The 55,339-nt window shown below is 54.8% G+C and carries 65 protein-coding genes, 1 tRNA gene and 1 riboswitch (2 of these 67 running past the window's edge); of the genes, 6 read left to right on the forward strand and 60 right to left on the reverse strand.

Annotated features, from left to right (window positions below):
• From Q3Y58_RS12980 to Q3Y58_RS12990, 3 genes are all read right to left on the reverse strand, one after another.
• Positions 1-578, reverse strand: the 5' portion of a protein-coding gene (locus Q3Y58_RS12980; protein ID WP_274218828.1) for a DnaJ domain-containing protein. The gene continues 163 nt to the left of window position 1, outside the view; the window shows 578 of its 741 coding nt (coding positions 1-578); the start codon lies at positions 576-578; its stop codon lies beyond the left edge, outside the window.
• A 2-nt stretch (positions 579-580) separates the two neighbouring features.
• Positions 581-1,309, reverse strand: coding sequence for a VWA domain-containing protein (locus Q3Y58_RS12985; RefSeq protein WP_274218827.1), 729 nt, complete (start codon positions 1,307-1,309; stop codon positions 581-583).
• A 189-nt stretch (positions 1,310-1,498) separates the two neighbouring features.
• On the reverse strand, positions 1,499-1,933 hold the full coding sequence (locus Q3Y58_RS12990; RefSeq protein ID WP_319622550.1) for a DUF1489 family protein: 435 nt from the start codon (positions 1,931-1,933) through the stop codon (positions 1,499-1,501).
• Positions 1,934-2,458: 525 nt separating this feature from the next.
• Between Q3Y58_RS12990 and Q3Y58_RS12995 the strand changes: the two genes are divergently transcribed.
• The gene (locus tag Q3Y58_RS12995; protein WP_319622551.1) at positions 2,459-3,136 is read left to right on the forward strand and encodes a DUF599 domain-containing protein; all 678 of its coding nucleotides are present in this window, start codon (positions 2,459-2,461) and stop codon (positions 3,134-3,136) included.
• A gap of 87 nt (positions 3,137-3,223) precedes the next feature.
• Here the strand turns inward: Q3Y58_RS12995 and Q3Y58_RS13000 are convergent, their stop codons facing one another.
• On the reverse strand, positions 3,224-4,477 hold the full coding sequence (locus tag Q3Y58_RS13000) for an adenylate/guanylate cyclase domain-containing protein (RefSeq protein ID WP_319622552.1): 1,254 nt from the start codon (positions 4,475-4,477) through the stop codon (positions 3,224-3,226).
• A 356-nt stretch (positions 4,478-4,833) separates the two neighbouring features.
• Positions 4,834-5,445: an ATP-dependent Clp protease proteolytic subunit gene (locus Q3Y58_RS13005; RefSeq protein WP_274218823.1), complete on the reverse strand. Its 612-nt coding sequence runs from the start codon at positions 5,443-5,445 to the stop codon at positions 4,834-4,836.
• Positions 5,446-5,792: 347 nt separating this feature from the next.
• Between Q3Y58_RS13005 and Q3Y58_RS13010 the strand changes: the two genes are divergently transcribed.
• A complete protein-coding gene (locus Q3Y58_RS13010; protein WP_319622553.1) occupies positions 5,793-7,910 on the forward strand; it encodes a putative bifunctional diguanylate cyclase/phosphodiesterase in 2,118 nt (705 codons plus the stop codon).
• A 14-nt stretch (positions 7,911-7,924) separates the two neighbouring features.
• Here the strand turns inward: Q3Y58_RS13010 and Q3Y58_RS13015 are convergent, their stop codons facing one another.
• The 5 genes from Q3Y58_RS13015 to Q3Y58_RS13035 all read right to left on the reverse strand — a co-directional run bounded on the left by Q3Y58_RS13015 (position 7,925) and on the right by Q3Y58_RS13035 (position 11,080).
• A complete protein-coding gene (locus tag Q3Y58_RS13015) occupies positions 7,925-8,347 on the reverse strand; it encodes an ACT domain-containing protein (protein ID WP_319622554.1) in 423 nt (140 codons plus the stop codon).
• A 23-nt stretch (positions 8,348-8,370) separates the two neighbouring features.
• Positions 8,371-8,817: a PaaI family thioesterase gene (locus Q3Y58_RS13020; RefSeq protein WP_319622555.1), complete on the reverse strand. Its 447-nt coding sequence runs from the start codon at positions 8,815-8,817 to the stop codon at positions 8,371-8,373.
• Positions 8,818-8,889: 72 nt separating this feature from the next.
• Positions 8,890-10,257, reverse strand: a complete 1,368-nt coding sequence (gene mgtE, locus Q3Y58_RS13025; RefSeq protein ID WP_319622659.1) for a magnesium transporter — start codon at positions 10,255-10,257, stop codon at positions 8,890-8,892.
• Positions 10,258-10,547: 290 nt separating this feature from the next.
• Positions 10,548-10,634: transfer RNA gene (locus tag Q3Y58_RS13030), tRNA-Leu, on the reverse strand.
• A 179-nt stretch (positions 10,635-10,813) separates the two neighbouring features.
• A complete protein-coding gene (locus tag Q3Y58_RS13035; RefSeq protein WP_274218819.1) occupies positions 10,814-11,080 on the reverse strand; it encodes a FliM/FliN family flagellar motor switch protein in 267 nt (88 codons plus the stop codon).
• A 129-nt stretch (positions 11,081-11,209) separates the two neighbouring features.
• On the opposite strand from Q3Y58_RS13035, the gene lipB reads away from it, so the two are divergent.
• A complete protein-coding gene (lipB, locus tag Q3Y58_RS13040; protein WP_319622556.1) occupies positions 11,210-11,956 on the forward strand; it encodes a lipoyl(octanoyl) transferase LipB in 747 nt (248 codons plus the stop codon).
• On the opposite strand, the gene Q3Y58_RS13045 is transcribed toward lipB, so the two are convergent.
• The 5 genes from Q3Y58_RS13045 to accC form a co-directional block, all read right to left on the reverse strand.
• Positions 11,953-12,222 carry an acylphosphatase gene (locus tag Q3Y58_RS13045; protein WP_274218817.1) on the reverse strand — a complete coding sequence of 90 codons (270 nt, stop codon included), beginning with the start codon at positions 12,220-12,222 and terminating at the stop codon, positions 11,953-11,955. The genes lipB and Q3Y58_RS13045 overlap by 4 nt on opposite strands.
• A gap of 90 nt (positions 12,223-12,312) precedes the next feature.
• On the reverse strand, positions 12,313-13,212 hold the full coding sequence (locus tag Q3Y58_RS13050) for a DMT family transporter (protein ID WP_319622557.1): 900 nt from the start codon (positions 13,210-13,212) through the stop codon (positions 12,313-12,315).
• Between the two features lie 134 nt (positions 13,213-13,346).
• Positions 13,347-13,496: riboswitch (FMN riboswitch) on the reverse strand.
• A gap of 103 nt (positions 13,497-13,599) precedes the next feature.
• Entirely contained in the window at positions 13,600-14,019 is a 420-nt protein-coding gene (locus tag Q3Y58_RS13055) for a gamma-glutamylcyclotransferase family protein (protein WP_319622558.1), read from the reverse strand.
• A 32-nt stretch (positions 14,020-14,051) separates the two neighbouring features.
• Positions 14,052-14,699, reverse strand: coding sequence for an HAD hydrolase-like protein (locus tag Q3Y58_RS13060; RefSeq protein ID WP_319622559.1), 648 nt, complete (start codon positions 14,697-14,699; stop codon positions 14,052-14,054).
• Between the two features lie 34 nt (positions 14,700-14,733).
• On the reverse strand, positions 14,734-16,749 hold the full coding sequence (gene accC, locus Q3Y58_RS13065; RefSeq protein ID WP_319622560.1) for an acetyl-CoA carboxylase biotin carboxylase subunit: 2,016 nt from the start codon (positions 16,747-16,749) through the stop codon (positions 14,734-14,736).
• A gap of 224 nt (positions 16,750-16,973) precedes the next feature.
• On the opposite strand from accC, the gene folB reads away from it, so the two are divergent.
• The 3 genes from folB (at position 16,974) to Q3Y58_RS13080 (ending at position 18,313) form a co-directional block, all read left to right on the forward strand.
• Positions 16,974-17,387, forward strand: a complete 414-nt coding sequence (folB, locus tag Q3Y58_RS13070; protein ID WP_319622561.1) for a dihydroneopterin aldolase — start codon at positions 16,974-16,976, stop codon at positions 17,385-17,387.
• A 120-nt stretch (positions 17,388-17,507) separates the two neighbouring features.
• Positions 17,508-17,810, forward strand: a complete 303-nt coding sequence (locus Q3Y58_RS13075) for a hypothetical protein (protein WP_274218811.1) — start codon at positions 17,508-17,510, stop codon at positions 17,808-17,810.
• Positions 17,811-18,010: 200 nt separating this feature from the next.
• Positions 18,011-18,313, forward strand: coding sequence for a hypothetical protein (locus Q3Y58_RS13080; protein WP_319622562.1), 303 nt, complete (start codon positions 18,011-18,013; stop codon positions 18,311-18,313).
• A 43-nt stretch (positions 18,314-18,356) separates the two neighbouring features.
• Here the strand turns inward: Q3Y58_RS13080 and Q3Y58_RS13085 are convergent, their stop codons facing one another.
• From Q3Y58_RS13085 to Q3Y58_RS13305, 45 genes are all read right to left on the reverse strand, one after another.
• On the reverse strand, positions 18,357-19,889 hold the full coding sequence (locus Q3Y58_RS13085; RefSeq protein ID WP_274218809.1) for an acyl-CoA carboxylase subunit beta: 1,533 nt from the start codon (positions 19,887-19,889) through the stop codon (positions 18,357-18,359).
• A gap of 184 nt (positions 19,890-20,073) precedes the next feature.
• Complete coding sequence (gene bfr / locus Q3Y58_RS13090; protein ID WP_274218808.1) at positions 20,074-20,559, reverse strand: bacterioferritin; 486 nt, start codon at positions 20,557-20,559, stop codon at positions 20,074-20,076.
• 153 nt (positions 20,560-20,712) lie between these two features.
• On the reverse strand, positions 20,713-21,306 hold the full coding sequence (locus tag Q3Y58_RS13095) for a GDYXXLXY domain-containing protein (RefSeq protein WP_319622563.1): 594 nt from the start codon (positions 21,304-21,306) through the stop codon (positions 20,713-20,715).
• A gap of 3 nt (positions 21,307-21,309) precedes the next feature.
• On the reverse strand, positions 21,310-22,665 hold the full coding sequence (locus Q3Y58_RS13100) for a DUF2157 domain-containing protein (RefSeq protein WP_319622564.1): 1,356 nt from the start codon (positions 22,663-22,665) through the stop codon (positions 21,310-21,312).
• A 134-nt stretch (positions 22,666-22,799) separates the two neighbouring features.
• Entirely contained in the window at positions 22,800-23,600 is an 801-nt protein-coding gene (locus Q3Y58_RS13105; protein ID WP_319622565.1) for an ATP12 family chaperone protein, read from the reverse strand.
• The gene (locus tag Q3Y58_RS13110; RefSeq protein ID WP_319622566.1) at positions 23,600-24,280 is read right to left on the reverse strand and encodes an HAD-IA family hydrolase; all 681 of its coding nucleotides are present in this window, start codon (positions 24,278-24,280) and stop codon (positions 23,600-23,602) included. Before Q3Y58_RS13110 ends, Q3Y58_RS13105 begins: the two co-directional genes overlap by 1 nt.
• A 47-nt stretch (positions 24,281-24,327) precedes the next feature.
• Positions 24,328-25,329 (reverse strand): RluA family pseudouridine synthase, encoded by a 1,002-nt coding sequence (locus tag Q3Y58_RS13115; protein WP_319622567.1) that lies wholly within the window; start codon positions 25,327-25,329, stop codon positions 24,328-24,330.
• A 197-nt stretch (positions 25,330-25,526) separates the two neighbouring features.
• Complete coding sequence (gene crcB, locus Q3Y58_RS13120) at positions 25,527-25,907, reverse strand: fluoride efflux transporter CrcB (protein ID WP_274218802.1); 381 nt, start codon at positions 25,905-25,907, stop codon at positions 25,527-25,529.
• A 100-nt stretch (positions 25,908-26,007) separates the two neighbouring features.
• The gene (locus tag Q3Y58_RS13125; RefSeq protein ID WP_319622568.1) at positions 26,008-28,383 is read right to left on the reverse strand and encodes a patatin-like protein; all 2,376 of its coding nucleotides are present in this window, start codon (positions 28,381-28,383) and stop codon (positions 26,008-26,010) included.
• A gap of 77 nt (positions 28,384-28,460) precedes the next feature.
• A complete protein-coding gene (locus Q3Y58_RS13130) occupies positions 28,461-29,774 on the reverse strand; it encodes a replication-associated recombination protein A (protein WP_319622569.1) in 1,314 nt (437 codons plus the stop codon).
• A 60-nt stretch (positions 29,775-29,834) separates the two neighbouring features.
• Entirely contained in the window at positions 29,835-31,277 is a 1,443-nt protein-coding gene (locus Q3Y58_RS13135; RefSeq protein ID WP_319622570.1) for a DegQ family serine endoprotease, read from the reverse strand.
• 155 nt (positions 31,278-31,432) lie between these two features.
• Complete coding sequence (locus Q3Y58_RS13140; protein ID WP_319622571.1) at positions 31,433-33,595, reverse strand: methyl-accepting chemotaxis protein; 2,163 nt, start codon at positions 33,593-33,595, stop codon at positions 31,433-31,435.
• Between the two features lie 178 nt (positions 33,596-33,773).
• Entirely contained in the window at positions 33,774-35,918 is a 2,145-nt protein-coding gene (locus Q3Y58_RS13145; RefSeq protein WP_319622572.1) for a methyl-accepting chemotaxis protein, read from the reverse strand.
• A 314-nt stretch (positions 35,919-36,232) separates the two neighbouring features.
• Positions 36,233-36,658 carry a 50S ribosomal protein L17 gene (gene rplQ, locus Q3Y58_RS13150; protein WP_319622573.1) on the reverse strand — a complete coding sequence of 142 codons (426 nt, stop codon included), beginning with the start codon at positions 36,656-36,658 and terminating at the stop codon, positions 36,233-36,235.
• A 68-nt stretch (positions 36,659-36,726) separates the two neighbouring features.
• A complete protein-coding gene (locus Q3Y58_RS13155; protein ID WP_274218795.1) occupies positions 36,727-37,749 on the reverse strand; it encodes a DNA-directed RNA polymerase subunit alpha in 1,023 nt (340 codons plus the stop codon).
• 83 nt (positions 37,750-37,832) lie between these two features.
• Positions 37,833-38,222, reverse strand: a complete 390-nt coding sequence (gene rpsK, locus Q3Y58_RS13160) for a 30S ribosomal protein S11 (RefSeq protein ID WP_028481916.1) — start codon at positions 38,220-38,222, stop codon at positions 37,833-37,835.
• A 67-nt stretch (positions 38,223-38,289) separates the two neighbouring features.
• Positions 38,290-38,658, reverse strand: coding sequence for a 30S ribosomal protein S13 (rpsM, locus tag Q3Y58_RS13165; RefSeq protein ID WP_274218794.1), 369 nt, complete (start codon positions 38,656-38,658; stop codon positions 38,290-38,292).
• Positions 38,659-38,872: 214 nt separating this feature from the next.
• Positions 38,873-39,439 (reverse strand): adenylate kinase, encoded by a 567-nt coding sequence (locus tag Q3Y58_RS13170; protein ID WP_274218793.1) that lies wholly within the window; start codon positions 39,437-39,439, stop codon positions 38,873-38,875.
• Entirely contained in the window at positions 39,436-40,773 is a 1,338-nt protein-coding gene (secY, locus tag Q3Y58_RS13175) for a preprotein translocase subunit SecY (RefSeq protein ID WP_274218792.1), read from the reverse strand. Before secY ends, Q3Y58_RS13170 begins: the two co-directional genes overlap by 4 nt.
• Positions 40,774-40,818: 45 nt before the next feature.
• Positions 40,819-41,289, reverse strand: coding sequence for a 50S ribosomal protein L15 (rplO, locus tag Q3Y58_RS13180; protein ID WP_274218791.1), 471 nt, complete (start codon positions 41,287-41,289; stop codon positions 40,819-40,821).
• 21 nt (positions 41,290-41,310) lie between these two features.
• Positions 41,311-41,502, reverse strand: a complete 192-nt coding sequence (rpmD, locus tag Q3Y58_RS13185) for a 50S ribosomal protein L30 (RefSeq protein ID WP_274218790.1) — start codon at positions 41,500-41,502, stop codon at positions 41,311-41,313.
• A gap of 44 nt (positions 41,503-41,546) precedes the next feature.
• A complete protein-coding gene (rpsE, locus tag Q3Y58_RS13190) occupies positions 41,547-42,110 on the reverse strand; it encodes a 30S ribosomal protein S5 (RefSeq protein ID WP_274218789.1) in 564 nt (187 codons plus the stop codon).
• 41 nt (positions 42,111-42,151) lie between these two features.
• A complete protein-coding gene (rplR, locus tag Q3Y58_RS13195; RefSeq protein ID WP_274218788.1) occupies positions 42,152-42,508 on the reverse strand; it encodes a 50S ribosomal protein L18 in 357 nt (118 codons plus the stop codon).
• 11 nt (positions 42,509-42,519) lie between these two features.
• Positions 42,520-43,053, reverse strand: a complete 534-nt coding sequence (gene rplF / locus Q3Y58_RS13200) for a 50S ribosomal protein L6 (RefSeq protein WP_274218787.1) — start codon at positions 43,051-43,053, stop codon at positions 42,520-42,522.
• A 47-nt stretch (positions 43,054-43,100) separates the two neighbouring features.
• Positions 43,101-43,499, reverse strand: a complete 399-nt coding sequence (gene rpsH, locus Q3Y58_RS13205; protein WP_274218786.1) for a 30S ribosomal protein S8 — start codon at positions 43,497-43,499, stop codon at positions 43,101-43,103.
• 12 nt (positions 43,500-43,511) lie between these two features.
• Entirely contained in the window at positions 43,512-43,817 is a 306-nt protein-coding gene (gene rpsN / locus Q3Y58_RS13210; protein WP_274218785.1) for a 30S ribosomal protein S14, read from the reverse strand.
• A 33-nt stretch (positions 43,818-43,850) separates the two neighbouring features.
• On the reverse strand, positions 43,851-44,408 hold the full coding sequence (gene rplE / locus Q3Y58_RS13215) for a 50S ribosomal protein L5 (protein WP_274218784.1): 558 nt from the start codon (positions 44,406-44,408) through the stop codon (positions 43,851-43,853).
• Complete coding sequence (gene rplX / locus Q3Y58_RS13220) at positions 44,401-44,718, reverse strand: 50S ribosomal protein L24 (RefSeq protein WP_274218783.1); 318 nt, start codon at positions 44,716-44,718, stop codon at positions 44,401-44,403. Before rplX ends, rplE begins: the two co-directional genes overlap by 8 nt.
• The gene (gene rplN / locus Q3Y58_RS13225) at positions 44,718-45,086 is read right to left on the reverse strand and encodes a 50S ribosomal protein L14 (protein ID WP_274218782.1); all 369 of its coding nucleotides are present in this window, start codon (positions 45,084-45,086) and stop codon (positions 44,718-44,720) included. The genes rplX and rplN overlap by 1 nt, the downstream gene beginning before the upstream one ends.
• A gap of 56 nt (positions 45,087-45,142) precedes the next feature.
• Positions 45,143-45,385 carry a 30S ribosomal protein S17 gene (rpsQ, locus tag Q3Y58_RS13230; RefSeq protein WP_274218781.1) on the reverse strand — a complete coding sequence of 81 codons (243 nt, stop codon included), beginning with the start codon at positions 45,383-45,385 and terminating at the stop codon, positions 45,143-45,145.
• A 10-nt stretch (positions 45,386-45,395) separates the two neighbouring features.
• On the reverse strand, positions 45,396-45,596 hold the full coding sequence (gene rpmC / locus Q3Y58_RS13235; RefSeq protein WP_274218780.1) for a 50S ribosomal protein L29: 201 nt from the start codon (positions 45,594-45,596) through the stop codon (positions 45,396-45,398).
• 24 nt (positions 45,597-45,620) lie between these two features.
• Positions 45,621-46,034, reverse strand: coding sequence for a 50S ribosomal protein L16 (gene rplP / locus Q3Y58_RS13240; protein ID WP_274218779.1), 414 nt, complete (start codon positions 46,032-46,034; stop codon positions 45,621-45,623).
• A gap of 42 nt (positions 46,035-46,076) precedes the next feature.
• Positions 46,077-46,793, reverse strand: a complete 717-nt coding sequence (gene rpsC / locus Q3Y58_RS13245) for a 30S ribosomal protein S3 (RefSeq protein ID WP_274218778.1) — start codon at positions 46,791-46,793, stop codon at positions 46,077-46,079.
• Positions 46,793-47,173, reverse strand: a complete 381-nt coding sequence (gene rplV, locus Q3Y58_RS13250; RefSeq protein ID WP_274218777.1) for a 50S ribosomal protein L22 — start codon at positions 47,171-47,173, stop codon at positions 46,793-46,795. Before rplV ends, rpsC begins: the two co-directional genes overlap by 1 nt.
• Positions 47,174-47,175: 2 nt before the next feature.
• A complete protein-coding gene (gene rpsS / locus Q3Y58_RS13255) occupies positions 47,176-47,454 on the reverse strand; it encodes a 30S ribosomal protein S19 (protein WP_274218776.1) in 279 nt (92 codons plus the stop codon).
• Positions 47,455-47,466: 12 nt separating this feature from the next.
• Complete coding sequence (gene rplB / locus Q3Y58_RS13260) at positions 47,467-48,300, reverse strand: 50S ribosomal protein L2 (RefSeq protein ID WP_274218775.1); 834 nt, start codon at positions 48,298-48,300, stop codon at positions 47,467-47,469.
• Between the two features lie 17 nt (positions 48,301-48,317).
• Positions 48,318-48,611 carry a 50S ribosomal protein L23 gene (locus Q3Y58_RS13265; protein WP_274218774.1) on the reverse strand — a complete coding sequence of 98 codons (294 nt, stop codon included), beginning with the start codon at positions 48,609-48,611 and terminating at the stop codon, positions 48,318-48,320.
• Complete coding sequence (gene rplD, locus Q3Y58_RS13270; protein WP_274218773.1) at positions 48,611-49,228, reverse strand: 50S ribosomal protein L4; 618 nt, start codon at positions 49,226-49,228, stop codon at positions 48,611-48,613. Before rplD ends, Q3Y58_RS13265 begins: the two co-directional genes overlap by 1 nt.
• Entirely contained in the window at positions 49,228-49,944 is a 717-nt protein-coding gene (gene rplC, locus Q3Y58_RS13275) for a 50S ribosomal protein L3 (protein WP_274218772.1), read from the reverse strand. Before rplC ends, rplD begins: the two co-directional genes overlap by 1 nt.
• A 22-nt stretch (positions 49,945-49,966) precedes the next feature.
• Complete coding sequence (gene rpsJ, locus Q3Y58_RS13280) at positions 49,967-50,275, reverse strand: 30S ribosomal protein S10 (RefSeq protein WP_068314098.1); 309 nt, start codon at positions 50,273-50,275, stop codon at positions 49,967-49,969.
• 78 nt (positions 50,276-50,353) lie between these two features.
• Positions 50,354-51,529 carry an elongation factor Tu gene (gene tuf / locus Q3Y58_RS13285; RefSeq protein WP_274218759.1) on the reverse strand — a complete coding sequence of 392 codons (1,176 nt, stop codon included), beginning with the start codon at positions 51,527-51,529 and terminating at the stop codon, positions 50,354-50,356.
• 48 nt (positions 51,530-51,577) lie between these two features.
• Positions 51,578-53,653, reverse strand: a complete 2,076-nt coding sequence (fusA, locus tag Q3Y58_RS13290) for an elongation factor G (protein ID WP_319622574.1) — start codon at positions 53,651-53,653, stop codon at positions 51,578-51,580.
• Between the two features lie 24 nt (positions 53,654-53,677).
• The gene (gene rpsG / locus Q3Y58_RS13295; protein ID WP_274218770.1) at positions 53,678-54,148 is read right to left on the reverse strand and encodes a 30S ribosomal protein S7; all 471 of its coding nucleotides are present in this window, start codon (positions 54,146-54,148) and stop codon (positions 53,678-53,680) included.
• A gap of 12 nt (positions 54,149-54,160) precedes the next feature.
• Entirely contained in the window at positions 54,161-54,532 is a 372-nt protein-coding gene (gene rpsL, locus Q3Y58_RS13300; RefSeq protein ID WP_274218769.1) for a 30S ribosomal protein S12, read from the reverse strand.
• A gap of 503 nt (positions 54,533-55,035) precedes the next feature.
• Positions 55,036-55,339: the 3' portion of a regulator gene (locus tag Q3Y58_RS13305; protein WP_274218768.1), read on the reverse strand. The gene runs 11 nt beyond the window's last position; only the last 304 of its 315 coding nucleotides appear in the window; its start codon lies beyond the right edge, outside the window; its stop codon occupies positions 55,036-55,038.

Here is a 55,339-nt window from a genome sequence, read left to right on the forward strand (position 1 = left end):
TCTTCAGTCAGGGAGCCAGAGCTCGAAGACTGGCTATGCCCAGATGTGGAGTCCGACTGGAAGTGTACACGCCAGTCGGCGAACCGGCTGTCGAGATAAGTTTCGAATAGAGTCAGGCTGTCCTGATCTCCAGAAACTTCTCGCCAGAGGCTCTTCATGTCCTCCATGGACAAATCACTCAGCCTTTGGCCGGAGTAGCGCCCCGACCGCACCCGGCCATCCATCTCACCGCTGTCGTGATCCAGAGCCATCTCAAAGAACGCCGAACGCACTGAGGACTTTTGATTTCCTCGTGATGCGCCAAACGGATCGCCACCAAGCCCTCCTAGGTTGAGACCACGAAGGCCCGCAAACGGCGAAAAGCCACGAACGCCAAAGAGCGACAAGGCGACAGCTGCAAGCGGTATGGCAACGAGCCAGCGCCCTGTAACAACCAGAAATATGCAGACCGGTATCAGAAAAATTCCGCCTACCAGCTTGATTTTTCTGGCCAGTTCAGCCGGGTTGGACTTCGTGAAAGCATTCGCAAGATAAATGGAAAGGGCCAGAACCAGCCCTCCTGCAACCAGATAAGCCATCGCTATCGCATATCTCCAATCAGCAACTGAGCGCCCTTGTGGCCACTGTTGCTCAAATTCTCCAAGGCAACACGACCACCTGCCGAATAGGCTGCCACAGCTCCAAGGAGCTGGCGCAAGCGCTCTGCAGATTGTCTGTCAAATCGATGGAAGACCCCTTTGGTCAATCGCGCTACCTCTTTGAAGGTATGCTCTGCCAATGGGTCATTGCCCTCCTGAAACATGAAGGTGGGCACGCCCAGCAAACCCAGTTCGCCGGCATGATCACACAACAGATCAGGCTCCTCCTCCATACAGTCACCGATATAGATCAGCGCCTGAACCTTTTTCTTTCGCGTCTCTGCGATGGTGTGTTTGAGGACTTTTCGGATCTGCGTCCTCCCACCCTGACAGTGGATTCGCCCCATCATAGAGGCCAACTGAGTGGCATCTCTCGCCCACTTCGAAGCTCGGCACTCGCCGAAGCCGCGAAAATAGACGAGCTGTACATCCAGACCGCCGACCTTGCCCGCCTCGTGGAACATTTCGGCCTGCAGGTGGCAGGCTTGATCCCACGTCGGTTGCCGGCTCATGGTGGCATCCAGTGCGAACACCAACCGGCCATTCTCACCGGCGGTTTTTGGGGCACCAATCGATCTGGCTGCTTTGAGGAACGCTTGAATGTCCTGAGAAGAAGAGGACTGCTCTGGGAGGTCGGTACGCTTTAAAAGCGCATCTTGCTTATCTTTCATTTAAAGGCCTCCAAACCCAACATTCTGAAAGGCTGAATGTCAGTATAAGTGCAAACACCACCGCTTACCAAGCCACTCCTGTTAACGGGAGCGGAAAGGCTTGTCAGTCATGTGAGGTAGGAAACCGCTAAAGCAAGATGAGAGAAGGCAAATTTCCTTCACAAGCGCAATCGAAAAAACGACATACAGCTAGATCAGGCAGAGCTCTTGAAGCTCCTGACGCATGCTCTCCGGAATATCGCCGGACACCGCTGATATGCGCATGTCCGCGGGAGCGTCTTCGGCCTTCAAATAGCGCCAGCCCTGAAAGGGACGACGAGGCTGCTGATGCGTGTGTACCAAGTGCGGCTCCAAGACCAGCTCACACTGCTTGCGACCGCCATCGTCCTTAAGCACGCGAATATCGATGAGTTTTTGGCGCACCTGAATGGATCCCTTGATAACCCAGTAGAGAGAGCCACCATCAAGCAGTTCCTCTATTCGTGTGGGGACCATGCGGGTCGTATGGACTTGCTCATCAGAGACGCCCGCTGAGAGCGCCAGCACCTGCCGGTGCTCGATGTATTGCTGAAGCTGATCCGGGCTATCAACGCCCACGCATAATTTTACAAGATGCAATGCCATGGCAGCTGTTTATCAATATGAGCTTTGCAAGGAAAGAGCCTGCAACACACCTTTGGGTGATTTGGCCTACAAAAGAAAAAGATGCAGACCGTAATCTGCACCCCTTCTATAGAAACCTTATTCGCCAGTCGGCGGGCCTTGGCTAGGCGCCAGCCCCTGCGAATACATAGATCAGCGCCAGCGCGCCCCCTAATGCGACAACTGCTCTCGCCGTCACGCCCCAGCAGGACTTCTGAACTTCCTGGTCCATAAAACACCATGAGTTGTTGTAAATAGCGCGCAAACGAAAACTCATTGCGCTGCGGGGGTGGTGATTAGCCCGTCTCGATCTGAGACGCAAGCCCCTAATTGACATCGAACTGCCATATTTCCTGTGGAACCACGCCCCACCCATCCGTTAACCTCGCGTTTACTTCTTGAGGACGTCACTAAGCAGGCGATAAAACAAGGTGAATTCGTGTCAAGAGTATTTCGAACACACCCCGGGCAAGAATAGCGTGAAAAAACGGCAGAGAAAGGCCAAAAATGGAGCATTTGAGTCCATTTGATATCGGCGCATTGATCTTTTTTTTGTTCTGCTGGCTGCTCTACAGCTGGCTGATCTATGCAAGTCCATGGCGTGAAAAATCTCTCACTCACATGATGGATGCCTACCGTCACACGTGGTTGCGCGCCATGTTGTCGCGGCAGATGAGAATTGCCGATACCAACATTGCAGCAGGCCTTCAGCAGGGCACATCCTTTTTTGCCTCCACCTCCCTACTGGCCATTGGCGGCGCATTCGCCATCCTCAATTCAACTGACAAGGTGGTTGAACTTGCCAAAGAACTGCCGATCCAACTGACTCCGGATCCTGCGCACTGGGAGACCAAGGCCATCGGACTGATCCTGATCCTTGCCTACTCGTTCTTTAAGTTCGGATGGGCCTACCGCCTGTTCAACTATGCCACAATCATCATGGGCAGTGTCGCTGACACACAGGGCAAGGAAGACCCGGAAGCCTTGGAGAGAGTGGATCGAGCCGCAAAGTTTGTTACGCTGGCAGGGCGCCATTTCAGCCGAGGACAGGCCAGTCTGTTCTTTTCCGTGGGTTTTCTTGGTTGGTATGGCGGTCCGCATGTCTTTATGGCGGCAACGCTCTTTGTGTTTATGGTGCTGGTCCGGCGCCAGTTTTTCTCGAAGGCACGTGCAGTGTTGCTTTGACCCCCAAAAGATTCATGCAGGTCAAAACAAAACCCGCCCGGAGGACCGTGGCGGGTTTTTTGTTTTCATTCAAACGGATGGGAAAAATTACGAGGCGTTGGTTTTCAGGGCGCCATAAGCATCCCAAGCAAGCTTTCCTTCTTCGGTCTTGCAGTCGCTACCGTGTTCAGGTGCCGTAAATACCGGCTGTGGCTCCTCAAACCCTTTCAGGTAATAAGAGCCCAGCGCCCCTGCATGGCAGCCCAGAATATCGGCAAACTCCTTGGAAGTCAGAATGTCCTGATTGAGGTCTTTGGAAAGGCCTGCGATCCGGGAAGCCTTGTTGACGGTGGGCCCAACGACAGTAAAGTCGAGGCGTGTCTCTCCCCCTACGTTTCCGAAGAAGACGTCTCCCGCATGTAGACCCATTCCCAGGCGCAAATCGGGCAGCATGGGGCAACTGGTGTCATTTGCGCGCTGGATCCCTTGCATTGTTTCCTTCGCTGTCAAAAGCGCCTGCATGGCCGCGACGCGGGCCCCCTCTTCGTTTTCATAGGGAAAGACAGAGAGCACTTCATCACCGATGAACTTTAGAACCTCACCGCCATTACGCTCGACGGCCTCAGACATGGCACCGAAATAAATATTCAAAAGCTCTATGATCTTGTCGCTCGGCAGCTGATTGGACAGCTGCGTAAAGCCCCGCAAGTCAGCAAAGCCAACGATTGCCGAGATGCGCTCACCATCCCCACGCTTGATCTCGCCGTTCAATACACGTGCACCTGCCCGCGGACCAACATAGGTGTTCAGAACGGTTTCAGCCTTTTCTTTGAGGGCTTGCGCCTCACACAGCATGCTGAGCGGCTGGGCAATGGTCTCAAACGCCAAGATATCGGTGTCGTTGAACCCAACGGGCTCGCGCGTTGCCATACTCACTGTGCCAGGGGTGGCTTCTGAAAAAACAAGGGGCATGGCGATATAGTCCGTAAAGCCAGCTTCCCTCAGATCTGGCACAATGCCGAACTCGTTCTCTTGAGCTTCCTGTGTAATCTGTAAGCGCACAGACTCGCCTGTGTCGTGCACCACCTTTAAAGGGCTGTTCAGGTACATTTGCTCAAGTGCGGGCTCACCGCGATAATATCGCAGCTCTACTCCTTTTTCTAAGGTCCAATGAAAGCCCTTTGCGCGAAGTGACGGATGGAGGACCGGAATGCTGATCCACATCCGATCAACCAGCATTCCTGCTTCACGCGTGCGTTCCACCAACTCTTCAAGCACCTGCGAAATGTTCGGATAGAAGCGAGCTTTCTCGTAGAGCCAGCTCACGATATCAGCCGACAGAATGGCGCCATGGATGGACATGCGTTTCTCCGCGTAAAGCATCTTTTGTTGATAGATAAGATCAATCCCCTTCATGTAAAGCAAGGAACGGGAAGGATCGAACAATCACTTCTGAACACACCGTCAACTGGCGGTTTGACACTCTAACGACATGGGTGAGGAGAAGTGGTTTGGACAGGCGGAGATGAAACACTCCAAGCCTCAATGTGGCACTCATGTCACATCCGGGAGGCGTAGATGCATTTAGTCCCACAACCGAATTTTCGCAAGCCGCAAAAACACATCTCCATGACCGCGCGGCAATGTGGTGCGTTTGGGCAACAAAAAAGCGGCCTCAAGGACCGCTTTCTTTCACGTCAGAACAGTGTCTTGAACCGCTAGTCCAGTTCTTTTGCGCTGTTCACCACGCGGCCGACCAAACCGTATTCAATGCCTTCTGCTGGAGACATCCAGTAGTCGCGGTCCGTATCTTTCTCAATACGCTCGATCGGCTGGCCCGTAGCATCGGCAAAGATCTGATTGAGGCGATCACGCATCTTCAGGATCTCTTTTGCTTGAATCTCAATGTCGGTCGCCATGCCGCCAGCGCCACCAGATGGTTGGTGCAACAGGAAACGGGTGTTCGGCGTACACAGGCGACGTTCCTTTGGCACTGAAACGTAAATCAATGCGCCCGCACTTGCGACCCAGCCCATACCAAGCATACGCACTTCAGGGCGAATGAAGCGGATGGTGTCATGAATCATGTCACCGGATTCCACATGGCCGCCCGGAGAAGAAACGATCACGGTGATTGGATCATCGGAGACCTGAGACAAAGCCAACAACCGAGAACAGACGTCCTGAGCAAGTTCCTGCGAGATTTGACCTGTGATCAGAACCGTACGAGCGTCAAACAGGTGCTTGTCCACTGGAATGGACTTTTCAGATTTTGCCGTTTCGCCTTCGTCATCAAGATAATGAGGCATCGGAGAGGAATAGTCCGTCATACGAGTGACTTGCTCCCTTAAAGATTGCTGCCGCCAGTTGCGGCGGGTGAAGTTACCTATTCTTAGAAGATGGGAGCGCTGCTCGCAAACACCAAACTATTATTCACTGAGATAGTCCCGGTAAAAAAGTGTGGTCCCAATGCCCCTCCCCGTTTTCCAGCTCCTGTGCGACAAGCTGTCCTCGTGGATGCAGGAAAACGACAAGCTCTCGTTTGGTTATCTTTCGTTAAGCATGATCTAGCAAAGATCCGCCTATACCCGTTCACATCTGTAGAATTTGATAATTATTTTCGACGAAACTTTCTATGGGTAATGGGCATTTATAACTATTTGGGGCTGGCTTAATCGTGTCAGAAAGTTCGAAGGCTTCGGAACACTCCGAGGAGAAGGTGATTCAACCTGCCGCGTTTATGTCACGGCGGAAGCTTGGCACCTTGCCTCCTCTCGGGAAAATACCGCAAACCGATGCCCGGGTTCTGGCCAAGATCGAAATCCCTGTTTATGTACTCGACCTTGAAAATATTCGTATTACATGGGCAAACCGCGCTGGCCTCGACTTCATGAAGTTGGACAGCGACACCTTCAATCACCAAGAATCGCTTGCGCTCCCGGCCCCCTTTAGTGATCCGGCGCATATTCGCCGGCTGCGCAACTACCTTCTTGCAAACACGGAAGACGAGGAAAGAACCGAGTCCGTTACAGTTGTTATCGATGGCCAACCGACGAACATCACCTGTGCGGTCGACGAACAACCCTTTACCGACGGCCGCCTCGGCCTTTTGGTGCAGGTCACTTCCATCTCAAACACGGACGTCTCTCAGTTGCGCATCGCACAAGCGTTGCTGTTCACCAACTCCATGATATCCATGTATACGGAGAGTGGCGAACTCATCTATGAGAACCCGGTGAGCCGTTTGCACCGCCCCAAAAGCGCAGCCAATCTGCCAGACCGCTTTTGCAACGATCGTGACTATCACGCCATTCGCGAAGCGCTGCAAACCCGCCTTCAGACCAATCTGGTCTGCCTGATGAAGGCCGGTGAAGGCAATCGCTGGCATGATGTGACGGCACGGCGCGGACACGATCCGGTAACCGGCGAGCAAACCATCCTGATCAGCGCAATTGATGTTACCAAACGCCTCGAAGCGGAACACGAGGTACGTTACCTCGCCCATCACGATACGTTGACGGGCCTGCCCAACCGCACCTATCTCGAAATTGCCATCAATCGCCACCTCGATGAGGCCGAACTCAACGACGCCCAGGGGGCCATGCTTTTCGTTGATCTCGACCGCTTCAAGACCATCAATGACACCCTCGGCCATCTGGTCGGTGACGACCTACTCATTCAGGTTGCAAAACGGCTTGAGGCGATCGGAAAGGACCTGGGCTTTGTTGCCCGCCTTGGCGGTGACGAGTTTGTACTACTGCTCTCAAACTTCCCGGATCATGACCTGATTGAGGAAGTTGCCGAGCACATGCGCCAAGAACTCTCAAGACCGTATGTTGTCGGCGGGCACAATTTGCAAATTACCCTGTCTGTGGGCGTTGCACTCTATCCAGAGCATGGCCGCGACCTCGACACCTTGATGCGCAAAGCAGACCTTGCCATGTACCGCGCAAAGGATCTGGGGCGCGATCGATACTGTTTCTTCAATACCCGTATGGCAGAGGATGCTGAGGAGCGCCTGCGTGTAGAAAATGCGCTGCGCCATGCCATCAACAACGACGAGTTCGAACTTCACTATCAGCCCCGTCTCAATGCACAGAACAATCATATTACAGGGGCAGAAAGCCTGTTGCGCTGGCATCACCCATCACGCGGACTGATATCCGCTGGTGTGTTCATCGAAGTCGCAGAAGAAACCGGGCTGATCGATGCCATAGGCGAGTGGGTTGCAGAAAACGCCATGCGCCAGCAAAAAGCCTGGGAGGAACAGGGGTATCCGGTCACCTTGTCCATCAACCTCTCCCCAGCCCAGTTCAAACGTGAACCCCTGCCGGAAATACTCATTGATCTGGCCAACAAGCTCGACATCACCCCTTCCCGTGTGAAGTTCGAGATTACAGAAAGCTTGCTCCTCAAAGAGACCGCGACGACGCTGCATCAACTCACACAATTGCGCGATGCGGGTTTCCAACTGGAGATCGACGACTTTGGCACGGGCTACTCGAACCTGGGTTATCTGCAGCGATACCCCGTTTCGGCTCTGAAGATTGACCGCTCTTTCATCAGTGACCGAAAGCGGTGGCCGATCGTGCAAATGATTACCCAGATGGGACGCCTCTTGAACCTTTCAATCGTGGCGGAAGGCATTGAGACCCTTGAACAACTGGCACAGATCCGAACCGTTCACTGCCAAGAATACCAAGGCTTTCTGTATTCTCCAGCGGTCAGCGCAGACGAGTTTCTGCACCTCCTGAAACAGGATCGTCAGCAGCGGCGCACGGCCCGTCGCCTCTAACGGTAGCTTGCCAATCAATCTGCCTGATGCTTCAAGGACCGAATGGCTTCAAGCGCTTCTTCAGCACGCTCCTCGGGGACAAACACGTGGTCGTGGTAATACCCCGCCACCACATTTGCAGGTATTCCCTCAGCAGCAAGCGCATTGGCTATGGCGGCCGTAAGCCCAACGGCTTCCAATGAGGAATGGACAGATAGCGCAATATGCCGAAACACAGGCTCTGTAGGCGCCCCGGCGACGCCAGCCTGCTCAACAGTCAGGATGGCTGTGATTTCCTCACCCTCCTGAAAGGTGCCAATGGGATCGTATTGCGCCACCTCAGAGAGCGACAGCCTGGGGAAGCTGGCGAATACGAATCCATGAGGCTCCAGTGTGGCCTCCAGATGCTTCAGGATATCGCCAAGATCCCGCAGACCGCGGCTGGTGTTGATGCGCATTCCAATCTCCAAAAAGGTGCGGGCTAGAAGGTAAGCCCCTGCTTCCCGACCATTGTAAACAACCCAGTGGCAACATGCACCTCGCTGTTTGCATTCAGGCAATAAACGTCAGACTGAACAACTGTTAGCATTCGTCCGGGCTTCAACACCACTCCTCGCGCAATCAGCAAATCTCCTTCACCGGGATTGAGCAGGTTCAGCTTGAATTCAGCGGTCAGAACACCTGTATCCTCCGCCATGAGCGAAAGCGCTGACCAGCCTGCCGCCACATCCGCGATGCTGGATATGATGCCGCCATGAAAAAAGCCGTGTTGTTGCAACAGGCCACCCTGCTTTGGCAGTTCCAGAGCGACGGCTCCAGGCTTGATATCGGTGATGTTCGCCCCGATAAACTGCATCAAAGGCTGGCTGCGAAAGCTAAGCTCCACTCGCTCCCTCCAGCCTTCAAATCGCGGTGTAAAAACACTCATCACGCCCTCCCGAGGATGTCGGGAAGACCGTAGCAGGGGGCTTTAAGCCTGTCCCTTAGCCACTTGTCTGTGTCAGAACGGCAGACCGAACCACCACGCAGCCAGAAACAAGAAAGAGAAGAAGCCGACCACATCGGTAATCATGGTCACAAACACGGAGGACGCCAATGCAGGGTCCGCTCCAACCTGATTGAGCCCCATCGGTACCAGCAAGCCGAACAGGGCCGAACACACGGTATTCAGCAGCACTGCTGTAGCGATCACCATCCCGATCTCGGGGTTCGCAAACCAAATAGCAGCAATAATGCCAATCAAGATCCCGAGAACCACGCCATTGATAAGCCCTACGAGCAGCTCACGGCGCAACACACGGAACAGGTTTCTCTTGTTGAGGTCTTTGGTGGCAATTGCGCGCACCGTCACCGCCATGGTTTGGGTGCCGGAGTTCCCGCCCATGGAAGCCACAATCGGCATCAGGACGGCCAGCGCCACCATCATTTCAATGGTGGCCTCGAACATGGAAATAACGGTGGCCGCAAGAAGCGCCGTAAAGACGTTCACCACCAGCCATGTGATACGGGAACGCGCCGTTTCCAAAACATCGTCCGAGATTTCTTCATCACCCACACCGGCAAGACCCATCATGTCCTCCTGCGCTTCTTCCTGAATAACATCAACGATGTCATCCACGGTGATGATACCCACCAGACGGTCTGCTTCATCGGTTACAGCAAGAGAGACAAGATTGTAACGCTCGAACTTGCGCGCCACCTCTTCCTGGTCCTCATTGACCCGCACCAGATGTCGGGTCTCCTCCATGATCTTGGAGATCTTCTTGCTGCGCTTGGTGGCCAGCAGCCGATCCAAAGACACAGCACCCAAGAGCCGAAAGCCCGGATCGACAACATAAATTTCGTAGAAGCGCTCAGGCAGATCGCTTGAACCACGAATGTGGTCAATCACCTGCCCTACAGTCCAGAACGGCGGCAGGGCGATGAAATCGGTCTGGACCAAACGGCCCGCCGTATCCTCAGGGTACTCGAGTGCTCGGCGCAGCTGCGTGCTGTCAACATTGGGCAGTTCAGCAAGAATCTTGTCCTGCTCATCTTGCTCCATGTCTTCCAGAATGAAGACCGCATCATCGGACTCAAGCTCACCAATACCTTGCGCAACAGCTTCAGCTGGCAGATCTTCCAGAAGCTTTAGGCGAACCTGTTCATCGGTCTCCGTAAGCGCTGTGAAGTCGAACGCCTCTCCGAGCATTTCAACCAGCTTCACACGGTCATCTGGAGAGAGCGTCTCAATCAACTCACCCGCATCTGCTTCGTGCAAATCGCCGGCAAGGTTCTTGACCTGCGCGCCATCGTTCGCAGCAATGGCCTCTTCAACGGCCTTGACCCAAACGAGGTTCAAATGGCCATTGTCATCGCGAACTGGCATATCTGGGGCGCCTGTCTCAATCGCTTCTGCAAGATTATTTTCGACCAAGGGACCTCCAGACACCGGCGAATCCGGCCAGAGAGAGAAACTTCACTATGCGTTGGCTTATCTGCCCACAGAGCACAGAGCAACACCAAGTTGGCGTAGAGGCATTCCTAGCCACAGCTGTATTAAACGCTGGAACCATCAGGAATCCATAAAAACTTGGGAAAGGACACCGGATTTAGCTGCCAAGGTGTGCAGCCCTTGAAAAGCAAAAATCCCCGGCTCTTTTCAGAGCTCGGGGATTTTGGTGCGGCCGAGAAGACTCGAACTTCCACGGGTTTTACCCCACAGCGACCTCAACGCTGCGCGTCTACCAATTCCGCCACGGCCGCTAAACTGTGGCTCGGCGGGTCAGCGGTGCTGTCCTCGCCGTCGGTGAGCGGTGTATAGCCAACTGCTATGTACCGCGCAAGGGCTTCGTCATAAGATATTCACAACAAGCCATATTTTTTAGGAAATCAACGTTCCAGAGCCCGAGTTTTCCACCATAGGGCGCAATACCCTGCCCCTGCTATATGCGATCGTCCTCGCGCGCAGGGCGCACTTCTGGCCGTCTTTTCAATATCTTAGTGATTTTGATGCCGACTTTATCGCCCACAAGCGTCACCTGCCCTTTCGCAACCGGAATTTTGTTTGCCAGAACCTCGACTTCGTCCTCTTCTGTCGCATCCAGCTCAATCACGGCACCACGTCCCATACGCAAAAGCTGGTGAACCGGCATTTCAGAACGGCCCAACACAACAGAAATATCAACGGCGATCTTGTCAAAGGTGGTCATTCGCAAATTCCAAGCCTAAATGGTCGGTACACATCCTTCGTGCGCAACGCTTGCACCCTACTGGATTTTGCGGTTATTCGCCATTAAGGATTCCAGTTGTTCTCACAATCAAGAAGACAAGTCAGAGCCATGGTAGATCGGCAGACCCTAGCCACCAGTTTTCATCCAACCGTTGAAGCACCACCAGTAGAGTGGGTAATCGACGATGGTCTTGTGCCCTATGAGGTCGCAAGCGCTGAGATGGAGAGCCGTGTTGCTGCAATCGCAAAGGGTGAAGCCCGCGAACGTGTCTGGTTGTTGGAGCACCCGCCTCTTTACACAGCCGGCACCAGCGCGGAAGCGAAGGACTTGATATCCCCTGACCGCTTTCCCGTTTATGAGACGGGTCGCGGTGGCCAGTACACCTATCATGGACCAGGCCAGCGCGTTGCCTATGTCATGCTGGACCTCAAGCGGCGCACACAGGACGTGAGGGCCTTTGTGGCAGCACTGGAAGAATGGGTCATCTCATCGCTATGGGACTATCATGTGCGCGGCGAGCGCCGTGAAAATCGCGTCGGTGTTTGGGTGCAACGGCCAGAGAAAGGCGCAGGCGTTGAGGACAAGATTGCCGCCATCGGCATTCGTCTGCGCAAATGGGTTACGTTCCACGGCATCAGCTTCAACGTAGACCCGGATCTGGACCATTTCAGCGGTATCGTGCCCTGTGGCATCCAGCAGCACGGGGTGACCAGCCTTGTTGATCTTGGCCTGCCAGTCACCATGGAAGAGAACGACAGCGTTCTAAGGGCGCGGTTTGAGGCTGTGTTCGGGCCTGTAGAGCCCATAGGGGCAACGGGTTTGGCTGTTCCCTACAACTCCACCGAGACCGCTTAGAAAGCGATTCTAAACGGTCCATCTTGGGCCTCTCCAGGCCCAAGGCGTTCCACTTCATCAACGGATGAGAAGGTCGGCCCTTCAAGGGCCGCGGTCAGCAAGGCTTCCACCTTCTCGCGGGGGCCAGATACCTGCGCCTCCACACGACCGTCCTGCAGGTTGCGCACCCAGCCAGACAGGTCCAAACCGCGCGCCTTTTGCTGAAACCAGCGCCGGTAACCCACGCCTTGCACCCGTCCTGAAATCATCACATGAACGCTAAACATGAAGCGCCTCCCGCAGCTCTTCGGTGATTGTGCTCCGCTAGAAAACAAAAAGGCCTGCCGAGGGAGTTTAGGCAGGCCTTGTGGCTCTAATCAAGCATCTTGGGTCTTGCGTTCAGCGTTCACGATAAACAGTGAAGCGCCGATGATCATGGCCGCACCGAGCCACAGATTGCCGGGCGGCACCCAGCCAAACACCAGAAAACCGCAGAGCACATTGAGCGGCAACTTCAAGTGATCGAAGGGCTGCAGATATGCAGCATCGGCGCGGGCATAGGCCATGGCAAGTGTGCTGTTGGCAACCGCACCCAGCAGCCCCGCCGCAATCACCAGCCACCATGCGGTGTAAGAGGATGGGATTTCAAAACCCGCCCCTGCAGCCAGCGCCAAGTTGATAGGCGTCAGGAACAGCAGCAGATAAAGCGTTACGGATTGCGGGCTCTCATCTTCTTCCAACTTCTTCATGCAGAGGATGGATGCCCCCCAGAGCAATGCAGCACCGATTGGCAAAAGTGCGCCCCATTGAAACGCATCAGACCAAGGTGACAGAATGATCATTCCGCCAAAGAAACCCAGCGCTGTAGCCCCCCAGCGTGTCAGGCTCACCCCCTCTCGCAAGAAAAGCGCTGCACCAATGGTCACGAAGAACGGTGAGGTCATGAGCAGTGCAATGGCCTGCCAGATCGGCACAGGATAGGCAAGACTGGCAACCCACAGCTGAACGCCCAGCGCGGCCAGAACGACGCGAAGGACATGAAGGCCAAGTCGTTTCGTCTTGAGGCCGGAAAAGCCAATCCGCCAAACCACTGGAATCATCGCAACAAGAGAGATGAAGTATTGCCAGAACGTGGCACTTGGCGAGGCCAGCCCAAGGTTCATGGTAAGGAACTGCATGGCAGTGTTGGACAGAGCGAAGGCTGAACCCGCCAGAACCATCCAGAACGCGCCGGAAATGGCGCTTTTGCTTTGTGCAGCCATAGAAGCGTTGGTCATGGCAACGCCCTCGCCCACACGGGGAAGAAAAACAAGTTGTATCTCATGCTCTCTGATCCAATAGGCCCTTACGGGCAGCCCGAAATTGAATCAGGGCCTCATTCAGCACGAATAACAAAGGAATGCCCTCATGCTGAGTTTCTCTTTCATCCGGACTATGACCGTCGGTTCCGGGATCTCACCGGATCTGCTGACCCTCAACTTGTAAAGCAGAGGCGCTCGCGGACTAGGAGCAGCAGCCCATTACCGCCGGTGGGGACTTCCACCCCGCCCTGAGAATGGCAATGGACTCACAAGGTCATGAATCGCATCACACTCCAGCATCTCTACCAGTAGAAAATCAGTAGCGCGAGTGCTTTTTTAGTATCACTGAAAACGTCCTGCAGCTCACAGGCCCCATTTTTTCAGCTCATCAATGTACTGGGCTGGAAACTTCCAATGCTCGGCTGCTGGCACAATTTTGTCCCAAGCTTTGGCGTGAGGCTTGCCCGTTCGGCTGGTCTTGCCAAAGTAAACAATGGCGTTTCGTGTGATGTTGCCACAACGAACCGGCAGCAGAACCTTGTCCTGGGCGCGGCGAAACAGGGCCTCGGCACTGTCGACCACTGTCACATGCGCAATACGCAAGTCCCACAAGACGCCATGTACACGCTTTCCCGGTGCCTGCACCATTGAGTGGGTTCCTTCTGAAGTAATGATGAAGCGATACCCATCCATAAACGCAGGACCAAGGCACTTGGCGCCAGGGCACCGCGTTTCCATTTCATCTGGATGCATCATGCGTCCATAGGCAAAATAAACTGCCATTCGTTTCTCCAAAAACTGAAAGCCAAATGACCTTAGGCGACCGCGAGTGCGTCCCCGAGTTGGACTGGTGTCTCGACGATCTGCCACGGCTTGTGCATTTCCAGCTCTTCACGAGAGCCGTGACCCCACATCACAGCGACGCTGCGCACTCCGTTTTCGCGAGCGGCAATCAGGTCATGCATGCGGTCACCAATCATCACTGCGCCGTTCGGGTCAACACTCTGCTGATCCAAAAGGTGGGCAAGCAACTCCACCTTGCCTTCAAACCGGCCATCCGCCTCACTGCCATAGACCTTGGAAAAGAACGGTGCGAGCTTGAAATGCTCAAGGACCTGCTCAGCCACAGGGCGCAGCTTGGAGGTGCATACAAAAAGCTCGTGCCCGGCGTTTCGAAGTGTGGTCAGCAGCTCTGGAATACCGTCATAGACGTAGTTCTCAAAGAGCCCCACCTTCGCATAGCGCTCTCGGTAAAGCCGAACAGCCTCATCAATAACAGCTTTCTCGGCTGTATTCAGAAGGATCTCAAAGCTCTTCCCAAGCGGCGGGCCAATGGTGAAGCGCAGCTCATCGGCCTCGGGAACAGGCGCCCCAAGGCCTTTCAAAGCATATTGCACGCTGGAAGTAATGCCGACAAACGGCTCGGTCAAAGTCCCATCAAGGTCGAAAAGAAACGTAGGCACAGCACCCTTTCGTGAGGTGCCGCCCACACCTCGATCATTCAAATTCCATGATGACCGCATCCACAGCGAGGCTGTCTCCCGGAGCGGCCTTGATTGCACTTACCACACAATCTCTTTCCGCGCGAAGGACGTTTTCCATTTTCATCGCCTCAACAATGGCGAGCTGATCACCCGCCTCAACCTTTTGTCCCTCCGCTACATTAATGGAAACAACAAGGCCAGGCATCGGACACAGAAGGAGTTTGGAGGTATCCGGTGCGACCTTCTCCGGCATCAATGCATCCAGCTCCGCCACACGCGGGGGCAGCACCTGCAACACAGCGGAGTACCCTGCCCAATCAAGCCGATAGCCATTCAGGACCGGGCGCACCTGCACCGAGATGTCCTCGTTGCCATAGCGCCCTCTCCAAATCAGGTCACCCGGAGCCCACTGCGAACGCACCGTACGCACGTCCCCATCCGCGCCAACACTCACATCCATATGAATTGGCGTTGCAGGCAACCCGTCATGAAGCTCTACGGGAACAGGAGTGCCGTCCACTTTGACCACCCAATGTGGACGTGTATGACCGGAATGAGGGCGCAAGCGCCCTGGCAGGTGATCCAAGCGTTCACGCTCGATCAGATGCATGGAGAGCGCGACGGAAGCCAGCACATTGCGGGCTTTTTCATCCACCTCTGTGACAGCAAATCCATCGGGGTATTCGTCTGCAATAAAGCTGGTCGAAAGCTCCCCGGAACGCCAACGCTCATGCTTCATCAACGAAGCAAGGAACGGCACATTGTGTTGAATGCCATCGACGAGAAATTCATCGAGCGCGCTGCTCATGGCTTCAATAGCTTGATCGCGGGTTGGAGCATGGGTCACCAGCTTGGCGATCATCGGATCATAAAACATGGTGATCTCTGACCCTTCCACCACACCGGTGTCATTCCGAATGATCACATCACCAAAGGTGCCTTCCTGTGGAGGGCGATAACGCGTCAGCCGACCGATAGACGGCAAGAACTTCCGAAACGGATCTTCAGCATAGATGCGGCTTTCAACGGCCCAACCGTTCAGCTTCACGTCTTCCTGCGAGATCTCCAGCTTCTCTCCAGCCGCCACCCGGATCATCTGCTCAACCAGATCAACCCCGGTGATCAGCTCGGTCACTGGGTGTTCCACCTGAAGGCGGGTGTTCATTTCAAGAAAGTAGAAGCTCTTGTCTTGCCCGGCAACGAACTCAACCGTTCCCGCACTGTCATAGTCCACGGCCTTGGCCAGCGCCACAGCCTGCTCCCCCATCTTCCGACGGGTCTCCTCATCCAGCAGCGGGGACGGCGCTTCTTCAATCACCTTCTGATTCCGGCGTTGAATGGAGCATTCGCGTTCGCCAAGATAAATGACGTTGCCGTGCTTGTCGCCGAGGACCTGAATTTCAATATGGCGCGGGTTCTCAATGAACTTTTCTATGAAGATACGATCATCTCCAAAGGAACTCGCTGCCTCCGACTTGGCACGGGAAAAACCTTCCGCCGCTTCTTCTTCGCTCCAGGCAATTCGCATGCCTTTGCCACCACCACCGGCGGAGGCCTTGATCATCACCGGAAACCCGATTTCCGCAGCAATGCGCACCGCATCCTCTGGTGTTTCAATCAGGCCCATGTTGCCCGGCACGGTGGAGACGCCCGCATCAGCTGCAAACTTTTTGGAGGTAATCTTGTCTCCCATCGCCTCGATGGCTCGCGGATTGGGGCCTATGAAGGTGATCCCTGCCTCCTTCAGCGCCGCAGCAAAGGCTGCCCGCTCAGAGAGAAAACCGTAACCCGGATGCACCGCTTGCGCGCCAGTCTGACGACAGGCTGCAATGATCTTATCAGCCACGAGATAGGAGTCGGCCGCGGGCGCCGGACCGATGTGAACGGCTTCGTCTGCCAGCTCCACATGCAGTGCGTCCTTATCCGCCTCAGAAAAAACAGCCACCGTCTTGATGCCCATGGCCTTGGCAGACCGGATCACCCGGCAAGCAATTTCACCTCGGTTAGCGATGAGAATTTTTGAGAACATTCGGCCTATTCCCCCCAGGAGCTCGTTGTATTCCCCCCAAAACTTAAAGGGGTTTGTATGCGGGGATTTACATAAGTTCAACCTCACAAAAGGACTGAGATGCCCGACCGTTATCAAGGTGTTTTGCTAGGTCCGAATACTTTGAAAAGACGCTCCCGTTTTCCGTAAGAATGCGCTAGACCTGCTGCCAACCACGCCGAACACCTTGTGAAAGGAAACTGTCAATGGACGCTATTCATCTTGAAGGTCTCTCCTTCTTCGCCTTTCACGGCCTTTATGAAGAAGAAGCAAAACTCGGACAGCGCTTTGTTGTGGATCTGACCTGCTGGGCAGACCTGACAGCCGCTTCCATGAGCGATCAGTACGAAGACACCATCTGCTACGGCACACTAGCAAAAACCGTTGAACAGGTCGTCACTCAGACCCGCTTCAATCTGATTGAAAGGCTCGCCGGGGCTGTGTGCGAGGCGGTGCTTGAACAAGACCTGCGCATCGCGCGCGTTCGGGTTCGGGTGAGCAAACCAAGCGCACCAGTGCCGGTGCACGCTGGCAGTTTTTCTGTCGAAATTACCCGTGATCGGATCAACAATCCCAGCTCCGCGCCCCTTCCCGGCATGCGCCAGCTTACCAGTGATTGAAGCCTGCGATCAGTGATTGCAAACACAGACATCTGCCACATTTAGGGTTAGGATCGATCCTCAATTGAGGCGTGGGGCTGAAGGCCGCACGCTCGCCCTTAGTCCATGAAGGGAGAACCTATGCCCAAAGCACTCACTCTCTTGTCGTCCCTGCTGCTTGTTTTAGCGCTCACATCCGCAGCCGCCCAGGCACGACCGGACGTGCGCACCATGACCTGTCAGCAAGCCAAGGACCTTGTGCAGCAAAAAGGGGCTATTGTCCTGTCAACGACAGCTCACAACTACGATCGCTATGTTGCCCATCGAGGGTACTGTTCATTTGATGAAGTAACCCAGCCACAATGGGTTAAAACCAAAGACGTTGAAAAGTGCCGGATTGGCTCAATCTGCGTGCGCCCCTTCGAATGGGGCGTATTCAACTGATCATTGAGGGGGCCGCTTGGCCCCTTTCATTTTGGGTGACTATTTAAAAATCCGACCTTCGTGCTCACGGCAACTTGAGCCCCCGGATTTAGCAAAGAGTGACTTGGCGGCATCACGCTCTATTCTTCAGCAATATCCCGAGCGTCCTCATGTGAGGCTACACCGGCTCGTGGTCAGTTTTGCGGATGAAGGAAGAATAGATGTCAGCAACACACGCCCTCCTATCCATTCTCATGCTTGTTGTGACGGTCAGCGCGGCCTCAGCCCAAGCTCGGCCAGACACGCGCACGATGACCTGCGAGCAGGCACGCAACCTGGTCAAACAACGCGGCGCGGTGGTTCTGACAACCGGTGCCAGAACCTTTGATCGCTTTGTAGTGGATCGCCGGTTTTGCCAGCGAGACGAAGCCATCCGCTCAGAATGGGTTCAAACCAAAGACATCAAGCAATGCCGAATAGGCTACACCTGCGTTCGTCCCTACGATTTTGGGATCTTCGACTAAAAAAGGGGCCAAACGGCCCCTTCTCACTCGGCGGCTCCTGCGGCTAGAGCGGTATATTGTCGTGCTTTCTCCAAGGCATTTCTTGCACCTTGTTGCGCAGCATTGCCAAGGCGCGTGAAATCCGCATCCGCGTTGCATGCGGCTTGATCACCTCATCAATGTAACCCCGTTCTGCCGCAACAAACGGGTTTGCGAACCGGTCCTCGTAGTCCTTGGTGCGTGCGGCAATCTTGTCTTTGTCGCCCAGCTCGGAGCGGTACAAAATCTCTACTGCGCCCTTGGCTCCCATCACCGCAATCTCCGCAGAGGGCCAAGCGTAATTCACATCGCCGCGCACGTGCTTGGAGCTCATTACGTCATAAGCCCCCCCATACGCTTTTCGCGTAATGACAGTGATTTTCGGTACGGTCGCCTCTCCGTATGCGAACAGCAGCTTGGCACCATGCTTGATAAGACCGCCATACTCCTGCGCCGTGCCTGGCAGAAAGCCCGGAACGTCCACGAAGGTCACAATTGGGATACCGAAACAATCGCAGAAGCGAACGAACCGGGCTGCCTTGCGGCTGGCGTCGCTGTCCAGCACCCCAGCCAACACCATTGGCTGATTGGCAACGAAACCCACAGTGCGGCCCTCCACTCTGCCGAAACCCACGATGATGTTCTTGGCAAAGCTCTCCTGAATCTCAAAGAAATCACCCTCATCGACGGTTTTCAGGATCAGCTCCTTCATGTCATAGGGCTTGTTTGGGTTATCAGGAATGAGACTGTCGAGGCTCATGTCGAGCCGCGCCGGATCATCATAGACGTCCAACTCAGGCAAAGGTGCCTGATTGTTCATGGGGAGGAAATCCACAACGCGGCGGATTTGAAGAAGGGCTTCCACGTCGTTGTCATAGGCCCCATCTGCAATAGACGATTTTGTGGTGTGGATCGATGCTCCGCCCAGCTCTTCAGCTGTCACCGTCTCGTTGGTCACGGTCTTCACCACATCTGGGCCCGTCACGAACATGTAGGAGGTGTCACGCACCATGAAGATGAAGTCGGTCATGGCCGGGCTGTAAACGTCTCCACCCGCACAAGGCCCCATGATCACGGAGATCTGCGGAATAACGCCTGATGCACGCACATTGCGCCAGAATACCTCGCCATAACCGCCCAGCGCCGCGACACCTTCTTGAATGCGCGCGCCTCCGGCATCAAAGATCCCGATGATGGGCGCGCGGTTCTGCAACGCCATATCCTGTATCTTCATGATCTTTTGCGCGTGGGTTTCGGAAAGCGACCCGCCAAATACGGTAAAGTCCTTGGAAAACAGGTAAACCGTGCGGCCGTTGATGGTGCCGCAGCCAATCACCACACCATCGCCGGGTATGTGGGCCTCATCCATACCGAAATCGGTACAGCGATGCTGCACGAACATGTCGTATTCCTCAAAGGAGCCTTCGTCCAAAAGCACCTCGATACGCTCACGTGCGGTCAGCTTGCCTCTTGCATGCTGAGCATCAATGCGGCGCTGTCCTCCTCCCAGAGCAGCTTCGGCCCGACGCTTCTCAAGTTCAGCAAGTACTTCTTTCATCTCTCCACCCAGCTCCCAGAAATATCTGAGAGTGAGTAGCACGTAATAAGTGGAAGTATCTAGTTGTTCATTTGTTCAACGCGTATTGACGCAGGGTCCAGCACCCGCGTCCAGAACAACAGAGCCCACATGCAAAAAGGCGCCCCGGAAGGCGCCTCTCGTCACTCGCTGCAGTAAAGCGGGCTTACTCGGCTGTGTCAGCCGAACCGGAATTGAGCTTGATGTAGTTCTCAATGCCCAGCTTCTCGATCAGGTCGAACTGTGTCTCCAGAAAATCGCAGTGACCTTCTTCGTCAGCCAGAATTTCCTCGAACAGGCGCATGGTCACGTAGTCGCCTTCCTCTTCACAGATACGGCGGGACTCGCTGTAGTAAGCCACAGCCTCCTTCTCGCCAATCAGGTCACCTTCCAGCATTTCGCGAACGGTTGAACCGCTGTGAATTTTACCGATCTCTTGGACATTGGGCGTGCCACCCAGGAAGATGATCCGGTCAAGATAGCGTTCTGCGTGCTCACGCTCTTCGATGGACTCTTCCATTTCCTTGGCTGCGAGTTTCGTCACACCCATGTCTTCCAGAAGCTTGCTGTGAAGCAGGTATTGGTTGATTGCACCGAGTTCCATCTGCAACGCCGTATTCAGGCGCTCAATAACCTTTGGATTGTTCTTCATCGAATGTCCTTCGCATATTTCCGGCAGATAATTGAGGCTGCGCCCCTCGGGGCGAGATGTGCCAGAGACGTTATGGATGTGGTCACGGGCTGTCTAGGATTCAAATCATCGCAGTTTAGCGGACTGGTTTTCTACACAGGAAACTGGGCAACCTCACAAACCGGCATCTTTCACAAGTTCTTTTCCGTTATGAAGCAGTTGGTACGCGACACTGTCACCCTCCGGATCAACCAGTGCGACAAGTTGCACCTCATCTGCCGGGAGATCTTCAATCATCAGTCCTTTTCCTTCAGGCACATAAAAAGCATCGAGCCCATAGTCCACCCCAAGCGTCGTGAGCTTTTCAGAACTGAAACTACGGCTCTTCACCCGACCTTTAAGCCAGATGAGCCCTGCCTCGCCCTCAGCCCGATCAGAGATCACGCGCATCAGTTTGGCAGGCTTTCCCTCAGCCTGCGGCTCCAAGCCAACCCATAAGGTATCCGCGTTTTCAAACCGTGACAGGTCATCCTGTCGGCTCTCAGGCAAATCTTCAGAGGAAATGCGTGTCAGAGCAAGGTTCAAAATCACGTAGTCACCGCGCAGAAGATCTCGCGGATCAATGGGCCTGAGTTCAAGAACCACAGGCTCTCCTGACCAATGGGTTTGAAGCCGATCGAACAGAGGCAGCAACACCAAAACGACAAGAACAACGGCCAAGGCGCCAAAGCGCAGAGCGTCAAGCACAAAAGAGCTTTGTTTGTTCATGGCTCAAGCCCCCTTCTCAGCCAGATCGGTTGCGCGCCGCCGGCGCAGAAAGCGCGCGGTTCCGATGCCCACAACGATCAAGATCACACCGCAGATGAAGAAGAACAACGACTGCCCCAACAAGTCACCAATGGTTTCATAAAGCAGCCACAGGCTGTTGCCACACAGCGCAGCAATGCCGAGCAGAAGCCATCCAACACGATCTTGCGTTACGCCTCTGAGCACAACCAAAAGCCCGGCGGTCAATGAAAACACCGATGCAAACACGAGGGCAAACGGCAGACCAGGCGCAAGAACACTGGCCATCACTAGTGCCGTTATTGCTGTAGGCAACGCAAACACCGAAGAGACCCGCACAGACAAAACAAGACCAGCCACGAGTCCAACAAGCGCAATGAGGGCTGGCACAAGCAGTTGCGGTGTCATGACTGTGAGCTCGGCATAACTCCACATGTGCTCCAGCAGGCCCTCACGTGGCATGTTCATCTCCGATACGAGGCTGTCACCAACAACCAGCATACGGAAAAACAGAACAAACAGAGCAAGGATAAGTCCTGCGCTTTGGAGGCTCATTCCTGACAGCCACAGGCTTTGCTGCCACCGCACGCGGTCCTGCGCCCACCAGGTGCCAATCATGCCCACCATCAACAGACAGGCTGCGAGCAACACGGTTCCTTCAAAGGCAAAGACCATCTGCTCGCGAGGGAGTTGCGCCACCCAGCGGTAGTAAAGTGCGAAACCATAGAAGATGACAAACCAGCGCCCGACAAGATTAGGTTTCCAGAGCACGTGTCCAATCGCCAATGGCAGCGCTGCTGTTGCCAACCAGCCAATCCAAACAGCAGGCTGCTCATGAAACTGCAGTGTGAAAAGCGCGACCAGCGCGACCAAGAGCGCCATTCGGCTGCCCCCAAGGAACGCAGCAGCCAACGCACCCAGCGCGCCAAGAGCCAGCCCACCGGGCCAATCTTGCGGCAGATTGTAGATCTGACCAACCAGTGCCAACCCGCTGAAGAAGATCAATGAAGCCACCAGACAAAGGATATCGGAGAGCAGATCCCATCCTTTGCGTTTGCAGGCAAAAGCCCCACCAACGCTGACAACCAACAAGGACAGCATGCCGATCAGCTTCACCATTCTCGGGATAACTTCCCAGTTGGCAGCAATGAAGGCAGCGACAGCCAGCGCCAGCGCCAGCAATCCCACGCCTGTGATGACCATGGGCAAGAGATGGGAGCGAGAGGCGCGTTCACGCACGTCCTTCAAGATTGCGCGCGCCTGCTCGTCGTTGACCCAGCCTTCCTGCTGCCAACGGGGCAGATCGCGCTCAAGCCTCTGCTTGTAAAGTGCTTCTAACATGCCTCTCCATCAAACTTGGTGTTATGCCTTTGGAATGCTCTATGCACGTAGTTTGCTTGCATGTGCCTTACCGAGAAAACAGAAAAGCGCAGCCGAAGCCGCGCTTTTAAAGGGTAGATTACTTTTTTGCAGCCCTAGGCTTCAACCTGTACTTCTGGCTTGTTCAGAATAAGGCAAGCAGCTGAAAACTCTTCATTTTTGAAGCGACGAACACGAGCGGCCTCACTGTCCTGCCCCCACTGTTCGATGTTCCAGTCTTCATCGATGTGAGCAAACTTCCAGATCTCGTCTTCACTGAAAGCCCCGTGGGCTGCTGCAAGCGCCAGCAACGCAGAGCCACTGATGCTGGTGATTGTGTGAATGGCAGAAAGTTCCAGCGGTGTGAACTGGTTGAGCCCCTCGCGAATATTCGCAGTAACCGTTTCATCCTGCTGCTGATGAATCAGGCCAGTGGTCAGCTTGAACTGCCCCTCAAACATCTCCTCACCCCAAGCCACAACCGGGTCCCACGCTTCGCTCTGGCGCTTCACCAATTCCTGTGGAGCTTCGGCGCGGTAGAACAGGTAGTCGTTGCCGGAATAACGTGCCACGTCATCCGCCACTTCGGAGAACCGGTCAGCCACAGCATCGATGGCAGAGTGGGCAATACGGGTCAGTGGCATGGTGATCGGGTCGATATTTTCTTCCTGAATCTCCCATTCAGCGGCCACCGCCTCGGCAAGATACTCTTCGTCAAACATCAGCTGTTTGCGGCTTGGCGTCTTCACGGAGCGGCCATCCAGAAGAACGGCATAGCCCCCTTTAACCGCTTCTACGCGAACCTGCTCATAAAAGCGCTTGGGCAACTCCCGACGAGACAGCTGTTTGGCTCTCTCGATCGGATCTGCAGGCCCCTTGGCAATATCTTCTGCAATCTGTTCGAAGATGTCCCGCATCAAGCAATTTCCTTCTTCCAGCCCAGCACTTCATCAAGCGCCGGAAGCAACTGTGGAAATGCGTCAATCACACGGCGCGCCCCAGCCCGCTCCAGTTCACGCGGGACATGATAGCCCCAGCTAACGCCAATGGCGTGAACCCGGGCATTGCGCGCCATTTCCATGTCAAATGACGTATCCCCAATCATAACGGTGCGCTCTGGTTGCGCGCCCGTTTCACTCATGGCCTGCATCAGCATGCCAGGATGAGGTTTGGACGGTGCTTTGTCTGCCGTCTGCACGGTTATGAACTTGCCGTGAAGGTCGTGTACCTCAACCATGTGCGCCACGCCTCGGGAATGCTTGCCCGTGGCAATACCCAGAAGAACATCCTCGCGGGCGCTCAAGGCATCCAACACCTCACGGGTACCCGGATAGAGTGGGTCATGATCAAACCCGCCTTCTCGCCGCGCGATCTTTGAGGTTCTGTATGCGTCACACATTGTAGGGACCAGATGTGCGTTCTCCTCACCAACCAGATGCAGGAAAGCCGGTTCCAGTGACAGGCCCACGATGGACAATGCGGTATGACGATCCGGCATTGGCAAACCTACTGCTTCAAAGCCCACTTCCAAGCCATGGATGATGGTGTGCTGGCTGTCCACCAGCGTGCCGTCACAGTCAAAAACCACAAGATACATTGGCGTTGAGGTCCCTTCACAAAACCAAGAGCGGAGTGGGCCAGACCTTATTCAGGCTCGGCGATCTCCGGGTCGTATTCTTTCACATCGAACCCAAGAAGGTTCCATGTCTGCTGCATGTGCGGCGGCAAGGGAGCCGACACATCAATCATCCCCGTGCCAGAAGGATGTGGAATGACAATTCGCCGTGCAAGCAAGTGCAACTTGTTCTGAATCCCGCCCGGCAGGTCCCAGTTCATGATGTTGAAGTATTTGCTGTCGCCGATAATCGGATGCCGGATATGGGCAGTATGTGCACGCAACTGGTGCGTACGGCCGGTAACTGGCTTCAGGGTAACCCATGACAGCTTCTGACCAGACTGTTCTACCACGTTGTAAAGGCTCACCGCGTGCTGCGCCTCGTCCTCGCCGTGGCGAGCAATGCGCATCCGCTCATCTTCCTCACTTCGCACCAAATAGGTCGAAATGCGGCCCTGACGCGGCTTGGGAATGCCAGCTACAATTGCCCAGTAGATCTTCCGGGTATTGCGGTGACGGAAAGACTTGGTCAGCTCCTGCGCTGCCTTGCGCGTCTTGGCCACCAGCAGGATACCCGAGGTCTCGCGGTCAAGGCGGTGCACCAGCTTGGGCTTATTGCCTTTTTGATCGGTGAAAGCTTCAAGCATGCCGTCCAGATGGCGACTAAGGCCCGAGCCGCCCTGCACGGCAAGACCGGCTGGCTTGTTCAGAACCATCACATCCTTGTCTTCATAGAGCATCATCTGCTCGATGGCGGCGCGATCGTCTTCAACCAGTTTGCTTGAACGCGGCTTGGCGTTCTTGCGGTCATCTGCCTGCACTTCCACGGAAATCGGCGGTATGCGGATCATCTGCCCGGATTCAATGCGCGTGGAACTTTCGGCACGCTTGCCATCCACCCGCACCTGACCGGTGCGCAACAGCTTTTGCAAACGGCCAAACCCAAGATCTGGATAGTGGGTCTTGAACCAGCGGTCGAGCCGCATGCCGTCTTCGTCTCTATCGACTTTTTTTGTTTGAATGCCACTCATGGGCTGGAATTCCGATTATATCGCTAAGCAGGCCGGTCAGCTAAACAGCGAGGCCACGCTTGCTCTGTTGGTTTGGTTGGCTTCCATGTGACAGCCCAAGCCTCCGAATGCAAGAGCTAGCTCTGAAAACCCGGTAAAAACTGCGATGTGCCTTGGTCTATGATGCATCTGGGAAACAGATCAGACGGCACGAGGGCTCAGGCCAGCACCTGCCGCGCCAGAGCCAAGCCACCAAACAATGCCGAGATCGACAGGATGACAGAGGCCAATGCATAAGCAAAAGCCAGCCATGGCTCTCCCCGTTCCCAGATCACGGCCACATCCAAAGAGAAGCTGGAGAAAGTTGTAAAGCCGCCAAGGAACCCGGTCGCCACCAGCAAGCGGAGTTCCGTCGATGCGTTCAGCTTTTGTGCCAGAACTTCAATGAACACGCCCATCAGAAGCGAACCTAAGATATTGCAGGTAAACGTCCCCCATGGGAAACCAGCTCCCATGAGACGAAGACCGGCCAAGGTCATGAGATGTCGACAAACAGCACCCGCGCCGCCCCCGAGGGCAACAAGGACAAGGTTTTTCATGAGGCTTCCACTCTTTAGGAACGTTGGTTGGCTGTCGATTACGCGGCAAACATGGCAATGACAAGGGAAAACTTGACAATCCGTGAGGCCACGCAGACCCTTAAAGCTCTGCCGTTTCAGGAGACTGAGAGGCACCTTCCCTGTGTTTTGCCGCCCTCGCCATGCTGGCATAAATCCCTGATATCAAATCAGCATTGGCCGTTAAATGCGGCGTTTCTTCCTCCAGAATGCTTTCGAAAAGCAGCTCCAGATGCGCGTCAAGAACCGAGACGCCACCCCCATCCCGATCAACGCCGCGCAAGAGAGCAACCAACCGCTCAGCCGCATTGAGCCGCCCCCACAAGTAATCATGTTCCCGCCAACTGCGATTGAAAAACGCACCGAACGACTGCAACTGAGCGCCCTTCAGCACACTGCCATGTTCATTCAGCGCAACCGCATCTTTCGGGCTGATACGGCTAACCGTCACCTCCCCCAGTTCGGAATGATCGGATGTGTGCTGGATCGGCAGTGTGACCGCATCATAAAAAGCAAAGCCAATGTAAGCGCGCTTGATGGGATGGCTGGACAGGCTAACTGCCAGCTCCTCATCTGCATCACTCACAACTTCATCAATCAGCAGATCGAGATCGGCCAGCCCCATCCGCTCTTGAAGAAGCCTCAAGGCCCGGTCGAGCTTGGAAGGCTCACTGAGCAGCAAATGCAGCGCTTCGCAAGCCTCACCTGTTTCTGTGCCGTAAAATGCACGGCTCCACCGATATTGCTGATAGGTGATCAACTCATAGAGGCGCTCTTTCAAAACGCCCATGCGCTGCACACATGCCGCGTCCAGTTGCTCGCTTCCAAAGATCAAATTGAGTTTGCGAATGACAGAGCGCAGCCGCCTGACCCGATAATCAATATCCAGATGTACGATGGAGACAGCAGGCTCATCTCCACCAACCATGCCGGACGCATCCCCTTCCATAGTCAAATGACGCAGGATTGCCCGCTCGAGATGATGGGTAGCCTCTCCAACACCATCATGTCCGCCCAGACGCTTGATCAGCTTTGCCAGCCGGTGGGAGAGCCGGTTCAACCGCAGCTGTTCGTAGCCTGCATAGGAGAACCCGGCATGTTCTTTCGCCATGCGTGTTGCTTCCGCACGCGCCCAGCCAAGGGCCTCAGCGGGTGTGGTGCCTTCTCCGGGCAACTGCAGGATAACGTCCACTTCCCGGTCCACATGGGGCTTGGCGGCCGCAATAACATCCTTCAAACGGCGGATGTTGCGGTTCATCTCGTCGATCTCTTTCAGATCATCGCCTATGGGCTCATTTCGCGGAATGTGGGCAAGCGCTGCCAGAATTGAACGAAAGAACCCCGGCGCTGCATAATCATGTTCCTCAGGCTCACCCGTGTCACCGGGGGTCGGGTCTACATAAAGGAGACGCCTCACGACCTCGCGCGACGCAGCGCGCTCGCTGATGCTTTCAATGACAGGCTGGAACGGCTTGTTCATAACGACGCTGCCATCGATAAACAGACGGGGCGCGCCATTTTCAAGCGGTCCCATGAGTTCTTGCTCGACAAACTGATCGCGGTGAGACCAGTCGGCGTTGAGGCTCTTCACCACCCTGTCCATTTCTTCCACGGAGGCTGGCGGAAATGCGCCGGGGAATGATGCGGTGGCTCTGGCGGCAAAAACATGGCTGGGCGCACAGTCCGCCCCCAATTGTGACTTGATGCCATCGATTCCATCGTTGCGCGCAAGAAACTTGAGAAGCCGGCGATGCTCAATCTCATGGGTGCTGCTGTGTGCACTCAACGGCACGGTCCGTTTCACACCAAAGTAATCCGTCAAAGTGACGAACAGCTCCAATTTCTGACCCAGCGGGATAAGGGTGTCACCACGATCCTCTAGATCCATCGCATTGCATGCTTCAAGCATCCAGCGGGCAAAACGGGCACCTGAGAAGGGCGGCTCGAACCACCTACTAGACATGAACCAGTGCAACTTGCGCCGCGCCTCCGGATTGTCGGGGTCCTGCTCCAGCACCAGCCCCAATATTCTGCCGATAATGGGTGCCAAAACGCGCTTTGCCAGCCGTGTCACGCCTCTCGGTTTCCCGCAGAGTTGGGTCACATCCGCCTTCTCCAGCCAGAGACTGCGGTGGGAATCAAGTGGGAGGTCATGAGCAATTGCTCGGGCCAGCATGATGCCGTTAATGCCACCGGCGGAAGCGCCGGAAATGGCATCGATCACCACTCTTAGGTCCAGATCAGGGTGAAGGGTTCGCAAGATATGATAGTAGGAGGCCGTCGAGCCCCTTAGCTCCGCCCCCGCGCCATCCAACGGCACGCCCTTTGCCCGCGCCTCTTCAAGCGCCTTGGAAGCACGTTGCAAGTTGAGAAGTTCGCGCGTAACGCCATGCATGTAAACGGCAAGTGAAACGCCGCCATACAGCACCAAAGCCAATCTGAGTTCTATCTGACGCATGGGCCGCTCACCTATTGCAAGTGCCCAGTTTGCTCAGGAAAGGAGGCACTGGCAAGTGACGGGTATTCACAGACCGGTCAAGAAGAGCCGTTTCGCTCCCGCCGCAACCTCTCCCAGTATGCCAGCCGTTTGCGCAAGTCCCGCTCAAATCCGCGCTCGGGTGGGTCGTAAAACGTCTGACGCCCCATCTTTTCGGGAAAGTAATCCTGTCCGGAAAAGCCATCGGGCGCATCATGGTCGTACTGGTAGCCCTCGTTGTAGCCCATGTCCTTCATCAGCTTTGTTGGCGCATTGAGAATATGCTTTGGCGGCACAAGCGAGCCATTCTCCCGCGCAGCTCGTCGAGCAGATTTGTAGGCCACATACACACCGTTCGATTTTGGTGCGGTTGCCAGATAGACGCAGGCCTGCGCCAAGGCCAGCTCTCCCTCCGGCGAACCCAACATGTGAAAGGCGTCCTTGGCGGCATTGGCTTGCACCAACGCGTTCGGATCCGCCAAGCCGATGTCTTCCACCGCCATTCGGATCAACCGCCGGGCGATGAACATGGGGTCCTCGCCGCCGTCCAGCATGCGCCCCATCCAATACAGCGCCGCGTCAGGATCCGACCCGCGCACTGATTTGTGCAAAGCGGATATCAGATTGTAATGACCGTCCTTGGTCTTGTCGTAGATGGGAGCCCGGCGCTGAACGATATCTGTCAGGCGCTCGGTGTTGAAAATCTCGCCATCGCCAGCTGTGCGCCACACGTCTTCAGCAAGCGTAAGGGCCGAACGGCCGTCACCATCTGCCATGCGGATGAGGGAAAGCCGGGCTTCCTGGTCAAGCGGCAGCGGCTTTTCCATTTCTTCCTCAGCGCGGGCCAAAAGCCCATCCAATGCCTCTTCATCAAGGCTCTGGAAGACCAGCACATGAGCACGCGACAACAAGGCCGCATTCAGCTCAAAGCTCGGGTTTTCCGTGGTGGCCCCAACAAGAGTGATGGTGCCGTCTTCCATCACCGGCAGGAAGCTGTCGAGCTGCGCCCGGTTGAAGCGATGAATCTCATCAACGAACAACAGCGTACCGCGCCCTGTCAAACGCCGCGCACGCGCCGCTTCAAAACACTTCTTAAGATCAGAAACACCGGAAAAAATCGCAGAAATCTGCTCGAAATCCAGATCCGTTTCATTGGCCAGCAGCCGGGCAATTGTGGTTTTCCCTGTTCCGGGAGGCCCCCAGAAAATGAGGGAGCCCAACGACCCGGAGCGCAACATGCGGCTCAGAATACCATCGGCACCAATGAGATGCTCCTGGCCAACGACCTCGCTGATTTTCGACGGGCGCATGCGATCGGCAAGCGGTCTGTTGCCGCTTTTGTCCAAGCCTGCGGAAGAAAAAAGATCACTCATGGAAGAACTTCTAGCAGAAAAACGGAATTGGCCGGACTGAAAAGCCCGGCCATCCATACCTTAACCTCGAACTGACAGGCGGCGCAATCGACCATCCCGTCGGATCTCCAGCAGCCATCCCCGTGGCCGCTGGCGCGCAGCACGTTCCAGTACCCGCGTGTTTTCAATTTCAACGCCGTTGATCGCGACGATGATATCCCCACGGCGCAGGCCGATATACTGAGCATTTGAGCCATTTTCGATATCGGCTATCACCACTCCATAGTACTCATCCGGCACGCGAAGTTCCTCTGCGACCGCTGGCGACAGGTTCATGACCGTCGCCCCGGAAAACGGGGAGCGTCCGCCGATGTCTCGGGTATCGCGCGGGATGCTCTCAGGTGCCGCTTCCAGCGCCACGTCAAGGGCAACCTCATCGCTGCCGCGCAAAATGCGGAAGGTTGCTTCCGACCCGATCTGGCGCGTTGCAAGACGATAGCCAAAGGAATCTGGATCATTGATCTCATTTTCACCAACAGAAACAATAAGATCACCCACTTCAAGACCCGCCCGCTCTGCAGGACTGTCGGGGAAGATGCGCGTCACCAGCACACCGCGTGGACGGTCAAGACCAAGACCGAGCGCAATGTCTGATGAAACCGGCTGAAGACTCGCCCCAATCCATGGGCGCCGGACATAGTCGCCATCACCCGCAGCTGCTGCGACCACTTTCACCATGTTGGCCGGGATGGCAAACCCGATGCCATTGGACCCACCAGAGCGGGAAAAAATAGCGGTGTTGATGCCGACCAGATTGCCGCGCACATCTATGAGTGCACCACCTGAGTTACCTGGGTTGATGGCTGCGTCGGTTTGAATGAAAAACTGATAATCTGAAACGCCAACCTGCGTTCGCGCAACCGCAGAGACGATGCCCTGGGTCACGGTCTGGCCTACACCAAACGGGTTCCCGATGGCCAGCACCAGATCCCCCACCTCAAGCTGATCGGAATCCGCAAACGGGATGTAGGGAAAGTTATCCCCCTCTCCCTTGATCTTCAGGACGGCAAGATCAGTCCGCTCATCCTTGAGCACGATCTCAGCATCAAATTCGCGCCGATCGGAAAGCGCTACGCGGACTTCATCAGCGTCCTGAATGACGTGATGGTTGGTTATGATGATACCCTGATCGGAGATGATGACACCCGAGCCCAGAGAGTTCTGGACGCGCTTGCGGGTGCGCGGCTCACCAAAGCCACCGCGGTCACCAAAAAAGCGGCGGAAGAACGGATCATCAAAGAACGGGGAAATTCGCTGGCGTTGCTCAACTGTGCGAGTGGCATACACATTGACCACCGCTGGCGCGACCTTCTTCACCAGCGGTGCGAAGGAAAGCTGAATTTCCGCGTTGTTTGAAGGAACAACCTGTTCCGCCTGTGCGCTCGCGGAAACACCAAAGGCTGCAGACAGCAAGACACCCACCGCTACGGCAGCACTTGTGACCGAAGCACGAAAATCAATCATGATGAAAACCCCAAATTTGGCTGATCCCTCTTGGATCAAACAGAGGAAGCATTCCACACATAGGGGCACAATATGGAAATGAAAAGGCTGATCTCCGGTTGTGGAAACCCACTCCAGAAACCAGCCTTAAATTTGGACGGGCAGGATCTTGGGGCCTAGCCGGCCTTCACCTCCTCAAGATAACCAGAGACCAACTCTGACACGCGATTGGCCCGTTGGTGCAACTGAAGCACGGCCTGCTGAACTTCATCAGCACCCTGCCCCGTCGTCCCGGCCATTTCACTCACCTTGTTGATCGCCTGCGCCACCTCGGAGGACCCACCTGTGACCTGCTGAATGTTCAGCGAGATTTCGCCCGTTGTCTTGGCCTGCTCTTCGATGGCATTGGTCACGGTTCCCGCGACCTCATTCATCTGGGCGATCACCTGAATGACCTCGCGGATTGCCTCAACAGCGTTCTCGGTTTCCGACTGTACGGCCTGGATCTGACCGCTGATTTCATGGGTGGCCCGTCCGGTTTGGTTGGCCAGCTCCTTCACCTCAGCGGCAACGACAGCAAACCCTTTGCCAGCCTCGCCTGCACGGGCGGCCTCAATGGTGGCGTTAAGCGCCAACAGATTGGTTTGCTCGGCGATATCGCTGATAAGAGTGACAACCTCGTTGATGCGGGCAGCCGCGTTCTGCAAGCCTGTTACCGTCTCCTGCGCATGATGCGCCCGTTGCGCCGCCTCATTGGAAATTTCATTGGACTTGGCAAGATCCCGGTCGATTTCGCCAACGGTGACGGTCAGTTCTTCGGTGGCCCCTGCTACGGCCTGAAGGCCATGCAGCGACTGATCTGAGGCAGCAGCGGCTGTCTGAGCTTCCGAGGCTGTAATCTCGGAGACCTGCGCCATCTGCTGAGCTGATCCCTCCAACTGGCGCAAGGCCTCATTCACATCCCCAATCACCTCGGTCACATTCTGATCAAAGGCGAGATTGAGCTGCACAAGACGTTCCGCCACCTGTGCCTGACGGAGCTGTTCCGCTTCACGCTCAAGTGTCAGCTCCTTTTCACGGCGCAAGCCATCACGAAACGCCGCCACGTTGCCCGCAATCTCTCCGATTTCGTCACCACGCTCGGTGCCGGGAACATCGGTCTCCAAATCGCCTTCACGGATTTTGCTGATGGCTGCTGACAGACGAGAAAGCGGACGGGTTATGTAGGCAGCGATCCCAAAACCTGCAGCAAGCACCACAACCTGAATGATCAACGCCGACGTCACGATCGAAGTGAAAACACTCCAGGAGGCCGCGTTGGCTTCATCCAGACTGATTTCAGTCACCACCGCGCCCGGTCTGCCGAAAATATCAATGGCCTCGACGCGATATTGCTTGCCGCCCTCCTCATGGCGCGCACTCTCAGCCAGCGAAGCCACAACGTCCGTGGGAAGGCCCCCGTACGTGCTCAGCAGTGGTGCGGATTGATCCAGCACCGGTGTCGAAAGCAGACGGCCTTCCCCATCCAGAAGGTAACTCTGAGCCGTTTCGCCAATGAGCAAGGGCTTGCTTAAAATTTCATCCCAGAAACTCTTGTTGAGCCGCACCATGACAACGCCGCTCAGCTCCAAACCGCCAAACCCCTCGATATAGACCGGCGTTGCAACAAAGCGACTCGCCTCCCCACCAGCAGGAGCGTAAGGCGCGACATCAGACACAACCACCTCACCGGCCGGTGCCTCCAGGGCGGCTTGGTAGGTTTCATCCACTGCGGTTGCCTTGATGGCCTCGTCGCTCACGTTGGAGAGGAAGTCACCAGACTTGGTCACGGTGTAAAGCGCCAAACCGTTCATGTCGAAGAACAGAATATCGGCGTAGTTGCCGTTCTGCCAACGCTTCAGAAAGTCCTGATGAATGCCCTCGTGCTTGGAGCCATAAAGACTGTCAGAGCCTTTAAGAACCGCCGCACGCTCATCGGCGCTCTTTGCCAAACCTTGGTAAGTTGCTTGAATATCTGCGAGATTTCCCGATAGCTCCGCCGCCAACGGCAGCTCTGCGATCAACTGGCCCATGTTCGCGCTTGATGCCATAGCGACAAGATCGCTCTTGCTGTCATCGATGGCCCGCTGAAGCTGTTCTGCGCTATTGCGCGATGTGAGGGTCATCTGCACATCGGCGCCCGCCTGAATGCCTTGCTGTGCCTCCTTTTGGGCAAAGTACCCAACACCTGCACTCGCAAGCAAGGCCAAGCCGATCACGCTGACCGGAACCAATACCTTAAGTGATAAGAGCCTTGATTGTTTGCCCGTTTCTGGCTGTTCTTTGTGTGTTGGCCGCACAATCCCCTCCGTAATTTTTCGGGGGCAGTGTACCCATGGAAAAGCTAAACAGAGTGTAAATGTCGGCCTACCACCTTTGGTGAAAGGAAAGGCACAAATGCACGCTTGATATGCAAAACCCGCGCTGGTGGGCGCGGGTTTCAACTAGATCAAACTCAAAGCAATCACTGAGGCTTGGTCAGGCCACACGGATGTCGTTGAGATAGTCCTCCACAAGACCGCGCAGTGCCTCGGATTGCTCAGTAAGGTTATTGGAGGCAGAAAGCACATTCTCAGCTTCCGTACCTGTGTCCCCTGCAATTGAGCTTACCTTGGTGATGGACTGCGTTACTTCCATGGAGCCAGCCGTGACCTGCTGAATGTTGCTTGAGATATCGGTGGCTGTTGCCGCCTGCTCCTCAATCGCACCGGCAATGGCCGTTGAAACCTCGTTGATGGTGCCAATGACCTGAGAGATTTCCTTGATCGCCATCACAGCCTTTTCGGTTTCAGCCTGTACCGCCTGAATCTGCACACCGATCTCGCCAGTTGCTTGCCCCGTCTGGTTCGCCAGGCCCTTGACCTCAGCAGCCACAACGGCAAAGCCCTTTCCGGCTTCTCCTGCCCGCGCTGCTTCAATGGTGGCATTCAGTGCCAGAAGGTTGGTCTGATCTGCAATGTCATTGATGATCGAAACAACCTCACCGATGCGCTGCGCCGCCTCCAGAAGACCGTTTACAGAGCCTTCCGCATCAACCGCCATTTGCTTTGCTTCGGCAGATACATCTGCTGAACGGCGAACTTCGCGGTCAATTTCACCGACAGTTGCAGACAACTCTTCGGCAGCTCCAGCAACGGCCTGGAGATTGACCAAGGACTGCTCGGAAGCAGAGGATACGGTTTGGGCTTCCGCATTGGTACGCTCAGACATGCTCGCCATGGTGCGCGCCGTGGTCTGCAAGGTGCTGCCGGCAGAACTGACAGAGCCGAGAATCTCTCGTACGCTCTGATCAAACTTCCGCGTCAGCTCTTCCATGTACTGACCACGCTCAATCCGCTCGGCTTGAGAGCGCTTCTGCTCTTCATCCAGTTCGCGCGCCCGCTTCAGCCCATTACGGAAGTTCTGCACTGCGCGACCAATGTCACCGATCTCATCCTTGCGGCCTGCTTCCTGAACCTCGATGTCCAACTCCCCTTCCTCGATCTTGCGCAGGGTGCGACCAAGACGAGAGAGCGGCGCGGAGATCTGACGTGCAAACAGGTAGCCAATCACACCAATGATCAAGAGAACCACGATGGAACTGATGACAATTGATTGAGCAAGCGCGTACACACCAGCCAGGGACTCAGCCACGGATGCTTCTGCGATCACAGCAGCCTTGAAGCCCGTCAACGATAGTGGCGCCGCAACAATGAACTTGCCCTGAGCTACCGTTAAGCCTTGGTCAGTTGCGCTGCTTGAAGCGTCAAAACCAGAAAGCGCCGCCAAAGCTTCTTCCGGCATGGACTGCCTTAGAGCCGTCGGCTCACTTGCCAGTGGCATGTTGGAATAGATTTCGCCTCTGTCGGAGACCAGATAGGTCTGCCCAGTCTCACCCAAGCCGGTACGGTCTGCCAGAATGGCGTCAAAGAAACCGCTGTCGAGACGGACAACGATGACCCCTTCCCGGCTCGTGCCTGCCATTCCTTCAATAAAGACAGGGGTGGCAATGAAGAGTGATGGCGTGTCATTCGCCAAGCCATACTGCTGGTAATCGCTTAAGATCACCGTACCATCCTCGGCTTGTGCAGCCTCGGTGTAAGCACGCCCCAAACCACTGTCCAAAATGGCAGCGTCATCGGCTGTACGGAACAACTCTGCTGATTTTGTTACCGAGTAGAGGATGTGACCGTCATTGTTAAAGACGAGGATGTCGGCATAGCCGCCATTCTTGAAGCTTGTTACAAAATCGCCGTGAACGCCTGCATGCCGCCAGGAATACATGGTCGAATTGCCGTTCCCGGTAATCTCCACGCGTTGATCGAGACTAGACCCATCCGGACGATAGAAAGACAGAACACTGTCGCGGTCTTCGCCGATATTTCGATAGGCGGTTTGAAGATCCTTCATCACCGTTTCCATCGCATTGGTCTTTGCCATGCGAAGGATGTCGGCTTCAATCTGCCCCATTCGCAACTCAAGCAAGTTGCGGCGAGACTCAGCCAAAAGCTCAAGCTCACCCTGTTTGGCCTCAGTCAAAGAAGCCTGTCCGTTGTGATAAGCCAAATAGCCAATCACAAGACTAGAGACAATTGCCAAACCCACCATGATGATAGGCAACCGAACGCCTATCCGATGAAACATATTTTGGTCTGCGGCCGAAACCCCAGCACCTAAATCCGTCGCGCTCTCCCGCATTGCAAAATGCCCCACTATTTTTGAAGTATGAAAAAACTAGGGATTGAGGCTTAACCGAAGCTTAAACCCAATGCTAAATCGTCTAACCAATATTGCGGGAATGCGGCTCTACGCCTTGAAATTACACAGGTATTCAACTTTTACGTGCAAATACGCACTAATCCGAATAAGGCCTTGAACTGACTTCGGACATCAAAAGCACCAAACAAAAAAGGCGCCTCCACTGGAGACGCCTTTTTTAAATTTATATCGGCAAAGCCTTATGCTGCGTTTTCAGCAGCTTCTTCTGCTTCAACGCGAGCACGGTCTTCAGCGCCGCGTGCTTCAACATCGCGATCGACAAATTCGATCACAGCCATTGGAGCACTGTCACCATGACGGAAGCCTGCCTTCAGTACGCGGGTGTAACCACCTTCACGTTCCTTGTAGCGCTCTGCCAGAGTGTCGAACAGCTTGCGAACCATTGCAACGTCGCGGATCTGAGAGATCGCCTGACGACGTGCGTGGAGGTCGCCACGCTTTCCGAGAGTGATGAGTTTATCTGCAATTGGACGCAGCTCTTTTGCCTTCGGAAGCGTCGTTACAATCTGCTCATGCTTGATGAGCGATGCAGCCATGTTAGCAAACATTGCCTTACGGTGGCTTGACGTCCGATTGAGCTTGCGGCCGGATTTTCCGTGGCGCATGGCCCTCTCCTTCAATTAACTACGCAGCGGTCGCATCGGACCACTTGGGGCCGAGGGCCCCGTTTAGCTTAATACTGGTGGTCTTCGTAGCGCTTAGCCAGCTCGTCGATATTTTCAGGTGGCCAGTTTGCCACTTCCATACCGAGATGCAGACCCATCTGCGCCAGAACTTCTTTGATCTCATTCAGAGACTTACGACCGAAGTTCGGTGTGCGAAGCATTTCTGCTTCAGTCTTCTGGATCAGATCACCAATATAGACGATGTTGTCGTTCTTCAGGCAGTTTGCAGAACGTACAGACAGTTCCAGTTCATCAACCTTCTTGAGCAGTGCTGGGTTGAACGCCAGTTCTGCAACGGTCTCTTCCTGAACTTCACGAGTTGGCTCTTCAAAGTTCACGAAGATGGAAAGCTGATCCTGAAGGATACGGGCCGCATAAGCGATCGCATCTTCCGGGACAACGGACCCATCGGTTTCAACGTTCAGGGTGAGCTTGTCATAGTCGAGAACCTGACCTTCACGGGTGTTCTCTACCTTGTAGCTTACCTTCTTAACTGGTGAATACAGGCTGTCCACCGGGATCAGGCCGATTGGCGCATCTTCCGGACGGTTTGCAGCTGCAGGAACATAACCCTTACCAGTGTTTGCAGTGAACTCGATGCGAACTTCGGCGCCCTCATCAAGGTTACACAGCAGCAGGTCAGGGTTCAGAACTTCAACGTCACCAACAGTCTCAATGTCGCCTGCATAAACAGCACCTGGACCCTGCTTGCGCAGAACCATGCGCTTTGGACCTTCATTGTCCATACGCAGAGCGATTTCCTTGATGTTCAGGATGATGTCGGTGACATCTTCACGAACGCCCGGGATGGAAGAGAACTCATGCAGAACGCCATCGATCTGGATCGCAGTCACTGCAGAACCCTGAAGGGAGCTGAGCAGGATGCGGCGCAGAGCGTTACCAAGGGTCAGACCATAGCCACGCTCAAGAGGTTCTGCAACCACAGAAGCCTTGAAACGCGGGTCGTCGCCAGGGCGTACGTCCAGCTTGGTTGGTTTAATCAGTTCTTGCCAGTTTTTCTGAATTGTCACGTTCTAATCCCCTCGGCTATCTCGTTGGAGCATAAAAGCCCAACTATCCGTTGCCATGGGTTGAAAACATGCCTGACGAAAAGTCAGACGCGGCGACGCTTGCGCGGACGGCAACCGTTGTGAGGGATCGGCGTTACGTCGCGAATGGACGTAATGACGAAACCACCGGCCTGCAACGCACGCAGAGCAGATTCACGACCTGAACCAGGACCACGAACTTCGACCTCAAGGGTACGCATGCCGTGTTCGGCTGCCTTGCGACCAGCGTCTTCGGCTGCGACCTGAGCGGCATAAGGGGTAGACTTACGAGAACCCTTAAAGCCGAGCGCGCCAGCAGACGACCAAGAGATCGCATTGCCCTGAGCATCGGTAATGGTGATCATGGTATTGTTGAACGTAGAGTTCACATGCGCGATACCGGAAGTGATGTTCTTCCGCTCGCGACGACGCACACGCGTCGAATCCTTAGCCATTCTTATTTCCTTTGATATCTACACCGCCGTAACAACCGGCGGCTCCACCTGACGAGCGCCGGTGAAATTACTTCTTCTTACCAGCGATCGCCTTCGCAGGACCCTTACGGGTGCGTGCGTTCGTGTGGGTGCGCTGACCGCGAACCGGCAGGCCACGACGGTGGCGCAGGCCACGGTAGCAACCAAGGTCCATCAGACGCTTGATGTTCATCGCTGTTTCACGACGCAGATCACCTTCTACGAGGTAGTCAGCATCGATCGTTTCACGGATCTTCAGGACGTCAGCGTCCGAAAGTTCATTGACGCGAGATGTTGCAGCGATACCGACCTTGTCGAGAATCTCCTGCGCGAACTTCGGGCCAATACCGTGAATGTACTGCAGCGCAATCAGGGTGCGCTTGTTCGTCGGAATGTTGACGCCAGCAATACGGGCCACGTTACTTCTCCTTTACGAGGAAACGACCATCGTCCCCTCTCCAAATTTCTGTCCAGCCACTCGCGAACGATATGAATGTAGACAGCAAAAAGTTACCCCGGTTTCCCAAGGAAAACCGGCGCAAATCGAAAATTCATCGATGTGCGCCGGTCTTTACTGTATTCCAAGTGCCAACGCAAGCGCTGACATGAAATTCCGCAGATATTAATCCGCGTTAAGAAAGAGCTGCATCAATCTGAGATGCGACCTCTTCGACGGAACGCATTCCGTCAACCTTCTTGAGCATGCCGCGCTGCTCGTAGTAGTCCACGAGCGGAGCGGTTTGTTCATTGTAAACGGCGAGACGCTTCTTCAGCGCCTCAGCGTTGTCATCGGAACGAACCTCGGCACTCTCACGAGCACGCTTTTCGATACGTTCCAGAAGGATCTTTTCATCGACGACCAGCTGAACAACGCCTTCAAGCTTGATGGCCTTGTCAGAAAGGATGTCTGCCAATGCGTCTGCCTGGGCAATGGTGCGCGGGAAACCATCAAGGATAAACCCATTCGCACAATCAGGTTCTTCGATGCGCTCGGAAATGATCTTGGAGATCAGATCGTCAGACACAAGGTCACCGCGATCAAGAACGTCTTTGACCTGAAGGCCAACTTCCGTCCCTGCAGCGACGGCCGCGCGAAGCATGTCACCGGTAGAAAGCTGGACAATGCCGTGCTTTTCGACCAGACGAGCCGCCTGCGTGCCCTTGCCCGCACCTGGAGGGCCTAACAGAATAAGCCTCATTTACGTTTCCCCCTCAGCTTTGTTTTCTTCACGAGCCCTTCGTACTGATGCGCCAGCAGATGCCCCTGAACCTGTGAAACAGTGTCCATTGTTACGCTAACGACAATCAAGAGGGAAGTACCACCAAAATAGAATGGAACGCCCGTAGCAGAGATAAGGAACTCTGGAAGCAAACAAACGAGTGTGATGTAAATTGCGCCTACCACAGTGATGCGTGTCAGAACGTGGTCAATGTATTCTGCGGTTCGCTCCCCCGGACGGATGCCCGGAATGAAGCCGCCATGCTTCTTCAGGTTGTCTGCTGTATCGGACGGATTGAAGACAATCGCCGTATAGAAGAAACAGAAGAAGATGATAAGCGCCGCATAAAGCACCATGTAAGCTGGCTGACCATGACCCAGAAGAGCCGTAATGGTCGTCAGCCACTCGTTGCCACCGGAAGCATCAGCTCCTTGAAAGCTGGAAAGCGTCGCTGGAACGAGAAGAAGAGATGACGCAAAAATTGGAGGAATCACACCGGCGGTATTCAGCTTCAGCGGAAGGAATGAGGTATTGCCTTCATAAAGCTTGTTGCCATGCTGCCTTCTTGGATACTGGATCAGGAGGCGCCGTTGGGCACGTTCCATGAACACGATGATCGCAATAACAACGATGGACAGAATGATAACTGCCAGAATGATTGGAGTTGCAAGCGCGCCCTGACGACCGAGTTCCAAAGTGGAAGCAATTGCAGAAGGCAGACCCGCAACAATACCCGCAAAGATGATCAGCGAAATACCGTTACCAACGCCACGTGAGGTGATCTGTTCACCCAGCCACATCAGGAACATGGTACCGCCAACAAGCGTAATCACAGCGGAGATGCGGAAGAACATACCCGGGTCCTGAACCACATTGGCCGCCTCAAGACCAACGGAAATACCGTAGGCCTGGAAGGTTGCCAGGATCACCGTACCGTATCGGGTATACTGGTTCATCTTTTTCCGGCCGCTCTCCCCTTCCTTCTTCATTTGCTCCAAAGAAGGAACAACGGAAGTCATCAACTGAATGATAATGGAAGCAGAGATGTACGGCATGATGCCAAGAGCGAAGATCGCCATACGTTCCACGGCGCCGCCGGAGAACATATTGAACAGGCCGATGATGCCAGTCTGTGCCTGACCAAAAACCTGTGCAAGCGCTTCTGGATCAATACCGGGAAGCGGTATGTAAGTACCGAACCGATACACCAAAAGCGCACCCAGTGTGAACCAAATGCGCTTCTTGAGTTCCTCGGCCTTGGCAAAGGCAGAAAAGTTTAGATTTGAAGCAAGTTGCTCGGCAGCAGATGCCATTCCGCGCTCCGGTCAGTTTGGATACACCAAAAAAAAGAGCAAGGCCTATTCGGCCTTAGCTCCCTTGATTACGACCTTGCCGCCTGCCTTCTCAACTGCTTCAACAGCAGTCTTGGAAGCGCCAGCAATTTCGAAAGTCACAGCAGTTTTGAGTTCGCCGTCTGCGAGGAGACGGACACCGTCCCGTACGCGCTTGACAACGCCTGCTGCTTTAAGTGTTTCAACTGTGACCGGTGCGGAAGCATCAAGCTTGCCCGCTTCGATTGCAGTCTGAACACGGCCCAAGGACACTACGTTGAAGTCCTTGGCAAAGATGTTGGTGAAGCCGCGCTTTGGAAGACGGCGATGCAATGGCATCTGACCACCTTCGAAGCCCTTGATGGCTACACCTGAACGGGACTTCTGACCTTTAACACCACGGCCGCCGGTCTTGCCCTTGCCGGAACCGATACCGCGTCCTACGCGGGTACGGTCCTTAACAGCACCCGGATTGTCCCGGAGTTCGTTAAGTTTCATCTGTTTTTCTCCCGGCTCTCGTTACGCTTCGTCAACGATACGAACGAGATGCTGAACCTTACGGATCATGCCGCGCACTTCAGGAGTATCCTTCAGGGTGCGACGACGGTGCATCTTGTTCAGTCCAAGGCCGATCAGCGTTGCGCGCTGATCAGCAGGACGGCGCAGCGGGCTGCCGATCTGTTCGACCGTTACGGTCTTTTCATTCGCCATGACACTAACCCTTGTTCATGTCTAAGACGGATCCCTACCGAGGATTAACCCTCGGAAGGAGCCGCTGCCGCTTCGTCGTTGTCGCGACGACGAGCCTGAATGGTAGAAACCTTGAGGCCACGACGTGCCGCAACTGAACGTGGGCTGTCTTCCTTCTTCAGCGCTTCAAACGTCGCACGAACCATGTTGTACGGGTTAGAAGTGCCAGTTGATTTTGCAACCACGTCCTGAACGCCGAGCGTTTCGAACACAGCACGCATTGGACCACCTGCGATGATACCAGTACCCGCAGGTGCTGCACGCATCATGACCTTGCCTGCGCCGTGACGGCCTTCAACGTCGTGGTGAAGGGTACGACCTTCACGAAGTGGTACCCGGATCATAGACCGCTTGGCAGCTTCAGTTGCCTTGCGGATTGCCTCAGGTACTTCGCGGGCCTTACCGTGACCAAAGCCTACACGGCCCTTCTGGTCTCCAACAACAACCAGCGCAGCAAAGCCAAAGCGACGACCGCCCTTGACCACTTTTGCGACACGGTTGATGTGAACGAGCTTATCGACAAATTCGCTGTCGCGCTCTTCGCGATCCCGGTTGTCCTGTCTCGCCATATTATCGTCTTCCGTTCTCTCTTTGCATCGTTAGATGCAGATCAGAAATTCAGGCCGCCTTCACGAGCAGCATCCGCCAGGGCCTTAACACGGCCGTGGAACAGATAACCGCCACGATCAAACACGACATCCTTGACACCTGCAGCAATCGCACGTTCAGCGATCAGCTTGCCAACTGCTTCGGCCGCAGCCTTGTCAGCACCGGTCTTCAAGGAGCTCTTCACGTCCTTCTCGATCGTGGACGCAGCTGCCAGGGTCTTACCCTGCGCATCGTCGATGATCTGAGCATAAATCTGCTTGGACGAGCGGAAAACGGACAGACGAGGACGTCCATTCGCTACCTTTTTTAACGAACGGCGGACGCGAGCGCGACGACGTTCGAATTGATTGTTCGCCATGATCGGTTCCGTTACTTCTTCTTGCCTTCCTTACGGACGATGAACTCATCCGCGTATCGAATACCCTTGCCCTTGTATGGCTCAGGTGGACGCCACTCGCGAATATTCGCTGCGACTTGTCCAATCTGCTGCTTATCGATACCGCTGAGAACGATTTCGGTAGGCTTAGGGCAAACGATGTTAACTCCCTGAGGGATGTCGAACTTGACATCATGGGAGAAACCGAGAGCAAGATTCAGTGTATTACCCTGAACTTGGGCACGGTAACCAACACCCTGGATTTCCAGCTTCTTTTCGTAGCCAGATGTCACACCAGTGATAAGGTTCGCGATCATTGTACGGCTCATGCCCCACATAGAACGCGCTGCCTTAGTCTGGTTGCGCGGATCAACGCGGATGCCGTCATCAGTCATCTCGACCAGAACAAGGTCATTGACCACGAAGGAGAGTTCCCCCTTCGGGCCTTTGACCGCTACTTCCTGGCCGTTGATCGTTGCCGTTACCCCGCTAGGCACGGGGACTGGCTTTTTGCCAATTCGAGACATAGGATCAACCTGTCAGTTAATGTATTATATGTAGTGGTAGTGCCGCATCAGAAGACGCGGCACAGAACCTCACCGCCCACGTTCTTGTCGCGAGCTTCATGGTCTGCCATCACACCCTGAGGCGTGGACAGAATAGATACACCCAAACCGTTTGCAACGTGAGGGATGTTCTTCACTGAGGAGTACACGCGACGACCAGGCTTAGATACGCGCTCAATGGTGCGGATCACTGGTTCGCCATCAAAGTACTTCAGTTCAATTTCGAGTTCAGACTTACCGCTCTCGAAAGAGACGGTTGTATAGCCACGGATATAACCTTCCGAGGCCAATACGTCCAGTACCCGAGCGCGCAATTTTGATGCAGGTGTAGAAACCTTGCTCTTGCGGCGCATTTGTGCATTACGAATGCGTGTCAGCATATCGCCGACTGGATCGGAAATCGACATTACCGTAACTCCTTACCAGCTCGACTTCACGAGACCCGGGATCTTGCCCAGGGAACCCAGCTCACGGAGCGCAATACGCGACATCTTGAGCTTGCGGTAGAAACCGCGTGGGCGACCTGAAACTTCACACCGGTTGCGTACTCGTGTAGGCGCGGAATTGCGCGGCAGCTTAGAGAGCTGCAAACGCGCATTGAACCGCTCCTCAAGAGACAGGCTTTCGTCTTTGGCCTTGGCCTTCAACTCAGCGCGCTTAGCAGCGTACTTTGCTACAAGACGCTCGCGCCGCTTGTTCTTCTCGACCGCGCTTTTCTTCGCCATCGTCTGTCCTCGTTCCTTTCCCGTATACCGCGATTATTTGCGGAACGGGAAGTTGAACGCGCGCAGCAGTTCACGCGCTTCGTCATCGTTAGTTGCCGTGGTGCAAACCACGATGTCCATACCCCGCATGGAATCGACCTTATCGTAGTCGATTTCAGGGAACACGATTTGCTCCTTCAGGCCCATGGCATAGTTGCCGCGACCGTCAAAGCTCTTCGGGTTCAGACCGCGGAAGTCACGTACGCGTGGAAGCGCAATCGTGATCAGGCGATCAAGGAATTCAAACATCTGGTTACGACGAAGGGTTACCTTAGCACCGAGCGGCATGCCCTCACGAACCTTAAAGGTCGCGATAGACTTCGTCGCACGGGTAATAACCGCTTTCTGACCAGCAATCAAGCTCAGCTCTTCTGCTGCAGAACGAACCTTCTTGCTGTCACCAACTGCTTCACCAACACCCATGTTCAAAACGACCTTGTCAATAGACGGGATCATCATCGGGTTGGTGTAGTTAAACTTCTCCTGGAGCTGACCACGCACTACGTCAGAGTAGTGCGTCTTCAGCCGTGGGATGTAATTAGCGTCAGCCATCAATCACATCTCCCGAACGCTTGGCGATACGTACAGTAACGCCATCTTCGTTGGTCTTGAAACCGACGCGAGTTGGCTTGCCATCCTTAGGATCAACGATGGCAATGTTGGACAGCTGGATAGGAGCTTCCTTAGAAATGATGCCACCCTCGCTCTGCTGGGTCTGGCGTTGGTGACGACGCACCAAATTAACGCCACGCACGACAGCGCGATTTTCAGATGGGAGCATCTGGATAACTTCCCCAGTCTTGCCCTTGTCACGACCGGCGATTACGACGACCTTGTCGCCCTTTTTAATTTTCGCAGGCATCAGAGCACCTCCGGCGCAAGCGAAATGATCTTCATGTGATTTTTGCCACGCAGTTCACGAGGAACTGGGCCAAAAATACGAGTTCCGATCGGTTCTTTATTGTTGTTGATCAGCACGGCCGCATTGCGGTCGAAACGGATCACGCTGCCATCGGCGCGGCGGATATCCTTAGCCGTGCGCACGACGACTGCTTTCATCACATCGCCCTTTTTAACACGACCCCGAGGGATAGCTTCCTTGACAGACACTACGATGATGTCGCCTACAGAAGCGTACTTCCGCTTGGAGCCGCCGAGCACTTTGATGCACTGGACACGACGTGCGCCGGAATTATCGGCCACATCGAGGTTAGTTTGCATCTGAATCATGACTCGTCGCCTTGTTCTTTTCTCAGCGTCCTATGCAGGATCACCGGATGCGTCTTTTAGCTCGCTGCTTCCTCAGAAACAACGATCCAACTCTTATTCTTAGAGATTGGCGCGCACTCTTGGATGAGCACGGTATCGCCGTTCTTGTAAGAATTATTTTCGTCGTGTGCACGATACTTCTTCGTACGGCGCACAGTTTTCTTCAACAGTGGGTGCGTAAAGCGACGCTCTACCTTCACCGTAACTGTCTTGTCATTCGCATCGCTAACAACGACGCCCTGCAGAATACGCTTTGGCATCATTAGCTCCTTATGCGTTCTCAGACGTGCGCTTTTCGCGCAGGATTGTCTGAATCCGCGCGATGTCGCGACGTACTACGCGAACACGAGCGGTGTTTTCGAGCTGACCGGTTGCCCGCTGAAAGCGCAGATTGAACTGCTCTTTCTTCAGGCCTTCCAGTTCCTCACGGAGCTGGTCGGCGGTCTTTGCTCTTACGTCAGTAGCCTTCATGGCCTATTCCTCTCGACTGTCCGATCACTCGCCGATACGTGTCACGAAGCGACACTTAATCGGGAGCTTGGCGGCCGCCAGACGCATTGCTTCACGAGCAATTTCTTCTGACACACCATCAACCTCAAACATGATCCGGCCAGGCTTGACCTTACACGCCCAGTATTCCGGGCTACCCTTACCTTTACCCATACGGACTTCGGCCGGCTTGGAAGAGACCGGTACGTCTGGGAAAATACGGATCCACACGCGACCCGCACGCTTCATGTAACGGGTCATAGCACGACGAGCCGCCTCAATCTGCCGAGCTGTAATACGCTCTGGCTCCTGTGCCTTCAAACCGTAGGCACCGAAATTGAGCTCAAAACCACCCTTGGCCTTGCCATGGATGCGGCCCTTGTGCTGCTTGCGGAACTTAGTTCGCTTTGGCTGCAGCATCGTATCTCTCGCTTCTCTATTCTGTCACGGAGACCGTGCAGCTTACGCTGCACGTTCCCGGCGACCGCCGCCCTGGCGTTCGTTCTTGCCACCGCCTTCAGTCGCGCGGCGTTCGGAGGCCATTGGGTCATGCTCAAGGATTTCGCCCTTGAATACCCAAACCTTCACGCCACAAGCGCCGTAAGCGGTATGCGCGGTTGCGGTACCATAGTCGATGTCTGCACGAAGAGTGTGCAGCGGCACGCGACCTTCACGGTACCATTCAATGCGCGCGATTTCCGCGCCACCAAGACGACCGGAACAGTTGATCCGGATGCCCTGGGCACCAAGACGCATTGCAGACTGAACTGAACGCTTCATGGCACGACGGAAAGCAACACGACGTTCCAGCTGCTGAGCAATAGAAGCTGCAACCAGCTGCGCGTCCGTTTCCGGCTTGCGCACTTCAACGATGTTGAGGTGCACTTCCGAATTGGTCATGGATGACAGCTTCTTGCGAAGACGCTCGATGTCTGCACCCTTCTTACCGATGACCACACCTGGACGACCAGAGTGGATGGTCACACGGCACTTCTTGTGCGGACGCTCGATGACGACCTTGGAAACTGCCGCCTGCTTCAATTCCTTGAGCAGGTATTCACGGATGCGGAAATCTTCATGAAGAAGATCGCCGTATTCGTTCTTGCTGGCGAACCAACGTGAGTCCCAGGTCCGGTTGATGCCAAGACGAAGGCCAATTGGGTTAATCTTCTGTCCCATTAGGCAGTCTCCTCAACTTCACGGACTACGATGGTCAGGTTGGAAAACGGCTTCTGGATCCGTCCAACACGACCACGGGCACGTGGCTGAAAGCGCTTCATTACGAGCGCCTTGCCAACGAATGCCTCGGCGACGACAAGATTGTCGACGTCGAGATCGTGGTTGTTTTCTGCGTTTGCTACAGCGGACATCAAGGTCTTCTTGACGTCGCCTGCAATGCGCTTGCGAGAGAAGGTCAGGTCAGCCATTGCGGAGCTAACCTTCTTACCGCGGATCGATGCTGCAACGAGGTTTAGCTTCTGCGGGGAAACCCGCAGCATGCGGCATACTGCCTTTGCCTCGTTGTCGGCGAGCGTCCGCTCACGCTTCTGCTTGCCCATCGTTATTTCCTCTTTGCCTTCTTGTCAGCGCCATGGCCGTAGTAGGTACGAGATGGTGAAAACTCACCAAGCTTGTGCCCGACCATTTCTTCGCTGATCAGAACCGGAATGTGCTTCTGGCCGTTATAAACGCCGAAGGTCAGCCCCACAAAGTTCGGAAGAATAGTGGAACGGCGGCTCCAGGTCTTGATGACCTCGTTACGGCCGGACTCACGAACCTTTTCCGCTTTCTTCAGGAGGTAACCGTCAACGAACGGGCCTTTCCAGATCGAACGTGTCACGATCCGTCCCTCTTACTTCTTACGCGCATGACGTGAGCGAACGATAAACTTATCGGTCGCCTTGTTACGACGGGTGCGCTTACCTTTGGTCGGCTTGCCCCAAGGGGTAACCGGATGACGTCCGCCTGAGGTACGACCTTCACCACCACCGTGTGGGTGATCGATCGGGTTCATAGCTACACCGCGAACATGTGGACGGCGACCGAGCCAACGAGAACGACCGGCTTTACCGTAGTTCACGTTTGCGTGGTCTGGGTTGGATACCGCACCAATCGTGGCCATGCAGGTGCCGAGTACACGGCGCTGCTCACCAGACAGGAGACGGACAACCGTGTAACCGGCGTCACGACCAACGATCTGAGCGTAAGCACCAGCGGAACGTGCAATCTGCGCACCCTTGCCTGGCTTCAGCTCGATGTTGTGAACAACAGTACCGACCGGGATGGAAGCCAGCGGCATTGCGTTGCCCGGCTTAACGTCCACAGCCTGACCAGCTACAACCTTGTCGCCAGCAGCAAGACGCTGTGGTGCTAGGATGTAAGCCTGCTCACCGTCCTCATAAGAAATGAGTGCGATGAAAGCGGTACGGTTTGGATCATATTCAAGGCGCTCGACGGTGCCGACAACGTCGAACTTGCGACGCTTGAAGTCAACTACACGATAAGTGCGCTTATGACCACCACCAATGTTGTTTGCGGTCTTGCGGCCGGTGTTGTTACGACCACCGGACTTGGACAGGCCTTCAGTCAATTTCTTGACTGGCTTGCCCTTCCACAGTTCTGAACGGTCAACCTGGATCAGCTGACGACGGCCAGGAGATGTGGGATTAAATGTCTTAAGTGCCATTTTTTCCTACCTCGCCCTTAGAGACCAGTCGTCACATCGATGGACTGACCGTCCTCGAGGGTGACCACAGCCTTCTTGAAGTCGCTCTGACGGCCGAGGATGCCACGGAAACGCTTGGTCTTACCCTTACGGACAAGAGTGTTTACCGCTTTAACCTTTACGCCGAACAGGGATTCAACTGCTGCCTTGATTTCAGGCTTGGTAGCAGTGATCGCGACCTTGAAAACGACCTTGTTCTCTTCAGAAGCATAAGTTGCTTTTTCGGTAATTACCGGAGAAACGATCGTGTCGTAGTGAACAACCTTGCTCATTAGAAACGTTCCTCCAGTGCAGCAACTGCAGCCTTGGTCAGTACGAGCGTGTCACGACGCAGAATGTCGTAAACGTTAATGCCCTGTACTGGAAGCACGTCAACATTCGGGATGTTGCGGGATGCAAGACCGAAGTTTGCATCTACTTCTGCACCATCAACGAAAAGGACGTTAGACAGACCGAGACCAGCAAGCTGTGCCTTCAGTGCCTTTGTCTTTGCTTCGCCAGCCTTAGCTTCTTCAAGCACGATCAGGTTCCCAGCAGCTGCCTTTGCAGACAGAGCATGCTTGAGACCAAGTGCGCGGACTTTCTTTGGCAGATCGTGCGCATGAGAGCGTACGACTGGACCAAAGGCGCGACCGCCGCCCTTGAACTGAGGAACCTTACGGTTACCGTGACGAGCGCCGCCAGAACCTTTCTGACGAACGAACTTCTTGGTAGTACCGTTCACTTCAGAGCGACCCAGGGTCTTGTGCGTGCCAGCCTGGCGCTTAGCCAGCTGCCAACGTACAACGCGCTGAATCAGGTCTGTGCGTGGCTCAAGTCCGAAGATTTCTTCAGACACGGTGATCGAACCGGCCGCACCGCCGCCGAGGGTCTTGACCTCGAGTTCCATCACTCACCTTCCTTCCCGGTTTCGGCCGCAGCATCAGCAGCAGCCTGACGGATCGCACCTGGTAGAGGTGCTGCTTCCGGCAGTGCCTTCTTGATGGCGTCGCGAACGAGAATCCAGCCGCCCTTGGAACCAGGTACAGAACCTTCCACGAGGATCAGGCCACGCTCTGCATCAGTGCGTACAACCTTGAGGTTCTGTGTGGTAACGCGTTCATCACCGAGGTGACCGGCCATTTTCTTGCCTTTGAACACTTTACCTGGATCCTGACACTGGCCCGTTGAACCGTGCGAACGGTGAGAGATAGACACACCGTGAGAAGCACGACCACCACCGAAGTTGTGGCGCTTCATTGCACCAGCGAAGCCCTTACCGATAGAAGTGCCGGTTACGTCTACGAACTGACCGTTGACGAAGTGTTCTGCAGTGATTTCTGCACCAACGTCGATCATGTTTTCAGAAGTAACACGGAACTCGGCAAGCTTACGCTTAGGTTCAACCTTCGCTACTGCGAAGTGTCCGCGCATTGCGCGATCCGTATTTTTAACTTTAGCTGCACCTACGCCCAATTGAAGCGCAGTGTAGCCGTTCTTTTCTTCCGTCCGGTGGGCAACAACCTGACAGTTGTCCAGACGAAGTACCGTTACCGGCACATGTTCACCAGCGTCGTTATAGACGCGAGTCATACCCACCTTCTGGGCGATCACTCCAGAACGCATCTGCGTGTCCCCTTTGGCCGCCTTAGAGCTTGATCTCGACGTCTACACCTGCAGCCAGGTCGAGCTTCATAAGAGCATCAACTGTCTGAGGAGTAGGATCGACGATGTCGAGAAGACGCTTATGTGTGCGCATCTCAAACTGATCACGACTCTTTTTGTCGATATGCGGTCCGCGAAGTACGGTGTACTTCTCGATCCGCGTCGGCAGCGGCACAGGTCCGCGCACTTGCGCGCCGGTCCGCTTCGCCGTGTTGACGATTTCCTTTGTGGAAGCGTCGAGAACACGGTGATCAAACGCCTTCAGGCGGATCCGAATATTCTGACCGTTCATGACTTTTCCCTAGTGAGCAAGATCGGCAGCAGCCGTTCGTTTTTGTTAATGACCAGCTGCTGCCGTCAAACTCAATTCTTATTCGATGATTTCAGCAACGACGCCAGCACCAACGGTGCGGCCGCCTTCGCGGATAGCGAAACGCAGACCATCTTCCATTGCGATCGGAACGATCAGCTCAACAGAAACGGAAACGTTATCGCCAGGCATAACCATCTCAGTGCCTTCCGGCAGGCTAACAACACCGGTCACGTCAGTCGTACGGAAGTAGAACTGTGGACGGTAGTTAGTGAAGAATGGGGTGTGACGACCGCCTTCTTCCTTGGTCAGGATGTATGCCTCTGCCTTGAACTTCGTGTGCGGGGTTACAGAACCCGGCTTACAAAGAACCTGGCCACGCTCAACTTCTTCACGACCAACACCGCGGATCAGTGCGCCAATGTTGTCGCCAGCTTCACCCTGATCGAGCAGCTTGCGGAACATTTCAACACCGGTAACGGTGGTCTTGGCGGTGTCCTTGATGCCGACGATCTCGACTTCTTCACCAACCTTGATCACGCCGCGCTCTACACGACCGGTTACAACAGTACCGCGGCCAGAGATGGAGAACACGTCTTCGATTGGCATCAGGAACGGCTGATCGCGTGGACGGTCTGGAGTTGGGATGTACTCGTCAACTGCAGCCATCAGCTCGGTGATCTTGTCCTTGCCGATGTTGTCGTCGCGATCTTCCAGAGCTGCCAGAGCAGAACCAGCTACGATCGGAATGTCGTCGCCTGGGAATTCATAGGAGGACAGCAGTTCACGAATTTCCATCTCGACGAGCTCGAGAAGTTCTTCGTCATCTACCTGGTCAACCTTGTTCATGAAAACAACCAGAGCAGGAACGCCAACCTGACGAGCAAGCAGGATGTGTTCGCGGGTCTGTGGCATTGGGCCATCAGCTGCGTTCACAACCAGGATTGCGCCGTCCATCTGCGCTGCACCGGTGATCATGTTCTTCACGTAGTCAGCGTGACCTGGGCAGTCAACGTGAGCGTAGTGACGGTTTTCGGTCTCATACTCAACGTGTGCAGTTGAGATGGTGATGCCGCGTGCACGCTCTTCAGGTGCACCGTCGATTTCGTCGTAAGCCTTGAACTCACCGAACTGCTTGGTGATAGCAGCAGTCAGAGTGGTCTTACCGTGGTCAACGTGGCCAATTGTGCCGATGTTGACGTGCGGCTTCGTACGGTCAAATTTTTCTTTTGCCATCGGATTTCTCCGTTCTCTCTGTAATCCCGTTGACTGTATTTTTTAGGTTCAGGCGTATTTCGCCTGAACCTCATCAGCCACAGCCTGTGGGACAAGATCGTAATGATCGAACACCATGGAATACTGTGCACGTCCCTGCGACATGGAGCGCAGGTTGTTGACGTAACCAAACATGTTGGCCAGCGGAACCATAGCAGTGATAACGGTCACGACACCGCGGTTTTCGGTACCTGCAATCTGCCCACGACGTGAGTTCAGATCGCCGATTACGTCACCCATGTAATCTTCAGGGGTAACAACCTCAACCTTCATGATTGGTTCCATGAGCTTTGCACCAGCTTTGGTGATTGCTTCACGGAAACCTGCACGACCTGCGATTTCGAACGCCATCACAGAGGAGTCAACATCGTGGTAAGCACCGTCAGTGAGGGTTACCTTGATATCGACCATTGGGAAGCCTGCCAGAGGGCCGGAAGACATGACGCTTTCGACACCCTTTTCAACACCCGGGATGTATTCCTTAGGAACGTTACCACCCACAACTGTGTTAGCGAACTCAAACCCAGCGCCGACTTCGTTCGGCTCAATGGTGAGCTTAACGCGCGCGAACTGACCAGAACCACCAGACTGTTTCTTGTGGGTATAGTCGACGTCTGCAACCTTGGTGATGGTCTCACGGTATGCAACCTGAGGAGCACCAATGTTTGCTTCCACCTTGAATTCGCGCTTCATGCGATCAACGAGGATGTCCAGGTGAAGTTCACCCATGCCAGCAATGATGGTCTGGCCGGACTCTTCGTCGGTCTTAACACGGAATGATGGATCCTCAGCAGCCAGACGGTTCAGGGCAAGGCCCATCTTTTCCTGGTCAGCTTTGGTCTTTGGCTCAACAGCGATCTCAATAACTGGATCCGGGAACTCCATGCGTTCCAGAATAACAGGCTTGAGAGGGTCGCAGAGCGTATCACCCGTAGTAGTATCCTTCAGGCCAGCGATAGCCACGATGTCGCCTGCGTAAGCTACATCGATGTCTTCACGGCTGTTGGAATGCATCTGCATCATGCGGCCAACGCGCTCGCGCTTTTCCTTGACCGTATTCATTACTGATGAGCCCTTGTTCAGGACACCAGAGTAAATACGGCAGAAGGTCAAAGAACCAACGAACGGGTCGTTCATGATCTTGAACGCAAGCATGCCAAGCGGCTCTTCATCAGAAGACTTGCGAACAGTTTCTTCTTCGGTCTTTGCGTCGATGCCCTTAATCGCAGGAACTTCGACTGGGCTCGGCAGGTAATCAACAACCGCGTCCAGCAGAGGCTGCACACCCTTGTTCTTAAACGCCGTACCACACATCACAGGAACGAAATCGCCAGCGATGGTGCCCTTGCGAATGAGCTCCTGAAGCTTCTCAACGGTCGGCTCTTCACCTTCCAGATAAGCTTCCATTGTGGCTTCATCGACCTCAACAGCGGTTTCGATGAGCTTTTCGCGGTATTCCTGAGCCTGATCAGCCAGATCAGCAGGAATGTCCAGCTCATCCCAGCTTGCGCCGAGGTTTTCACCCTGCCAGACGAGAGCCTTCATCTTGAGCAGATCGACAACACCCGCGAACTCGCTCTCAGCGCCAATAGGCAGCTGAAGGCAGAGTGGGTTTGCACCGAGGCGCTTTTCGATCATCTCCACACAGCGGAAGAAGTCTGCACCCAGCTTGTCCATCTTGTTGACGAAGATCATCCGCGGAACGTTGTACTTGTCGGCCTGACGCCAAACAGTTTCGGTCTGCGGTTCTACGCCAGCGTTGGCGTCCAGAAGAGCTACTGCACCATCAAGAACACGCAGGGAACGCTCTACTTCAATGGTGAAGTCAACGTGGCCTGGGGTGTCAATGATGTTAAGACGCTTATCTTTCCAGTGCGCGGTGGTCGCAGCAGAAGTAATGGTGATACCACGCTCCTGCTCCTGCTCCATCCAGTCCATGGTAGCTGCGCCATCATGAACTTCACCGATCTTGTGAGACTTACCGGTGTAGAAGAGGATACGCTCTGTAGTAGTCGTCTTACCGGCATCAATGTGGGCCATGATGCCGAAGTTGCGGTAGTCCTCGATTTTGTGTGTGCGTGACATAGCGCCAGCCTCTTTCCGGGGATGTTACCAGCGATAATGCGAGAACGCGCGGTTGGCTTCCGCCATACGGTGCGTGTCTTCGCGCTTCTTAACGGAGTTACCACGGTTGTTAGCAGCATCCATGAGTTCACCAGAGATGCGACCAACCATTGTGGTCTCATTGCGGCCACGCGCAGCTGAGATCAGCCAGCGAATAGCCAAAGCCTGACGACGTTCTGCACGAACCTCGACTGGAACCTGATAGGTTGCACCACCAACGCGGCGGGAACGAACTTCGACCTGCGGCATTACATTTTCCAGAGCAGAGTGGAACACTTCTACTGGATTGGTGCGGGTCTTGTTTTCGATGATGTCGAATGCACCGTAAACGATGCGCTCTGCAACAGACTTCTTACCATCAAGCATTACCGCGTTCATGAACTTGGTAACGACGATGTCTGCAAACTTAGGATCTGGAAGAACCTTACGCTTTTCAGCAGCGTGACGACGGGACATATGGCTATCCTCTTATTTCGGGCGCTTCGCGCCGTAATGGGAGCGACGCTGCTTACGGTCCTTAACACCCTGGGTATCAAGAACACCACGAATGATGTGATAACGCACACCTGGCAAATCCTTTACACGGCCGCCGCGGATCATCACGACAGAGTGCTCTTGCAGGTTGTGGCCCTCACCTGGGATATAACCAATGACTTCGAAGCCATTCGTCAGACGGATCTTTGCCACCTTACGCAGAGCCGAGTTCGGCTTCTTTGGCGTAGTGGTGTAAACGCGTGTACAAACGCCACGCTTCTGAGGATTTGCTTCCATAGCTGGAACTTTGTTCCGCTTAGGAGGATCCTTGCGTGGCTTGCGGATCAACTGATTGATCGTCGGCATACTAAATTGCCCTTTACCTAATGTTCTCGTCGAGTCTCACATCCAGTTAGACAAACGCAAACGCGCCTATTCCGCTTTTTCTCGCGGAAGGCGCTGCGACACCAGAGGATCACGCGTTAACGCGATCATGAACTCGACGTATATTCGCCTATGAACCCGGCAGCGTTTAAGCTTCAGTATTTCTCAGCGTGGCGCCAGAGAAAAAGGACATTGCTTACCGCCTGCCATGTGGTTGCGCGGAAACTACTCACAGTCCCATGTTTCGTCAAGTACCCCAGCGCAAAATAATCTCGGGTAAAGACTATATTAACGCCAGCCAAACTTGGTTAACGGACCGGGAACCTGCAGCAGCAATAAATGCGCAGAATGAGAGATGATCTTGTAATTTTCGTACCACGCTCTCAAACAGTGTCATGCGCATTAATAGTTAGGCGGAACAAAGGCTCTCGCCCCTACCCCGCCTTTTGATTCCAACGATCCTCTGGCAGGACCCGTTGAATCTCTTAGTCGCGGAACGCGATCACGGCAACATTGCCGGCCATGGCATCATCATATGCCGAGGCAAACATGTCTTCTTCCGGGCGTTCGGTGACAATGCCGATCTGGTCGAGTTCCGCCTCGATGAAACCTTGCGCGGTCAAGGCTTCGAGGCCCCGACGCACGGCGCCATCATCATCGGCTGCGGTGACAAGAATGTTGAACGGAACGGCATCATCCGGGTGTCCATCTTCTTCTTCCCAGCCGCGACCGACAAGAATGTAAAGAACTGGCGCTTCGCCCGAGCCATTGAGTGAATTGGTGTTGTCT

The organism is Nesiotobacter zosterae (assembly GCF_033843645.1).
Classification (GTDB): Bacteria; Pseudomonadota; Alphaproteobacteria; order Rhizobiales; family Stappiaceae; genus Pseudovibrio; species Pseudovibrio zosterae.

Excerpts from the sequence above, each read along its gene's own strand:
- Q3Y58_RS12985 (WP_274218827.1), bottom strand. The coding sequence starts at position 1,309 with ATGAAAGATAAGCAAGATGCGCTTTTAAAGCGTACCGACCTCCCAGAG.
- Q3Y58_RS12990 (WP_319622550.1), bottom strand. The coding sequence starts at position 1,933 with ATGGCATTGCATCTTGTAAAATTATGCGTGGGCGTTGATAGCCCGGAT.
- Q3Y58_RS12995 (WP_319622551.1), top strand. The coding sequence starts at position 2,459 with ATGGAGCATTTGAGTCCATTTGATATCGGCGCATTGATCTTTTTTTTG.
- Q3Y58_RS13000 (WP_319622552.1), bottom strand. The coding sequence starts at position 4,477 with ATGTCCATCCATGGCGCCATTCTGTCGGCTGATATCGTGAGCTGGCTC.
- Q3Y58_RS13005 (WP_274218823.1), bottom strand. The coding sequence starts at position 5,445 with ATGACGGACTATTCCTCTCCGATGCCTCATTATCTTGATGACGAAGGC.
- Q3Y58_RS13015 (WP_319622554.1), bottom strand. The coding sequence starts at position 8,347 with ATGCGCATCAACACCAGCCGCGGTCTGCGGGATCTTGGCGATATCCTG.
- Q3Y58_RS13020 (WP_319622555.1), bottom strand. The coding sequence starts at position 8,817 with ATGAGTGTTTTTACACCGCGATTTGAAGGCTGGAGGGAGCGAGTGGAG.
- mgtE (WP_319622659.1), bottom strand. The coding sequence starts at position 10,257 with ATGCCAGTTCGCGATGACAATGGCCATTTGAACCTCGTTTGGGTCAAG.
- Q3Y58_RS13035 (WP_274218819.1), bottom strand. The coding sequence starts at position 11,080 with ATGACCACCTTTGACAAGATCGCCGTTGATATTTCTGTTGTGTTGGGC.
- lipB (WP_319622556.1), top strand. The coding sequence starts at position 11,210 with ATGGTAGATCGGCAGACCCTAGCCACCAGTTTTCATCCAACCGTTGAA.
- Q3Y58_RS13045 (WP_274218817.1), bottom strand. The coding sequence starts at position 12,222 with ATGTTTAGCGTTCATGTGATGATTTCAGGACGGGTGCAAGGCGTGGGT.
- Q3Y58_RS13050 (WP_319622557.1), bottom strand. The coding sequence starts at position 13,212 with ATGACCAACGCTTCTATGGCTGCACAAAGCAAAAGCGCCATTTCCGGC.
- Q3Y58_RS13055 (WP_319622558.1), bottom strand. The coding sequence starts at position 14,019 with ATGGCAGTTTATTTTGCCTATGGACGCATGATGCATCCAGATGAAATG.
- accC (WP_319622560.1), bottom strand. The coding sequence starts at position 16,749 with ATGTTCTCAAAAATTCTCATCGCTAACCGAGGTGAAATTGCTTGCCGG.
- folB (WP_319622561.1), top strand. The coding sequence starts at position 16,974 with ATGGACGCTATTCATCTTGAAGGTCTCTCCTTCTTCGCCTTTCACGGC.
- Q3Y58_RS13075 (WP_274218811.1), top strand. The coding sequence starts at position 17,508 with ATGCCCAAAGCACTCACTCTCTTGTCGTCCCTGCTGCTTGTTTTAGCG.
- Q3Y58_RS13080 (WP_319622562.1), top strand. The coding sequence starts at position 18,011 with ATGTCAGCAACACACGCCCTCCTATCCATTCTCATGCTTGTTGTGACG.
- Q3Y58_RS13085 (WP_274218809.1), bottom strand. The coding sequence starts at position 19,889 with ATGAAAGAAGTACTTGCTGAACTTGAGAAGCGTCGGGCCGAAGCTGCT.
- bfr (WP_274218808.1), bottom strand. The coding sequence starts at position 20,559 with ATGAAGAACAATCCAAAGGTTATTGAGCGCCTGAATACGGCGTTGCAG.
- Q3Y58_RS13095 (WP_319622563.1), bottom strand. The coding sequence starts at position 21,306 with ATGAACAAACAAAGCTCTTTTGTGCTTGACGCTCTGCGCTTTGGCGCC.
- Q3Y58_RS13100 (WP_319622564.1), bottom strand. The coding sequence starts at position 22,665 with ATGTTAGAAGCACTTTACAAGCAGAGGCTTGAGCGCGATCTGCCCCGT.
- Q3Y58_RS13105 (WP_319622565.1), bottom strand. The coding sequence starts at position 23,600 with ATGCGGGACATCTTCGAACAGATTGCAGAAGATATTGCCAAGGGGCCT.
- Q3Y58_RS13110 (WP_319622566.1), bottom strand. The coding sequence starts at position 24,280 with ATGTATCTTGTGGTTTTTGACTGTGACGGCACGCTGGTGGACAGCCAG.
- Q3Y58_RS13115 (WP_319622567.1), bottom strand. The coding sequence starts at position 25,329 with ATGAGTGGCATTCAAACAAAAAAAGTCGATAGAGACGAAGACGGCATG.
- crcB (WP_274218802.1), bottom strand. The coding sequence starts at position 25,907 with ATGAAAAACCTTGTCCTTGTTGCCCTCGGGGGCGGCGCGGGTGCTGTT.
- Q3Y58_RS13125 (WP_319622568.1), bottom strand. The coding sequence starts at position 28,383 with ATGCGTCAGATAGAACTCAGATTGGCTTTGGTGCTGTATGGCGGCGTT.
- Q3Y58_RS13130 (WP_319622569.1), bottom strand. The coding sequence starts at position 29,774 with ATGAGTGATCTTTTTTCTTCCGCAGGCTTGGACAAAAGCGGCAACAGA.
- Q3Y58_RS13135 (WP_319622570.1), bottom strand. The coding sequence starts at position 31,277 with ATGATTGATTTTCGTGCTTCGGTCACAAGTGCTGCCGTAGCGGTGGGT.
- Q3Y58_RS13145 (WP_319622572.1), bottom strand. The coding sequence starts at position 35,918 with ATGTTTCATCGGATAGGCGTTCGGTTGCCTATCATCATGGTGGGTTTG.
- rplQ (WP_319622573.1), bottom strand. The coding sequence starts at position 36,658 with ATGCGCCACGGAAAATCCGGCCGCAAGCTCAATCGGACGTCAAGCCAC.
- rpsK (WP_028481916.1), bottom strand. The coding sequence starts at position 38,222 with ATGGCTAAGGATTCGACGCGTGTGCGTCGTCGCGAGCGGAAGAACATC.
- Q3Y58_RS13170 (WP_274218793.1), bottom strand. The coding sequence starts at position 39,439 with ATGAGGCTTATTCTGTTAGGCCCTCCAGGTGCGGGCAAGGGCACGCAG.
- secY (WP_274218792.1), bottom strand. The coding sequence starts at position 40,773 with ATGGCATCTGCTGCCGAGCAACTTGCTTCAAATCTAAACTTTTCTGCC.
- rplO (WP_274218791.1), bottom strand. The coding sequence starts at position 41,289 with ATGAAACTTAACGAACTCCGGGACAATCCGGGTGCTGTTAAGGACCGT.
- rpmD (WP_274218790.1), bottom strand. The coding sequence starts at position 41,502 with ATGGCGAATGAAAAGACCGTAACGGTCGAACAGATCGGCAGCCCGCTG.
- rpsE (WP_274218789.1), bottom strand. The coding sequence starts at position 42,110 with ATGGCGAGACAGGACAACCGGGATCGCGAAGAGCGCGACAGCGAATTT.
- rplR (WP_274218788.1), bottom strand. The coding sequence starts at position 42,508 with ATGGCGAACAATCAATTCGAACGTCGTCGCGCTCGCGTCCGCCGTTCG.
- rplF (WP_274218787.1), bottom strand. The coding sequence starts at position 43,053 with ATGTCTCGAATTGGCAAAAAGCCAGTCCCCGTGCCTAGCGGGGTAACG.
- rpsH (WP_274218786.1), bottom strand. The coding sequence starts at position 43,499 with ATGTCGATTTCCGATCCAGTCGGCGATATGCTGACACGCATTCGTAAT.
- rpsN (WP_274218785.1), bottom strand. The coding sequence starts at position 43,817 with ATGGCGAAGAAAAGCGCGGTCGAGAAGAACAAGCGGCGCGAGCGTCTT.
- rplE (WP_274218784.1), bottom strand. The coding sequence starts at position 44,408 with ATGGCTGACGCTAATTACATCCCACGGCTGAAGACGCACTACTCTGAC.
- rplX (WP_274218783.1), bottom strand. The coding sequence starts at position 44,718 with ATGCCTGCGAAAATTAAAAAGGGCGACAAGGTCGTCGTAATCGCCGGT.
- rplN (WP_274218782.1), bottom strand. The coding sequence starts at position 45,086 with ATGATTCAGATGCAAACTAACCTCGATGTGGCCGATAATTCCGGCGCA.
- rpsQ (WP_274218781.1), bottom strand. The coding sequence starts at position 45,385 with ATGCCAAAGCGTATTCTGCAGGGCGTCGTTGTTAGCGATGCGAATGAC.
- rpmC (WP_274218780.1), bottom strand. The coding sequence starts at position 45,596 with ATGAAGGCTACTGACGTAAGAGCAAAGACCGCCGACCAGCTCCGTGAG.
- rplP (WP_274218779.1), bottom strand. The coding sequence starts at position 46,034 with ATGCTGCAGCCAAAGCGAACTAAGTTCCGCAAGCAGCACAAGGGCCGC.
- rpsC (WP_274218778.1), bottom strand. The coding sequence starts at position 46,793 with ATGGGACAGAAGATTAACCCAATTGGCCTTCGTCTTGGCATCAACCGG.
- rplV (WP_274218777.1), bottom strand. The coding sequence starts at position 47,173 with ATGGGCAAGCAGAAGCGTGAGCGGACGCTCGCCGACAACGAGGCAAAG.
- rplB (WP_274218775.1), bottom strand. The coding sequence starts at position 48,300 with ATGGCACTTAAGACATTTAATCCCACATCTCCTGGCCGTCGTCAGCTG.
- Q3Y58_RS13265 (WP_274218774.1), bottom strand. The coding sequence starts at position 48,611 with ATGAGCAAGGTTGTTCACTACGACACGATCGTTTCTCCGGTAATTACC.
- rplD (WP_274218773.1), bottom strand. The coding sequence starts at position 49,228 with ATGGAACTCGAGGTCAAGACCCTCGGCGGCGGTGCGGCCGGTTCGATC.
- rplC (WP_274218772.1), bottom strand. The coding sequence starts at position 49,944 with ATGCGTTCTGGAGTGATCGCCCAGAAGGTGGGTATGACTCGCGTCTAT.
- rpsJ (WP_068314098.1), bottom strand. The coding sequence starts at position 50,275 with ATGAACGGTCAGAATATTCGGATCCGCCTGAAGGCGTTTGATCACCGT.
- tuf (WP_274218759.1), bottom strand. The coding sequence starts at position 51,529 with ATGGCAAAAGAAAAATTTGACCGTACGAAGCCGCACGTCAACATCGGC.
- fusA (WP_319622574.1), bottom strand. The coding sequence starts at position 53,653 with ATGTCACGCACACACAAAATCGAGGACTACCGCAACTTCGGCATCATG.
- rpsG (WP_274218770.1), bottom strand. The coding sequence starts at position 54,148 with ATGTCCCGTCGTCACGCTGCTGAAAAGCGTAAGGTTCTTCCAGATCCT.
- rpsL (WP_274218769.1), bottom strand. The coding sequence starts at position 54,532 with ATGCCGACGATCAATCAGTTGATCCGCAAGCCACGCAAGGATCCTCCT.